We start from the raw sequence: 52,939 nt of genomic DNA on the forward strand, positions 1-52,939 counted from the left end.
CTCGATCACGCCCTCGGCGCGCTCATTCGCCCAGGCCATCGTCATCCTCCTGCTCTTCGTCCTCGGACTCTGGATCTGGTTCCGGCTGGTCCCAGAGCGGGTCGACGGCACGGTCGTAAGCGAGTTGCGCGTTGCTGAAGGCCGCGCGGTTGCGGCGCTCGCGGTATGTCCACATCGGGATGCTCTCCGTGGTTCACCTGCATTCGGCTGAATGCTCACGCCGCCGGGCTTGCCCGATGGGGAAGGCGGGGAGCGTTCATGCGAATGCGGGCGGTGAAAAAAGCCCGGCCGGAGCCGGGCGAAGAGGGGGAACGCTGCTTGCACAGCGGGGAGTGATCGGCGCGAGGGCGTCCCCTCTGGCTCCGTCCGCGCCACCAGCCGGCGGCGTTGCTCGTTGGCTCGCCTGCTTACGAGGCAGGTGCCTGACTCGGCTGCCGATCACTCTCCGCTACGCCCTGGCTCCGCCAGGAAAGAGAAGGGCGCCGCCAAGCGCCCTGTCTCCACTTACATGCACCGCCTTATGTGAAAGCGGTTGGGTACAGGCTCGACCGCATGTTGGCGATCTGCCGTTGGGGCTGGGCTACATGTCGAGGACCTCCGTTGTGCGCGCCGTTGGACCGGCGGGCGCTCGCCGTGGCGCATCGGCCGGCAATGGGCCAGGCGCCGAAGTCAGGAGATCGCGGTGCAGGCTCGCAACGCCACCGGCGCCGACTGGCCTTCGATCCAGATAACCGCCGCTCCGCCAAGCGATACGCTGGCCCGGCCGACGGTGCGGGTGCGCTGCGGGTCTGCCCCTCGGTACGGGCGGTACTCGATCAGGGCTGGCGCTGGGTGCTCTCGGTTCCAGGCCTCGACCAGCTCCGCCGGTGGCACCGGACGGACGTTGCCGATCTGCTGGTAGATCTCGGAGCGGTGAATGGCGACGTCGTCCGGGGCGGTGATGCCGAGGCGCACCTGGTCGCCCTGGCTGCCGAGGACCGTCACGGTGATGTCGTCGCCAATGTGCAGGGTTTCGCCGACTCGGCGAGTGAGGATCAGCATGTGTGCCTCCGTTCAGGATGCTGTGCGCGCGGGCTCAAGCCGGCTCGCAGTGGGAAAGGGCAACGCAACCGGACACGCCGGCGAGCCAGACGACAGCAGTGTGTCCGCCGAGCACCTGGGCTTCGGTTGTCGTCCGGGTGCGCTTCGGCGCCGCGCCGCGATGGAATCGGTAGTCGACCTCGGTGCCGACGGGGTATGCGGAATTCCAGGCAGCAACCGTCGCCGCCGGGTTGGCGTTCTTCTTCATGGCAATGGATCTCCTATGGCCTATTGCCGCACTCCACTGATAGATTCGGAAGAGTCCTGGGAATGGAGGCCTATCTATGGATGAAAAGAATCTGGAAGTGCTTCGCCGACTAAAGGAGGCGATGGAGCGAGAGAAGCCTGTAGAGCAGCCCAAGAAACCGCATTGTAGTGGTCTACTGACCCCGGACACCGATTTAGGCGAGAATCCTCGCCGTGAGAGAGGTGTCTGATGAGCAAGCAACGACGTACGTTTTCCGCCGAGTTCAAACGAGAGGCTGCCGCCTTGGTGCTGGACCAAGGCTACAGCCATATCGACGCCTGCCGTTCGCTGGGGGTGGTGGACTCGGCCTTGCGCCGTTGGGTGAAGCAGCTCGAGGCGGAGCGCCAGGGTGTGACCCCGAAGAGCAAGGCGTTGACGCCTGAGCAGCAAAAGATCCAGGAGCTGGAAGCCCGGATCAACCGGCTGGAGCGGGAGAAAGCGATATTAAAAAAGGCTACCGCTCTCTTGATGTCGGACGAACTCGATCGTACGCGCTGATAGACCAGTTGAGTGAGCAGGAGTCGGTGGAAGTGGTCTGTTCAGCTTTCAATGTGGCGCGGTCTTGCTACTACGTCCACCGTCTTCGACGGCGGCGTGTCGATGCTCGCCGCGTGGCGCTACGCAGCCAGGTCAACCAGTTGTTCAGCCAGAGTCGGGGCTCGGCCGGCAGCCGCAGCATTCTGGGCATGCTGCGCGAAGAGGGCGTGACCATCGGCCGTTTCCGAGTGCGTCGGTTGATGCGTGAGCTGGGCCTGGTTAGCAAGCAACCGGGCTCGCACGCCTACAAACAGGCCACGGTTGAGCGGCCGGATATCCCGAATCGGCTGAACCGCGAATTCGCGACCGAGCATCCCAATCAGGTGTGGTGTGGCGACATCACCTACGTCTGGGCGCAAGGCCGTTGGCACTACCTGGCCGCGGTGCTGGATCTGCATACCCGGCGGGTGATCGGTTGGGCGTTCTCGGCCAAGCCGGATGCCGAGTTGGTGATCAAGGCCCTGGACATGGCCTACGAACAGCGCGGCAGGCCACAGCAGGTGCTGTTTCATTCAGACCAGGGCAGCCAGTACGCCAGCCGCCTGTTTCGGCAACGGCTCTGGCGCTATCGGATGCAGCAGAGCATGAGCCGTCGGGGGAATTGCTGGGATAACTCGCCGATGGAGCGCCTGTTCCGCAGTCTGAAGTCGGAGTGGGTCCCGTCAACGGGTTACCTGACGGCGCAGGAGGCCCAACGGGACATCAGTCATTACCTGATGCACCGCTACAACTGGATCAGGCCGCATCAATTCAACGACGGGCTACCGCCTGCGGTGGCCGAAGAAAAACTCAACCCACTGTCCGGGATGGGTTGACCACTACACATGTACCTGGGCAAGGCTTTAGCGAAGAGTCGGAGGAGATATTCAGAGAGCTAGCTCGGCACAAGCTTTCCAGGCCAACTAACCAGGAGACCGCTGCGGCAAAACCTCCGAAGACTTCCGTACCTACTCAGCCGCCAGCGGTGAAAAAGATTTGTGCTGAATGTAAATCGGAGTATCCGACCGCTTCAGACAGGCCACCAAAGCGCGGTTGGCTATGTCATAACTGCCGTAACGCCAGACGCGAGAAGCGTCGGCAAAAGGTCGAAGAGAAGCGTGCTGCGCAGTACCTAGCAGCTAAAGGCTCAAAAATCGAACAGTTGGAGAGAAAAATCGCTGCAGTGAATACTCAGCTAGAACAGGCGCCGCTCGAGAGACAGCGCGGCCTGTTCAACCAACTAAAACAGCTAGAGCGCCAGCTCAGGCTCGAGCGGGTACACAAACTATCTCGCTTCAACAACATCCGCTATCACATCGTTTCTGGAAGCTACGGCTCTGGGAAACGAAGCAAGTAATCAGTCCGCTGTTACACGCCACCTGCGGATGGGCGATTGTTTTCTCGGGGGACCTGAGGTCCCGACAGCCAGTCGCGGCTCGTCACCCACTGGCTCTCCCTTGATCTAGGGCCATCTACGCTGCTGGCCACGGGGCGAGGCTCCCCCTGAACCCGTTCTGCCTGTCGGCAAGGCCTTGGCTCGCTGCGGCCTGGCCAGCGGTATGGTGCTGGCGTTGAGGGAAAAGTAAGCCAATGCCTAATTTTTGTAAATAGCCAATGCCTAATTTTTAAGTTTGCGCACTAACTATCTGTGGGTAAGCGAGGCGGGCTTGCAGATTTTTCAAACAGAAAATACTGTATGAATAAACAGTATCTGGAGGATGGCTGTGCAGAAGAACAACCAAGGGAGAGGGCAGATCTCGCCAGTGGAGAAGGTGCGCCTACGGGTATCAGCGATGATCAGTAGCCCGCGGGCTCAGGCGGAGCGTCGGGCGTCGATCTGGAAGGCGCAGGGGGATTCGGAAGAGGCCTGGAAGCAGGTGCTGGAGGAATTGGCCGAAACCGATGGACTAGAGATGTCGCTGGGGGAGGACGGAGTGGTTACGCTCACCTGGGAGGCGGGAGACGAGGAGGGCGTTGAGGTGGTCGATGGGATCGAACTGGTGCAGGAGCCGGAAGTGATGGTTCAGCGTCTACATGAGGTGAGGATCTAGCGGAAGGAGAGCCCGCGCGTAGCGGGCTCCGAATCGCTATAGGTCATGGGTGCGACTGAAGGCGCTGTGCGCTGACGAGACCAAATCATCTACATAGAGCCCGGCTACAACGATGCGGCCAAGTCGTTTCTTGATAGTCATCAATCTGCGCGTCTTGGCAATGTCGTCGCATGAATGGAGAGGATGAGTATGCGGCATCGCATCAAGCAGGAGATTTGCTCGGGCGACGGTGGTGCGAATGTGACTGCGAGTCATGATGGCCTCCTCGGCCTGCTGGTTGAGGCCTAGATCATGCTGTCACGACTGTAGGGGGAGTAAACGAAAAGGCCGCGCTGGAGTCGAGGCGCGGCCTGTGCCGGACTGCTGTCTTCCCAGGCCGGCGGAGGGAATCTATCAAAGGTGGGTAGGAACGAAAAGCCCCGCGGGTGCGGGGCTTTGGTCACTTCCGAGCAGCTGGCAATGTGAGTGTGAGCTGAACAGTTTTTCTGCCGTAGTGCTCCGCAACCTTGTCACGAAGCTCGCGTATGTGAGTGCATGGTTTTGCCATCCCGATTACCTCGAAGCACCGAGATACCAACTGGCGAGCGCCTACATCTGCCGTCAATTGACGGTGCCAGTGGGTACCAGCCGGAGGCTTGTTCTCCCTCAAGTATTTCGCCACATCAGGGTCAAGGGTGTCGTAGATCAGCTCAATTACCAGCTTCCCCCACCATTTCGGCCTACTGTGCAAAGGGCCAGCCCAATTTGTCAGACGGCCAAATTCAGCCCAAAGCTCATCTGGGAAGGTTTTCTCCCATTCTCTCAGCTCATCAGCTATGAATGCCCTCAGCTTTACTTGGAGGGCATCTTCAGCCCGCTCATATTGATAGCCAGTAGCCTCGTCGACAAGCGCATCCAGGCCAGTCCTAATGAGGCCGGCAGAAATGATTGCGCATTTCACGGCAATAGACTTCTGCCGATCAGTCAGCGTCTCTGGCGCCTCATGCAGAGCGCGAACATACGCCCTCAAAATCATCTCAAAGGTCTCTGTGGCGACGCCACCGCCCTTAAATTGAGTGCCGGGAATAGAAAACTCGAGGATTTCGGCCAGGACTAAGCCTTTGTTTATAAAGGGCTTCATAGACGAAACCCCAATAAACTTGGCCAGGTCTCCACTGTCCGCATCGGCGATGGATTTGACCACTGCACGAAGAGCAATTACCCGTTTCCCCGTGTTTAGCACATAGCAATCAACAGGCTCTCCTCCCAAGGAAATACTTCCCCTCCATTGGGCAAACGGTGGTTCATCAGTGAGCGCCGGCTCGTCTTTTTTTGCCCAGCGCGCCTCTGCTGCAGCCTTTGCAATTGCTTTACGGCGCTCCTGCGTCATGGACTCCGCGCGCGCCTTCCCGCCTTTGGCCTTGCCCTTAATCACTTTCTCTTCGCTCATGCGATGCCCCTTTGCAAGCATATGCTTGCAAAGAATGATGCATATGCTTGCATCGGCATGCAAGAGGGAAGGGGGAATTTGTTAAGCCCACCGGCTCATGATCCGCCCATAGCTACAAATCCACCCCGCCAGATGATCTTGCCTATGATGCGGTGCTTGTGAGCCCGCGCCCCATATTCGATGACGCCGCGCCTCACCTAGACCAGATTGAACATCGAGGCCTGCCAGTGCTTCTCGCTGATGATTGCGATGGGATGGCCTTCCTCGCGCAGCTCGACAGCTCGCTTGATCTTGGTTCCATACGTACTGTGTAGCCACTGCTCGTTGCCGATCTCGCCGACGACCAGGTAGTGCACCTTTTTGCTGATGCCTGAGGCTATTCCCCCGCCGCGGTTGACGACGATCTCTTCGCAATGCTTTCTGGGGCCGTAGACCATGACGCCAGTGAAAACGTAGAGATGGCCCGACCACTCAAGCTTGGGAGCTGGATTGTTGAGCGGAAGAGCATTCGATGGAGTAAAGGCATTGTCGCTTGGTTTCGGCTTGGAAGCAGAGAGGCCACCAAATCCTCTAAGAATCTCAAGCAGTTCAGCAGACTCATCAGCGTCTAACACGCCATCGGACAGCATGTCTGAGAGCCTCCGGTAGAGGAGGTTGGTCACTGGATCGTCAAGATGGATCAGGTTCGTAGCGATCCAATCCTGTAGGAACTCGGCCTCATGCTGATTGATATGCCCATCAGCAGTGATCCCAGCGGCCAGTCCTGAGAGCGCATCGACAGACCTTCGGTCTATGCGCTTCTCGTGGAAAATCCGACTTTTCCCAAATTCAGCGTGCCAGTCGACCATTGCTTCTCTCCTTGAACGTCAGGTGTCCATCACAACCTTTTCGCATTCCACACCAGCAGCACCTGGCATGTATGCTGGTCTTGGCCATGCTCGTCGCTTTACATATCCCCGCTCCGCCAGATTACCTTGCCTGTCAAAGCTTTCTGAAATTCCAGGCTCCCAGCACCTTGGCCTGGAAATGGACGTCTTCCATACGGGCCTTCTGCGGCTCGAAGGACTTGTTGTCCGACACCAGGAGGTAGTGCTCGGCATCGTGGATCTGCACCCGCTTCACGAACAGGTGCTGCAGCCAGGTGAAGACGTAGACGCCTTCCTCGACGAAGTCGGTGATGCCCACATCGACGATGATCAGGGACTTGTCATCGATGGTGCCCAGCATGCTCTGGCCCCACCCGGTGATGATCTTGAGGTTGGTCGCATCGGAGTACTTCAGGCCGAGGTCATCCAGTTGGACCTTGTCGACGACCAGATTCCTGACGAACTCGCGGTACTCGGCCGGCACCTGGCCGCCGCCCATTGCAGCGCGCACGTCGTACTGGGCGATTGAGATCGTATTTCCTTTCACCAGGGTGGTGCGGCTGAAGTCGGCGTGAATCACGTTCGATGTCGTCGATAGATCGCCATCGAGAGACTCGGCTACTGCCTGTGCGATTTTCGCTTTAGCTTCACCGCTCAGCCCTTTGCCGTGGCGTTGGAGCATCTCCATCACCTTTTCCGCGGCCGATGAGCCAGGATGCTGATGTGAGCTACTCGGCGCAATAAGCTCCGCCTCCTTTTCGCTCAAGCCCCAGTGTTCTGCGCCAACAACGTCTGAGAAGAACGATATCAGTTCGATCAGCTTCGCTTTGTCGATCCTGCCGGTGTTGATCCATCCCTGAACAGAAGGGGGCTTCACGCCGAACTGCTCTGCGAGAGCCTTTTTCGACATGTTTTTGGCGAGTCTGGCGGCCTCGATAGCGGCGCCGAGTTGGGGTCCGGTAAGCATTGCCTAATTTAACGTCAGTTGTGGTGTGGTTAGGCAATGGCTTGCCTGTAATTAGCTAATGCCTTACTCTTTTCTCCAACATTCCCCGGAGAAGAGACATGACTCCAGCAGAAGCAGTGCGCCAGGCCGCCGAGCTGTTGGGCAGTCGGGCCGAGTTGGCGCGAAAGCTCAATGTGAGAGCGCCCACCGTAAGTCAATGGTGTTCAGGCGTTCGACCAATCCCCGCGAAACGTGCAGTTGAGATCGAGGCGCTCACCGCTGGCCGGGTCCTTCGAAGCGAACTGTGTCCGTCGTTCCCATGGGGTGCGGCTGCCTGAACGCACCTTACTGGCCAGGAGCCGCCACGTCATGCGAAGCGAATCGCACACCCTGATCTCCACGCTGCTCGGCGTGGTGAACCAATGGCGCCGCCGAGAGGGGTGGAGCCGAGAGACCGCCGTCCAGCACATCGTGGAGGCGCACGAGCGCATCCAGGGAGCGCTGATCACCGGCATCGTCTTCGACCCGCCAACGCGCGATACAACCGAGAGGATGAAGGTCAACGCCGACCGCGTGTTCCGCTGGCTCGACGACGGCACCAAGGACACCAACCTGGTACCGGCGAACTTCGTACCCAGCATCCTCGCCGCGCTGCCGACTGACCTGAAGGTCCAGGCCCTAGGCGACATCCTGACGCCGCTGGGCGTGTCGGTGCGTCTGATCGGCGGCGATGCCGGCCAGCGGCCGGAGGTGCTCTGCATGCTCCGAACACTCATCAAGGAGAACGGTGAGGCGCAGCAGGCCGTTGCCAGCCTCGTTGACGGCGCCGATGACCAGGAGCTGCAGGAGGCCCACCGGGAGCTCTCCGAATCCAGGGCGGCGACCGATGAGGCGCTTCGGATGATCGACCAGATGCGCCGGCCGCGCCTTGTTCAGGGGTAGCCGTGCCGTCCTTCCAGATCAACGACGAGGAGCGGGAGGCGCTCCGCGGCCTACCCATGCTTGCCCGCGAGATCTACGTGTTCGCCCTACGTCCGTTCATGGACTTCGCAACAGGCATTGTCGGAGAGCGGCGAGGGATCTCTTGGAAGTCGATCGCCGAGGAACTCTACGTCGAGCCGCACCAGGGCATCAAGGGCGGGGAGCCCTCCGAAAAGGAACTGCGGCGGGCGCTGGTCTGGCTGCAGAAGGTGGGTCTGGTAGGCCCCAATCTGGCCGAAAGGCGCCTGATTTTTGAGTTGCCGAAGGCTTCACGGGATCAATCCGTCCGAAAAAAAGTGGGCACTAAGTGGGCAGATGAAGCGGGCAGTTATGTGGAAGGGTCGGAGCCCAGTAACTACGCGGCCTTCCCGGAAAAAGAGGGCAGATATGTGGGAGGGGGTGAAAGTGAAAAAGTGGGCACACCTCCGGTATCCGATATTCCTCCTACTACTCCACCGCGCGAGGCCCCGCAGCCCGGACAGCGATTCCCCATGCATGACGCCTGGCTACCCAGCGCCAGGGGCTGGCCCGCGACACTGACCCGTAACGGCATGAAGAACTACCAGCTACGCGACGAGGATCTCCTCGAGTTCCGTAGCTACTGGATCAACCGCCCCGAGAAGTATCAGTCCCAGGGCCAGTGGGAACACGAACTTGCGCAGAACCTCCTCCGCAACCAGCGCTTCGACCAGAACAGGAGCAGCTATGGAAACCAAGCAGGAAACGCCGAAGGCCAAGCCGGCCATCGTGCCGCCAAGCGCGGCTTCTCTCATCGACAAGGCCCTCGCTCAGCCGTCGACCGCGTCAATGCCATCGTCGCAGCCAACGAGGCTGCCCGACAGGCTGCTGGAACGGCTCTGGGTGAAGATGACCGAGATGTACGGGCACCGCTGGACGTCGAGTTTTGGCGACAACCCGAACCCTGACGGCGCCTGGGCTACGGTGCTCCAGGGGCTGACCGGCCAGCAACTCGCCCACGGGCTCAACATGCTGACGTTCATGGGCAGCCGGTTCGATTGGCCGCCGGCGGCGCCGACATTCCGGGAGCTCTGCTTGAGCGTCCAGCCGGAGTCGCTCGGCCTGCCGGACCACGACACCGCGTTCCATCAGGCTCTGGCGTGCCGCTACCGCCACCAGGTGGTCAAGGCCGCCGCCGAGGCTACCGGCGTTTTCGATCTGCGCACCGGCGAGGTGAACGACGATCGCCTCCGCAAGCGCTTCGGGTTCCACTACGCCGAGATGGTCCGGCGGTGGGCAAACAACATCCCGCTGAGCCAGCCCGTCGTCCACGCGATCGAGCATGACACCGGGAAGAGCTTGCTGGACCTGGCCGAGGATGAAGCCGAGCAGCAGCTCCGCCGGCGGATGCAGGCCCAGGGCCTGGATGGGCTCAGTGGCGCCCAGGCGCGGGAGCTGCTGCTGGCCAAGATGCGCCGGAAAGCGCCGGAGGTGCGCCGTGATGCATGACCTCCGCCCGGTGGTGTTCACCGTACCCGGCGAGCCGGTGGGGAAGGGGAGGCCGCGTATCGGCCGCGTCGGCGCCCATGCCCGGATGTTCACGCCGGCGAAGACCGTGGCGTACGAAGGCCTGGTTGCCATGGCAGCCCAGGAAGCGCTCGCAGGTCGATCCCTGATCGCCGGCCCCGTGCTCATCGAACTGCGGATGTTCCACCCCATTCCGCGGTCTTGGTCGAAGAAGCGCCAGGCCATGGCCTTGGTCGGCGAGGTCATGCCCACCGTGAAATGCGATGCCGACAACTGCCTGAAGGCGGTGTGTGACGCGCTCAACGGCGTTGCGTGGAAGGACGACACCCAGGTCGTCAATGTGATGCTCGCGAAGCGGTACGCCGAGGTGCCGCGTGTCGAGGTGAAGATTGTTCCGCTGATGGCCCAGGGAGCGCAGCGGTGACCACAGAAAACCACAGGGGAGAGTCGAAATGAGACTGATCAGCGCGCGCCAGGCTTGGCACGACGCCTTCTACGAGAGTCGGAGCTCAGTGCTGGCGGTGGCGGCCGACAAGGCCGCGCTGGGCAAGAAGGGACGGGTCGCCAACGAGACGCCCCCCGACCGTAAGGACACCAATGGGCGTAGCGCCCACATGCTGGCCGCCGGCCTGGTGCAGGCTGCCATCCGTTCGCTGCCGAAGCCGCTGCAGCACTTCGGGCATACGCTGTACTCGCCGCTGGCCAACGGTGACGATGTGGCGATTGCTCACGGCTTGGTGTGGATCGGCGCCGGCATCGGCCAACTGACCCAGCGCCAGGGCGAGCGGGCCTACTGGATGGCGCTGGCGGCGATCAACTCGCACAAGCGGGCGGTGAACGGCCGCGACACACTGCGCCCGGGCGAGGTCTGCCTGTTCATCGAGGAGCGCCTCGGCTGCCGGATCGACCCCGGCAACTGGGCGCGGGACTACGCGAGCACCTGGGAGCGCTTGGCGCGCCATATCGACAAGCTCGACGCCCAGGTGCTGAGGCCGGTCGCCGAGGTAGTGGCGAAGCAGCGCGGGTTCCGGAAGGGCTCTGGATGGCGCTGGCAGCAGGTCGACCGGGATGCGGTGGCGGTGCAGCGCGCCGAGGCCTACGCCAAGTGCCGTGAGCATCACCAGCAGCGCCTGGCCGAACGCCTGCGCGAAATGTCAGACCACCAGCTGACAGCCTGGGCGGCGCGGATGAAGCGGTACGGAGAGGCCTACCGGGCAGAGTGGGGCGATGACGTCCTGGAACTGCCCGAGGTGCACCAGCGATACCACGACCGCGTGGCGGCGTACTGGGCCCAGCGTGAGCGCCTTAAACAGGTCGCTTGACGATTTGAAGAGCATTTGGGTATCGTTTTGCCACTGTGCAGAATTACACCCGCACGGCCCTACAAGCAAAAACCCCGGCCATCGAGCCGGGGTTTTTCGTTTCAGCGCGAGACGCTTCGGGGGCCCGACGTCGTCTCCAGCCAGAAGCTGAAGTAGCCGCGGGACTGGATCGAGTTCACCGCTTCTTCCACGTTCCACATCGCGTACCTGGCGCCGACTTCGAAATCGTCGACGGTGTCCTCGATCCTGCAGGGTGGTTCCTGCAGCCATTCGTACTGACGGGGGAGAGCCTTCGGGTCAGCGTCTCCCGCGATAACCAGCACACGACCTCGCTCCGTATTGGCGATGTACCGGAGCTTGACCATCTGGTTGCCGTAATAGGTGCGGACGCTGAGCTTCGTGTCCAGGGCGGCAAGGGCCTGTTCAAGCGCTTCCATCTTGGTGTTGTGCAGGAAGTCCACCAGGCGGTCACCCTGGGTCTGGGCGATGCCCAGGAGCTTGCACAGGTCGGACTTGCGCATTCCGCGCTTCATCATCTCGTTCCACAGCGCGATCTTTGCCACGGTGACGGCCGGAAGATGGACGACGTGCTCGCCTTCCTCCGGCGCAGTTGCTTCCGGGATCGGCTTGCGCGCATCAACGTAGAGCGACAGGGTCGTCTCGATGGCGTCCAGCGCCTCGCGGATTGCGTGTTCGCGGTCATCGCCGAAGCTGTTCAGCTCCGGCAAGTCTCGGCAAAAAACGGCGACGCCAGGCGCGCTGTCGTCCTGTTCGAATCGAATTGCATAGTCGTACATGGTCACTCCTTCGGGGTGATCGTTCAGCGAGCAGGCGAGGGGGCTCGTTAGAGCCCCAGTTGCTTGATGATCGCCGTGCGGGTCGTCTGAATTCGCTGAACTTCATCACCTCGTCTCTGTTGTTTGGATGGGTCCACTATACAACAGATTTGTGGTGTCACAACACTTTTGTGGTATTCGAGGTTCGCCCATGGAACCCACGTCAATCGGCGCAGGCGCACTGTTCGCCAAGTACAGCGTCGCCATTGCCGGATTCGCGGGGGCCATCCTCTCCTTGTCGTTCCTGCGCGGTCTGACCCGTAAGCAGGCAGGGGCGGCAGTCCTCACTGGTTTCCTGTCCTCCATCTTCACCACTCCGCTGGTGGTGGCTTACTTCGGCTTGCCGGTTGATGCCGAGTCGAAGAACGGCGTCGCCTTCCTCATCGGCCTGCTGGCCATGAACATCATCCCCGCCATCAAGGCGGCTGCGGAGCGCCTTCTCGCAACCAAGGGTGCCTGACCATGGTGACCTTCCTCATGGGCTTGGACGCCGTGCTTTGTGTTCTGGTGGTGCTGGCCGCGCTGGACTTCCTGCGCACCGTCCACCTGTTCGAGCACCCGATCCTGAGCCTTTCGTTCTACCTGGTCGCAGTCGGAGCCTTCGGCTTGCTGAATGAGCTGGCCAAAGGCTACTGGGTGAGTCCTTGGGCGGTGGTCATGCACTTGGGGATCGTCAGCTACGCCTGGTCACGCCGGAGTCAGATTTTTCAGCAGGACTGGCGGTGGGATGGGGCAGCGCGGCGGCGCTCGCGGGGGTGATGGCCTAATGACTTGATTGCGCCATTACGTAGGCTAGGCTTGCGAAATCCTCGGATCACGGACGACCCACCATGCTCAAACAAAATCTCCTGATCATCCTGGTTCTGCTCACGGGCTGTGCTTCTGCCGAGTCCGGGCACACATCTCCCTCGCCTACTGACCCTGATCTTGCTGCTCTGCACGTCGACGAAGACGGTCCGGTTCTCAAGGCGTACCCGATGTCAGCCCGAAACAACGAGAGCGCTCAGTTGCAGAAGGCAGCTGCACTGCTTGATTACCAAGTCGCCTCAGCAGACTGTTTGCGTGCGCAAAACTTCTATGAAGCGCGCTCGAAATCATCTGAGGGTGCGCGTTTGGGCGTAGGGGTCATAGGCGGGGTTGCAGGCTTTGTGGGGAGCATGTTGGCGGCGGCGGGAACGGGCGGGGTGTGGCCAGGCGTTAGTGCAGGTATTGCGGGCGTTGCGAGCACCACGCTTGGAGCCGCTGAAAAAGGTCCCCTCGCGCCGAGCGCCTACGCCGCGAACCGTGAGTTTGTCGCCAAAGCTATGGCCGTCTCTTCGGCAAAGCTTCCAACCTTGAGTTCAGCGGAAGAGATTTACCTGAGCGCTGTATCGCTTCAAGGAACCTGTGCAGCGCCGAACAAATAGCGAGCACAGGTCAATGCACTGTACCGGCATAGAGGTGAAACGTTCTTGACGCGCTCAATGGTGCGGCCCCACATGCCGAGATAAGCCCCGCATGCGCGGGGCTTTTTATTTACGAGGTCCCTCATGGCGCTGAACAAGAAGCGGCGCCTGTTCGTCGAGGAGTACTTGGTCGACCTCAACGCGACGCAGGCAGCCATCCGCGCAGGGTACGCACCGAAGCGTGCGGCCGAGATGGGCTACGAACTGCTCCGAGTGCCGGAGGTGGCCGAGGCGATCGCCCAGGCCATGGCCGAGCGTTCGAAGCGCACCGAGGTCGAAGCCGACTATGTGATCCGGCGGCTCCGCGAGATCGACGAGATGGACGTGCTTGACATCCTCGAGGACGACGGTTCGTTCCGGTCGATCCGCGACTGGCCCCGGGCCTGGCGCCAGTTCCTGTCCGGCATCGAGATCGCCGAGTTGTTCGAGGGCCGCGGTGACGACCGCCGCATCGCTGGCGTGCTCCGCAAGGTCAAGTGGCCGGACAAGCTCCGCAACCTGGAGTTGCTGAGCCGGCATGTCGGCACCGAGTCTGCCGCGCTCGACCTGGAGCTCAAGCGCCTGGATGTCGCGAAGAAGCGGGCAGAGCTGAAGCTGCTGGAGAACCCCGAGGACGATGCGCCGCCGACCAGCGTCGCGGTGACCATCATCGATGCGAGGGTGCGCGATGCCGACGCTGAATAGGCCTCAGGCGAAGTTCCTGGCGCTTCCGCACAAGTTCTGCGGCTTTGTCGCTGGGTTCGGCTCCGGCAAGACGTGGGTGGGCTGCTCAGGGCTCGCCCAGCACGCCTGGGAGTGGCCGCGCATCAACGCCGGCTACTTCGCCCCGACCTACGCCCAGATCCGCGACATCTTCTATCCGACGATGGAGGAGGTGGCTTTCGACTGGGGGCTGCGGACCAAGATCAACCAGGCGAACCATGAGGTTCACCTGTACAGCGGTAGCGCCTACCGCACGACGATCATCTGCCGCTCCATGGAGAAGCCGCAGACCATCGTCGGCTTCAAGGTCGGCCGGTCCCTGGTGGACGAGCTCGACGTGTTGTCGCTGGTCAAGGCCCAGCAGGCCTGGCGCAAGATCATCGCGCGGATGCGCTACAAGGTGGACGGCCTGCGCAACCGTGTCGACGTCACCACCACCCCGGAGGGCTTCAAGTTCGTCTTCCAGCAGTTCGTGAAGCAGTTGCGCGAGAAGCCGCACCTGCAGGACCTGTATGGCCTGGTCCAGGCCAGCACCTACGACAACGAGGCGAACCTTCCGGACGACTACATCGATTCCCTGATGGAGTCGTACCCGCCGCAACTGATCGCGGCGTACCTGCGCGGCCAGTTCGTCAACCTGACGTCGGGCACCATCTACACCGCCTACGATCGCACTCTCAACGCCTCGCAGGAGATGGTTCAGCCAGGCGAGCCGATATTCGTGGGTATGGACTTCAACGTCGGCAAGATGGCCGCCGTCGTGCATGTGAAGCGCATGGGCCTGCCGCACGCGGTCGACGAGATCGTCAACGGGTACGACACCCCGGACATGATCCGCCAGATCAAGGAGCGGTTCTGGCTGTACGCCGACGGCGAATATCGCCCTACACGTCAGATCAGGATCTACCCCGACGCCTCCGGCGACTCGCGCAAATCGGTACGGGCCAGCGAGACCGACATCGCGCTGCTCAAGCAGGCCGGCTTTATCGTCTCGGCGCCCGCAGCCAACCCGCCGGTCAAAGACCGGATCAACTCCATGAACGCCATGTTCTGCAACGCCAAAGGCGAGCGCCGGTATCGGGTCAACCCCGACCGGTGCCCGACCTATGCCGACGCCCTGGAACAGCAGGTGTGGGGCACAAACGGCGAGCCGGACAAGTCCGCCGACATCGACCACCCCAACGATGCGGCTGGCTACTTCATTCACAAGGAATTCCCGGTCGAGCGACCTGCGGCCGTTGTTACCACCCTGAGGTTCTGACCATGAGCGATTCCGTTTGCCAATGCTGCGCCGCTGTCGAGGAGATGCGCGAGCACTGGAAGCTGATCGATTGCATCAAGGGCGGCACCTCGGCCATGCGCGAGGCGGGGGAGGCGTATCTGCCCAAGCGGCAGCTCGAGACGAGGGAGGACTATGAAGCGCGGCTGAAGCTGGCGACGCTGCACCCCGCGTTCGAGGAAACGGTCGGCGCCATGGTGGGGCGGGTGTTTGCGAAGCCGGTCGTGATCGGTGATGACGTGCCGCAGGAGATCGCCGACCTGCTGACCGACGTGGATACGGAGGGACGTGATCTGCAGGTGTTCGCCCAGGACTGGTTCCGCGGCGGGCTGGAGTATGGCCTGAAGTTCGCCCTGGTCGAGATACCGCAACGGCCAGAGGATCTGCCGAACACACGACAGGCCGAGCAACAGGCCGGCTTCAGGCCCTACGGGGTGCTGATCGAGCCTGGCCAGGTGCTGGGGTGGAAGACCGGCAAGGTTGCTGGTGTCGACAGCCTGACCCAGTTCCGTTTCCGGACGTGCCGGGTGGAGGAGGTGGACGAGTTCACCGACGAGTCCGTTGAGCAGATCCGCGTGATCGAGCCCCACCGGCATCGAGTGTTCGAGGAGGGCAAGGACGGGTGGGAGATGGTGTCGGACACGCCGAACACGCTCGGCTTCATCCCCTTGGTGCCGTATTACACCGCGCGTACCGGGTTCCTCACGGCGAAGCCACCACTGCTCGAACTCGCCCACCTGGTGGCAAAGCACTGGTGGCTCCAGTCCTCCCTGGACAGTCTGGTTGATGTCGCCTGCGTGCCGATCCTGGTGATGACTGGCGTCGACTCCGGCGACGAGCTGGCCATCGGCGCGCGCTCCGCGGTGAAGTTGCCTCGGGAGGCCGACATGAAGTACGTCGAGCACACCGGTGCCGCCATCAAGACCGCGCGGGAACAACTTGACTCACTGCAAGAGGAGATGCGGCAGGCCGGTGCGAAGCTGGTGGAGAAGTCTACCCAGGTCATGACGGCGAAGCAGTCTGGCGAGGAATCGGCGAAGGAGACCAGCAAACTGGCGATGATGTGCCAGGGCCTGCAGGACAGCCTGGTGCTGTTCTTATCGTACTTCTCCCTCGCACTGAACAACCGCGCCGAGGGCGGCACCGTGCAGCTCCAGCCGAATCTCGACCCGGATTACGCTCCGGCCGAGACCATGGGTGTGCTGCAGCGCATGCGTGATGGCGGCTCGTTGTCAGACCAAACCCTGTTCAATGAGGCCCAGCGGCGCGGCATGCTCGCCGAGGACCTGGACTGGGAGTCGGAGCAGGAGCGGATCCGCAACCAGGAGCCTGCGATATGACTCGCTTGGAGGTGCTGCTGGCGGAGCTGTATACCGACCATGGTATCGATCTGATCAGGACCACGGCGGGCATGTCGAAGGAAGTCGAGGAGAAAATTACCGAACTCGCCGAGGAGTTGGTGACGCTGCTGCAGGGCCGCCGGTTGCCGCTGAAGAACGTCAAGGAGGTCAACGCGATCCTCGACGAGGCGGCCAAGGCAATCAAGGCGCAGTACACCGAGATCGCTGCGGCGCATGATGCCAATCTGCGGCAACTCGCGGTCATCGAAGGAGGCTTCGCGTCGAGCTCAGTCAACAGCCTGGTGAGCCGGCCAATCATGCTCGGCGTCGGCAAGAACCGACTCAGCGCCGTGGTTGCGAATACGCTCATCGAGGGTGCGCCGACCAAACAATGGTGGCTCAAGCAGGCTGCGGATGTGTCGTTCCGGTTCGCTGGTGTGGTGCGCAATGGCTTCGTGAACGGCGAGACCACGGAACAGATGGTCACCCAGATCGTCGGCCGCCGGGCTCGGGGCGACCAACCGCCGGTGAAGGGCTTCATGGATGTCAGCAAGCGCGCGGCTCGGACCTTGGTCCACAACAGCGCCCAAGCGGTGGCCAATGGCGCCAGGATGGAGGTCTACAAGGCCAATTCTGGCGAGAATGGACCGGTGAAAGGGTATCGCCAGCTCAGCACCTTGGACTCGCACACCACGGAAATCTGCATGGTCTACGACCAGAAGACATGGGATCTGCAGTTCAGGCCTGTGGGGCACTCGTTGCCGTACAAGCAAGGTTGCCCGCGGCACTGGGGGTGTCGCAGTACCACTCTGCCTTGGCTGAAGACGATGCGTGAGCTAGGTATCGACGTCGACGAGGTGAAGAGCACCCGGGCGTCGATGGACGGCCAGGTGCCGGCCAGTCTGAACTTCGAGACATGGCTCAAGGGTAAGTCGAAGGCCTTCCAGGACGAGAAGCTGGGGTCCGGCCGCGCCGACCTCTGGCGCCGAGGTGTCATCACCTTGAGCGACCTGTTGGACCAGCGGGGCAACCCGCTGAGCCTGGCCCAACTCAAGTCGCTGTACGCGCCCGACTGATCTGATCACCAATTCGTGTAGGCCCCGGCAACGTCCGGGGCTTTTTTATGCCTGCGTTTCGGATGGAGCGGGGCGCCTTCCGGGCCGGATGGCCCATCGCAATGGCCGGATGGCCGGAGAAAGACGAGATGAAACTGAAGACTGTCGAAGTCGATGGCAAGCAATACGCCGAGGTCCAGGATGGCAAGCCGGTTTACGTGGAGGATGACGGCAAGGAGATCGCGTTCGATGCGGTCGGTACCCGAGCCACCATCACTCGCTTGAACGGAGAGGCCAAGCAGCACCGCGAGCGGGCGGAGAAGGCCGAGAAGATCGCAAAAGACTTCGAAGGCATCGAGGACCCGGCCGCAGCGCGTAAAGCCCTGGAAACCGTCGCCAACCTCGACGCGAAGAAGCTGGTGGATGCCGGTGAGATCGAGAAGGTGAAGGCTGAAATCGGCAAGGCCTACGACACCAAGCTGACCGAGGCCACCACGCGCGCGGAGCAGTTGGAGCAGCAGCTCTACGCCGAGAAGATCGGCGGCAGCTTCTCCCGCTCGAAGTTCGTGGCAGACCGCCTGGCTGTTCCGGCCGACATGGTGCAGTCCGTGTTCGGTAAGCACCTGAAAATCGAGGACGGCAATGTCGTGGCCTACGACGCCCACGGCAACAAGCTGTACAGCAAGGCCCGTCCCGGCGAGGCCGCCGACTTCGATGAAGCGCTGGAGATTCTCGTCGACCAGTACCCCTACCGCGACCAGATCCTGAAGGGCTCTGGCCACTCCGGCGGCGGAACGCCCCCGGGCGGCAAGCCCTCCGGCAGCACGGCCAAGTCGCTCGCCGACTGCAAGACCGAGGCCGAGAAGGTCGCCTACCTCGAAACGATCAAGTAAGGAGGCCACATGGCTTTCGATCTCGCTGTATTCAACAAGCAAACCTACACGGCTCTGACCGAAACCGTCGCCCAGGCGATCGACAAATTCAACCAGGCATCCGCCGGCACCATCGTCCTGCAGAACGCGCCGGCGCAGGGCGACTTCGACATCAAGGCCAGCTTCAAGCTGATCGCCAATCTGGTGCGCCGCCGCAACGTCTACGGCAACGGCGACGTGGCTGCGACTCGTCTGACGCAGTTGCTCAACGCCGCGGTGAAGGTCGCCGCCGGCACGCCACCGATCGAGTATGAGGCGGCCCAGTACAACTGGGTGTTGCAGAACCCGGCGTTGGCGGCCCTGACCATCGGTGAGCAACTGGGTAAAGCACGGGTCGCGGACATGCTGAACACCGCCATCCGCGGCGCGGTGGCTGCGATCAGTGGTCACACCGACGCGACCCATGGCAGCGCTACCGAGACCGCAACCTTCCGCACCCTGAACAAGGCGGCGTTCAAGTTCGGCGACCGCGCCAACGCCATCGCGGCCTGGGTGTTCCACTCCAGCGTGGTCAGCGATCTCTACGACAACGCTCTTGCGAACGCCGAGAACCTGTTCACCTACGACGGCGTGAACGTGATGCGCGACCCGTTCGGCCGCCTGTTCGTGGTGACCGACGCCGACTCGCTGATCGTGCCGGCTGGCGCCGACCCCGAGGCCAACCCGGCTTCGTTCCGCTCGCTGGGCCTGGTGCAGAGCTCGGTGCTGGTGACCGGCAACAACGACTTCGACGCTGTTCTGAACCGTACTACCGGCAAGGAGAACCTGGGTTCGGTTTACCAGGCCGAGTGGAGCTACAACCTGGGCGTGCTCGGTTACACCTGGAAGACCGGTACGGGCGGCGCTTCGCCGAACGATACCGCGATCGGCACCGCGGCGAATTGGGAGCGCACCGCCTCCAGCGTCAAGGACACCGCCGGCGTTCTCGTGCTGAGCAAGTAACCGCAGAGGGGCCGCCAGGCCCCTTTTCATGAGGTGGACAATGACCAAGAAGATTCTGTGGTTCGTAGCTGGCCCGGCGACCTCGGACCAGATGGACTACGCCCAACGCAATGGGCTGACGATTCGGGACCCGCTCGCCTATCGCCAGGGTGACTTCCTCGAACAGGCCGATGCGGTGGCCGGCGAGGTGCCGCGGGCATACTCGGCGGCCTACGCCCTGATCGAACTGCAAACCAGCGGTGCTGCGAAGGCTTCGGGCGGCCAGGACGGCGAGCCAACCCTCGACGAAATCAAGGCTGACCTGAAGACCCTCGGCGTTGCGTTCGATGGGCGTGCAGGCAAGGCTGCGTTGGCGAAACTGCTCGCCGAGGCGAAGGCGGCCCAGGAGCACTCGCCGTTGAACGACGAGCAGGTGCTGGCGCGTCTCGTTGAACTGGGTGTCGAGGTGCCGGAAGGCGCCACGCCCGATTCGCTGCGCGAGCTCCTGAAGGCGACCGAGGAGAAAGCCAATGGCGGTGGTGACTGAGGGTGACAGCGCCAACAGCTACGTCTCCGTCGACCAGGCTACCGAGTATCACGCTCAGCGCGGCAATGCTGCCTGGGCGTCGGCCTCCCATGACAGCCGCTCCTCGGCACTAATCAGGGCGACCGACTACATCGACCGCAGCTATCAATTCCGAGGCTCGAAGGTCGACCCGGACCAGCCGTTGGAGTTTCCACGCACCGGCCTGGCCTGGCCGAACCGGAAGCTGCAGGCCGCAACGTGCGAACTGGCCCTGTTGGCGCTCGACGGGCCGCTGGATACGGTACAGCAGGCCTCCGCCGTGAAATCCGAGACAGTGGGGCCCCTCACCACGGTCTACGCCGATCCGGTGAACCAGGGGCAGCCGCGCTACGTTGCAGTGGATCGGCTTCTGGAGGCGCTGACCGTCGGCGGCGGCATGTTCAACGTCAGGGTGTCGAGGATGAGCTGATGGCTGATATCTACGACCGTTCCCGGACGATGGCCATTCGTATGCTGGCACCGCGGAGTAAGGGCGGTAAGGGGCTTGAGCTACGCCTGACCAAGTTCGAGCAGGGCGAATACGACCCGGCTACCGGTGGAAGTCCAACCATCGAGCGCCGCTTCGATGGTTCCGGCATGCGCCAGGACTACGATGTGCGGGTTATCGACGGCTCGCTGATCCAACAGGGTGATGTCGAGATCATCATGTCTCCAGTGCAACTCGGGGGGCAGGACATGCCGGCGCCGAGGAACGGCGACCGTATCGAGTTCGACGGCGAGGCCTTCAAGGTGGTGACTGCGAAAGCCTGGAATTATGCCGGCCTGGACATCGGCATCGTCGCGCAGGCGAGGAGGTAGCGTATGGCCCGTGGCTCTCGCATGCGTCAACGCTACTCGGGGCGCCAGGGCAGCTTCGCTGCAGCGGTGGCGCAGTTCCGCGACCAAGCCTTGGCTGCCGGCGATGCGATCTACCAGCGGATCATGTTGGACCTGTCGGTCAAGGTGATCGAGAAATCTCCAGTCGGTGACCCGGAGCGGTGGGCCGCGAACGTCGCTTACCGCCAGAGGGCGAGCGCCGCGGCGGACCGCTACGACGAGAGCGTCGCGATTCGCAACACCCTGATCAACCTGAATCCGAGCAACTTCACCAGGAACGGGAATCTGCGTCGAGGCGTGAAGCACGCAAAGCCGCTGACCAAGGCGGAGCGTGACCAGAACTTCGATGTCAACGGGATGGTGGCCGGGCGCGGGTATGTTGGCGGACGCTTTCGGGCCAACTGGCAGTTCAGCATTGGCACGGCCGCACCGGGGGAGATTGATGACATCGACCCGACTGGCAGCAAGGCAATTTCTGCAGTGACCGCTGGGGTCCAGCCGCTGAAGCTCGGTGATACCGCCTATCTGGTGAACAACCTGCCGTATGCGGTACCGCTCGAGTACGGGCACTCCAGCCAGGCGCCGGCTGGCATGGTCCGGGTGACCATCGCTGAATTCCAGCAGATTGTGGAGGCCGCCGTCAGGGCGAACCAGGTATGAGTCACGAGATCATTCAGCAACTGTTCGAGGCTCGCCTGGACGTCTGGGCGAAGGCCAAGGGTATCCCGGTCGCGTACCCGAATGTGACGTTCGAACCGACGCCGGGTGCCATCTATCTGCGCTGCTTCACGCTGCCCGCTGGCACTACCAGTAGCGACTTGGGCGGCTACCACCGGGGCTTCACCGGTGTGTTCCAGATCAGCATCGTGGTCCCTGGTGGGCAGGGCACCGGCGTTGCCGCAGACATCATCGCCGGGTTGGGTCAGCAGTTCCCTCTCTACAGCGAGTTGTCCCGCCCCGGTTTCTCTGTGCAGGTGGTGAGCCCCCCAGCGCCGGGACCCTGGATATCGGGGGACATCGCCGATACCAAGCCAGTCTCCATCGGCTATCGCGCCGACATCTTCTGATCGCCCGCATGGGCACACCAGCACCCGCCATGAGCGGGTTTTTTCATTTCCACACGAGGAAAACTCCATGTCCGCAAGCCTCCCCAACGGCGCGCTGCTGGCCATTGCTGCCACCTACGGCCCGGCTATTCCGGTTACCGCTGTCTCCAACGCCAAGCCAGCGGTTGCTACCGCAGATGCTCACGGCCTGCTGGTCGGTGACGTCGTGTCGCTGGTGTCCGGCTGGACCGGCCTGAACGGCCGAGCCGTCAAGGTCGCAGCTTCCACCGAGGACACCTTCTCCCTGGGCAATATCGATACCACGGATGTGATCCGCTACCCGGCCGGTGGCGGCATCGGTTCGGCGAAGAAGGTCCTCACCTGGCAGCAGATCCAGCAGGTGATGAACCCGACCACCTCCGGCGGCGAGCAGCAGTTCGTCCAGTACCAGTACCTCGAGGACGATGACCAGCGCCAGTTGCCTACCTTCCGCAACGCGCAGTCGTTCTCGATGCCGATCGCCGACGACCCCAACTTGCCGCAGTGGGCGGTGATTGAGGCGGCGGACCAGAGTAAGGCGCTGCAGGTGATCCGCCTGACGCTGCGCAACGGATCGGAGGTTTTCTACAACGGCTACGTCTCGGTCAGCGACACCCCGACCCTGAACGTCAACGAAATCATGACCCGGACCCTGACCATCGCTCTCGATGGCCGTCCGGTTCGCTACAACCCGGCCCCCTAAGGAACTGTCATGGCGAAGAAGTTCAGCATCGCGCAGGCGCCCACCTTCGAATCCAGTGTGGAGATTCCCCGCCTCGGCGGGGAGTCCATCAAGGTGCCATTCACCTTCAAGTACCTGGATCGTGAAGCGCTGGCCGACCTCTACAGCAGTTGGGGAGAGCGGTTCGAGCGCCTGGTCGAGGAGACTCGCGAGCAGTCTCTGGAAGCGTTCACCACGGCTCAGATCGACCTCCAGGTCGAGCAGGTACAAGCCGTTGTGGCCGGGTGGGGGTTCGACGAGGCGTTCACCGAGGCCAACGTCCGGCTGCTGGTGTCCTCCCTGGTCAGCGTGCCCGAGGCCATCCTCGAGGCTTACCAGAGCGCCTACAGCAGAGGGCGCTTGGGAAACTGAAGCGCGCCGCACAAGAACTCTATCGGCCTGCAGCCAGCGCCCAGGAGCTGGCGCGGTTCGGATTGTCGCCGGATGACTTCGACGAAAGCGACGAGCAGATGGAACTCTGGCCCTGCAACTGGACGGCCTTCATCGTCTTCGAGGCGATGAGTACCCAGTGGCGGGCTGGCATGTGTGGCGCAACGGGCCTGGACTACACCGCTTTGCCGGTGGTGATGCAGATGTGCGGCGTAGCCGCTGGTGAGCAAGCCGCGGTGTTCGCAGATATCCGGGTAATGGAAGACGCCGCTCTGCGGACCTTCCGCGAGCAGAGGGAGTCGGGATGAGCAACTTCGCCGAACTGGGCATCAAGGTCGATTCGAGCCCGGCCGCCAAGGCGGTCGAGGACCTCGACAAGCTGGTCGACTCCGCCGATCAGGCCGAACAGGCGATCGACAACCTGTCCGACGCCAGCAAGGGCCTCGAGCAGGCCACCAAGGGAGTTTCGCGCGCGGAGGAGGATGCTGCGCGCAGTGTCGACAAGGCGGCCGGTGCGCGTGAACGCCAGGCTGCTGCCAGCCGGAAGGTATACGACAGCGCCGCTGGCGAGATATCCATTATCAGCCAGTTGGAACGGGCGCTCTCCGGAAACGTCGCCAACATCGATGATCTGATTCGCGCCGAGAGCTTGCTCGAGCGGGCGCGCAAGGCCGGCCTGACCACGCTGCAGGACGAAGCGCAGTATCAGGATCGCCTGGGTGCGGCCTATGACCGGTTGCAGAAGGCGGAAACCAAGGAGGCCGCCGAGAAGCAGCGCCTGGTCGCGGCGCAGAACCGTCAGATCGAAGCGATGCAACGCACGGTCAACAGCATCGATCCGGTGACCGCCGCGTTGGCCAGGCTTGAGAAGCAGGAAGCCGCGTTGCGTGGGCTGCGCGCCGCCGGCGGGCTGGATGACGCCGGATTGGCCGCCGGCCTGGAGAAGATCGCGGCGAAGCGGCGGGACATCGAAGGGACCGGCGGCGCGATCAACAAGCTCGGGCTGACCAGCAAGGAAGCGCGCGAGAACGTGCTGCAGTTGGGTAACGCCCTCTCCACCGGTAACTGGCGGGTCGCCGCCCACAACATCGCCGAGATCGGTGTGAACGCCGGCGGCGCCGCTCGCGGTGTTATCGGCGTCCTGGCCCCGATTGGGCTGCTGGCAGCGGCGATCGGTGGTGTGACTGCGGCGGCGTACCTGGGAAGCAAGGAACAGGGCGAATACAACAAGGCGCTGATCATGACCGGCAACTACGCTGGTACCAGTGCCTCTGGACTGGGCGAAATGGCGCGCCAAGTCAGCAATACGGTTGGCACGACCGGAGCTGCTGCCGAAGTGCTGGCCACCCTGGCGGGCAAGGGAGACTTGGCCAGCGAAAGCTTCGTTGCCATCACTCAGGCCGCGCTGTCGATGGAAGAGGCGACTGGCCGCGCGGTGGGGGATACCGTCGCCGAGTTCGTGAGGCTGGGAGAGGACCCTGTGAAGGCCTCGAAGGCCCTGAACGAGCAGTACAACTACCTCACCGCATCCGTCTACTCGCAGATCAAGGCGCTGGAGGAGCAGGGGGATCACGCCGGCGCGGTGAAGCTGGCGACCGAGGCCTACGCTGACGCAATCAACCAGCGGACCCCGAAGATTCTGGAGAACCTGGGTTGGATTGAGCGTGCTTGGGATGGAGTCGCACGTGCTGCGAAGCGCGCATGGGATGATGCCAAGAGCATTGGTCGCCAGGACATCGACTCCCAGATCGCCGACGTGGAGCGGCGCCTTGCCCAGTTCGATCAAGGTGGTTTCGGCCTGGTCGGCAACCGCGACGAGAGCCGGAACCGCCTGCGCGAAGAGCTCGACATGCTCCGCGAGCGGAAGAAGGCGATGGAGGACGATGCCAGAACCGCCGGCGAGCGCGCTCGGGCTGAACAGGCCGCCCAGAATGCTATTGACCGGATCGACGCTCGTTCCAGGGCGGCGCTGACCAACCAGCAGAAGCGCGCCAAGGAGTTGGAGCAGTACAAGAAGGATCTACAGGCGATCCGCGAGGTGAACCCGAACGATGACCGCCTGCAGCAGGCGACCATCGATCGCGAGATCGCCAACATCAACGCCAAGTACAAGGACCAGAAGGGCTCCGCCGGTTCGGTGGATCTACGCGCGGCCAACGCCGCGAAGAACAGCTTGGCCGAGATCACCGCGACCTACCGTAATGCGCAAAAGGAATTGGAGGCATCCCAGCGCGCAGGCGTGATCAGCGCGGAAAGTTACGCGCAGCAGCGCATCTCGATCATCCAGCAGGAGCGGGATGAGGTCACCCATGCCTACGAGCGTGAAATCGCAGCGCTGGAGGCTGCCAGGGCGAAGCAAGGAACCTCGGCTGCTCAGCGAATCCAACTCGACCAGAAGATCGCCGACGCCAGGACGGCGCTGGTCAAGGCGCAGCAGGACGCCGATTCACAGCTCAACCAGATCGAACTCAGCGAGCAGGGGCGGCTACGGCGACAGGAGCAGTCAGTGCAGCGCTATACGCAGGCGCTGCAGGCGCAGGTCGATGCGTTGCGCCTGGAGGGCGAGCGCGCTGCGGCCGGAGTCAGTATGGGCGGACGAGAGCGGTCCCGCTTCGAGCAGTTGAACAGTCTCGACGACCGCTACAACCAGCAACTGATGGACCTGGAGAACCAGCGCTCCGATCCCAGTCGGCAAATGTCGGACGAGGAGTACGAGAAACGTCTGGCTGCGCTCAGAAAGGCGCATCAGGACCTGCGAGACACCGTGGTCAGCAACTACGACCAGATGACCGCAGCCCAGTCAGACTGGAGCAACGGAGCGAGCGGAGCCTGGAACGACTATCTCGAAAGCGCCAGGAATGTTGCTGGGCAGACGCATGATCTGTTCACCAACGCGTTCCGCGCTATGGAGGATGCAGTCGCTACCTTCGCCACGACCGGCAAGTTGTCGTTCTCCGACTTCGCCAAGAGCATCCTGGCGGACATGGCGCGGATTGCAACGCGCGCCGCTGCCTCGCAGGCCCTTTCGTCCCTCTTCGGCGGCTTCTTCGGCGGTGGAAACGCTGCCGCGCAGTCGGGTGTCGACAACCTGGTGAGCAACAGCGGGCTGTTCGCCAACGGTGGTGCGTTCGCCGGCGGCGTGCAGATGTTCGCCACTGGCGGGGCCTTCACCAACAGCGTGGTCAGCACGCCTACTGCGTTCGGCATGAGCGGCGGCCGCCTGGGTGTGATGGGCGAAGCGGGGCCAGAGGCAGTAATGCCGCTGACCAGAACTTCGTCCGGCGCCCTCGGTGTGCGCGCTATGGGCGGTGGTAGCTCGCAGATCAACGTCGAGGTGAACATTGCCTCGGATGGTTCAGCCAACGTCTCCAGCAGCCAGCCTGGCCTGGACCAGTTCGGTCGCGACATCGGGACGTTCGTCGAGCAGAAATACCGACAACTCCTGGCGCGTGATCTGCGGCGTGACGGTGCGATCGGCCGCGCCATCAACGGGTAGAGCACATGGCAATCGAAACCTTCACTTGGGCCACCGAGAGCGGTGGCGAGGGCGACATAACCTTCGCCACCAGGTCCGCGCAATTCGGTGACGGCTACAAGCAGTTGGTGAGCGAAGGTCTGAACAGCAAGTCCCAGAGCTGGCCGGTGTCCATCACCGGGCCGGCGGCGACCATCAAGGCCGTGATGGACTTCCTGGACCGCCACACCGGAGCGCGTGCATTTCTCTGGACGCCGCCCTTGGGCGGCCTGGGCTTCTACACCTGTGCGGGCTACCGGCCCGTCAACCTCGGCGGCCGGGTCTACCGGCTGACCGCGACCTTTGAACAGGCATTCCATCCATGACACTGATCACCGATATCCAGAAGCTGGAGCCGGGCGGCGAGGTCGTGCTGTTCGAGCTCGACGGCAGCAACTTCGGCGCCGACGTGGTCCGGTTCCACGGTCACGCTATCCCGCACAGTCCGCAGGAACTGACCGCCGCCGGCGCCAACGCCGACCAGTTGCCGGCGAAATCGATCTGGTGGCAGGGCCACGAATACGCGGCCTGGCCGGTACAGATCGAGGGCATCGAGGCCAACAGCGATGGTACTGCGGCGCGGCCGAGCTTCACCGCCGGCAACGTCAATGGCCGGATTACGGCGCTCTGCCTGGCGTTCGAGGACCTGCTCCAGTTCCGCCTCACCATCCGGACGACGCTGGCGAAGTATCTGGACGCGGCGAACTTCCCTGGCGGCAATTCCGACGCTGATCCCTCCCAGGAGATCGTCGAGATCTGGTACTTGGACCAGAAAACCAACGAGGACGGCCAGTACGTGGCTTGGGAACTGGCCTCGCCAGGCGACGTTGGCGGCGAGCAGGTCGGCCGGCAGATGACCACCCTGTGCCATTGGGCGATGACGGGCGGGTATCGCGGACCCGACTGCGGCTACACCGGCCCGTACTTCGACATCGACGGCAACCCCACCGATGATCCAGCCCGGGACGAGTGTGATGGCTGCCTGGGCACCGGTTGCATCCCGCGCTTCGGTGAAGGCAACCAACTGCCCTTCGGCGGCTTCCCTGCCGTCTCGATCATCGCCAGGAGCTGACCATGCTCAAGCACATCCTGTCTGCCGTGCAGAAGCATGCTGCGGCAGAGTATCCGCGCGAGTGCTGCGGACTGATCATCCGTTCTGGCCGGAGCCAGCGATACGTTCCCTGCGAAAACACCGCTTCCGACGCCGGTGAGGAGTTCCGCATCGCACCGGAGGCGTATGCAGAGGCAGAGGATCAGGGAGAGATCGTCGCCGTGGTGCACAGCCACCCCGATGCCACCAGCCGACCGAGTGCCGCAGATGTCGCGATGTGCAACGCCTCGGGCCTGACATGGCACATCCTGAGCTGGCCGGAGGGCGACCTGCGTACCATCGAGCCCGTCGATCAGGTGCCGCTGCTCGGGCGCGCATTCGTGCATGGGGTGCAGGACTGCTGGCAGGTCTGCTCGGACTGGTACCAGAGGGTGTGGGGCATCGAGTTCCCGCACTTCGAGCGTGCCGATGGCTGGTGGGAGCGGGCAGACGGTCCAAGCCTCTACGAGCAGCGGTTCGAGGGGGCCGGCTTCATCCGGGTGGACCGGCCGCAGCGCGGCGACATGATCGTGATGGCGGTGGGGCGCACCGCGCACCCGAACCACGCCGGGATCTACCTGGCGGACGACCCATCACTACCTGGCGAGGATGCGCAGCACTTCGGCGCCGGGCCGTTCCTGATGCACCACCTGTATGGGAAACCCTCAGAAATCATCGTCTTCGGCGGGCCGTGGCTCGATCGGATGCGACTGGTGCTGCGGCACCGAGAATCGCTGAACGACGCACGTCGGCAAAGTCAACCGGAAAATCCACGGTAGACCTCCCGGCATTTCTTTGGTGACGGAAAAAAAATACTCCGGGCACCTACCGGGTATTTCTTGCGGCAATCGAAAAACCAACTGGTCAGACTTTCTTCACCGGCCAAAAAAGCAAAACCCCCGAGAGCTGGCCGGCTTCGGGGGTTTTTGTTTCCACCCCTTGGGAAGGACAAGGAGCAGAACATTGTTCAATTATAGACCCAAGCATCGGGTCAAGGTAGATGGAAAAATGAACGCAACTGATGCCGGAATCGTTGGTAAGCGCCTGGCCAACGCCGCACTCATCCTAGCCACAGGCGTAGCTATTGCATCCATCATAGCAGCCATCGGAGTTGCGCTGGGTTGATAGACCAGTCGCGGCTGTAGGGAGCCTTGGAGGCAGGTCTGCAAGGAGGTAAATCTGTTACTTACCGTCCTTCTCGCGCCCCTCTCTCAATAGGCGAACTTCTTCGGCTAGTTCGTGAATGATTTTGAACAGCTCTTTCGGGGACGGACCGGCAAAAAAGGTTCGCTCGGTACCGTCTTCCGATATGGAGACACCACGAACTGGTCGATCGATGTTGCTATCCAAGTCAAAGCTAGACTCGAGGCGAGCAACGATCTCCGCATTGAGAGATCGGTGATTCTGGCTGGCGGCTTCCTCAACCTTCGCCCGGAGGGCTGGCTGCATACGGAGTCCGAATGGATTTATGTTGCGGATCAGGTCGTCGTCTTTCATAGCTACACACTGTAACCACTTTTTTTGTTGACACATAGACACACGATGTTATCGTTACATCGTGTAGTCACTGCGTGCAACCTACTGGAGAGCCAAATGGAAGAGATCATGCGCACCCAGGTGCGAATCCCGCGAGACCTGATGGAGTGGCTGAAGCAACAGGCGAAGGAGCAGAGTCGCTCGATGAATGGGCAGCTTGTTGAAGTGCTGAAGCTGGTAAAGCGAGGACAGGCAAATGCCTGAAATGAAGAAGCCCCAGGTGCTGCAACACCCAGGGCTTCGGGGAAACGTCGAAATCTACGAGGAAAACAACGTCATGCACGATCATAGCACAACGACCGCTCAGGTCATCCCGTTCCGCCAGAAGGAACTCCTGCTGGTGGGCAATGCAGGGGAGCCCTTCGTGCCGATGAAGCCGGTGGTGGAGGGCATGGGGCTGGCCTGGCAGAGCCAGCACCGCAAGCTGATGGCAGGGCGGTTCGCCTCAACCATCACCGAAATGGTGATAGTTGCCCAAGACGGGAAGCAGCGTGAAATGACCTGCCTCCCGCTCCGCAAGCTCACCGGCTGGCTGATGTCGATCCACCCGAACAAGGTCCGCCCGGCGCTGCGCGAGGGCATCATCGCCTACCAGAACGAGTGCGACGACGTGCTCTGGGCCTACTGGAACGAGGGAGCCGCTGTTCGGCGTGATGACCGGACCGCGGCCAGCGTACTCGCCACCACAATCGGAACCGATGGCTTCCACTGCCTGGCTGCCGTCGTCGATGGCAAGGTGCGGCGCCTGCCGTCGGCGATTCGCCGAGGTGCCAAGAACCACCTCTGGAGCCAGGTGCACAAGGCATTCAGCGTCGTGACCGCCGAGGATATTCCGGCCGACCAGCTCGACAGTGCGCGGAACTTCATCGCCGCCTACGCCTTGGAAGGCGAGTGGCTGCCGAAGGATAGAGTCGCGTCGGCCGTCGACACCTGCTCGTGGTCGAACATTGCGTTTCTGGTCGACTGCGTGGAGAAGTGCTGGAAGATCGTTGAGAGCCGTCGCCTGGCCACTCATCTCAGCGGGCTCGGTTGTAATGCTGGCGTCGAGTTGGCGGGCTTTCTGTGGGAAGGGCTGGGTTCCGCAGCGCACGTGAGGAAGTACTGTGCCAAGCAACTGAACTGGCCGACGCGGGCTTCGGCATGAGCATGGAACTGCTCATCCTAGGGTATGGGCCGTAAACGGCATGGAGAGAGCGCCTTCAGGCGCCCTCTCTGTTTCTGCCGAATGAGCCCTGGGTTTTGATGCTGGCTATTTGGTATCCTCCGCCACAATTATATTGTGGAGAGTCGTATGGATGCCGACGAAAAGAAATGCCCCTTCTGCGCTGAAGTAATCAAGGCTGAAGCGATTAAGTGCAGGTACTGTGGCGAAGCACTTAATGAGGAAGTAGGGCTGCCGCAAAATCTTCAAAAGCCCACTGTGGGGGCTGCAAAGAAATTACTGGTCTGTTTAGTGTTAATACCAATAGGCGCTCTGGTGCTTCTCCTAGTTCTTGGTGCAATTCTAGAAAGCACAGAGACCCCTGAGTCCAGGGATAAGGATAGGGCTCGAGTAGCTATCGATTTGTGCTGGAAAGATGTTGATGATCGACTTTTAGACATGTCGGCTAGGCGTTTCGCTAAGTCGGTATGCCAGAAACTGGCTGCTGATTATGAGGCGAAGTACGGTCGATCATCCTTCATACGGAAGGAATGAATAATCGCATAAACCGCCTCCGGGCGGTTTTTTATTACCTGGAGAAACGCATGACCGCCGCAGCGCACCACACTCCGATGACCACCATCAAACTCTACGGCGCGCTCCGGCAGTTCGGCCGGGAGTACCGTATGCTCGTCGGGTCGACTGCGGAAGCGATCAAGGCCTTGTGTGTGCAGATTCCTGGCCTCGAGCGCTTCCTCGCCAATGCCCACCTGCGAGGCATGGAGTTCGCGGTATTCCGCGGGAAACGGAACATTTCCCAAGATGAGCTGCAGTTCGGGGGCGCCGAGGAAATTCGCATTGCTCCGGTCATGCATGGCCGGAAACGTGGCGGGTTGGTGCAGTCGATTGTGGGCGTTGCCCTTATCGTAGCGGCGACCATCATGGCCGGCCCTGGTGGGTTTGCCGCTGCTGGTGGTCTGACTGGGGCGATGGGGACCGCCGGTGTGGCGATGGCGATCGGCGGCGTCATCCAAATGCTCAGCCCCCAGGCCCAGGGCCTGAAGCAGAGCGCGGCGCCTGAGAACCAGCCCAGCTACGCCTTCGGCAGCGCCAGAAACACTACCGCCAGCGGGAACCCGGTGCCGATCTGCTATGGGAAGCGCCGCTGGGGCGGGGCGATTATTTCGGCGTCGATTTATTCGGAAGACAAAATTTAATTAGGAATGTTTTCTTGCTTGTTTAGAGAATATCTGTAAGAGAATTTTTTGCCATATATAGATCTGAAGTCTATTTGATAGTCGAAACTTGTGTTTGGCGGCTGTAATGTTGCGAATATAAGCCTTGAGGTCGTGCACTCTTTGTTGTCGTGGATATCTACAAGGATGATTTCCTCCCCTGTTTTTAGTGAGTCGTTGGGGCGAGGCATTCCGGCAATTGCGCAGTATGGGGGCACTCCTTGTTTAGCTAGTGCGTGTAGAATGTTTCCATCTATTTCCTTGCCATTCTCGTAGAATGTTACTTTGTCTATATATGCTGGCCCTAGTCCGTTATTGAATATTATCATTTTGTAATCATCTTTAAGGGATAGGTATGAGTTTACCCTTGGTTCGACGCTTATGTAGTTGTGTTCCTTAAGTGTATAGGCTTGATATGCGCTTAGGGTTACGGCAGTTATTGAAGTGATCAGGGCGCACCACTCAATCCAGTGTGATCGTGAGGCCTTCTCTTGGTTGCTCATGATTTTCATTCCTTGAAAGTGAAGTTGAATTTCCAATTTATATAGATAAACCCGCTAAGTGAATTTCTACTAGCACTTTAGATAGCCCGCTTATGTGCGAGCTATTTCATGCCCGGAGGAAAGCATGGGCGCAGTTCACCAGCACCTAGCCGGCCGCAAGGGCGGCAGTAGCAAGCCGAAACAGCCGGTCGAGGCACCCGACAGCCTGCGCTCGGTCGCGATGGCCAAGATCCTGCTCGCCGTGGGCGAGGGCGAGTTCGCCGGCGTTCCGAGCGAGCGCGACATCTACCTCGACAACACCCCGCTGATGGACCCGAGCGGTAACCTGAACTTCCCGAACGTTAAGTGGGAGTGGCGCGCGGGAGCGGTGGACCAGGACTACATCCCGGGCATCCCTGCCGTTGAGAACGAAACCAGCGTCAATGTCGAGTTGCGCAGCGATACGCCCTGGGTGCGCTCGCTGAGCAATACCCAGCTTTCCGCAGTGCGTCTGCGCTTCGCCTGGCCGGCGCTCCAGCAGCAGGACACCAACGGCAACATCGGCGGCTACCGGATCGAATACGCCGTAGATCTGGCCACCGACGGAGGCGCCTATCAGGAGGTGCTGCGCGAGGCCGTCGATGGCAAGACCACCACCCGCTACGAGCGCTCCCGCCGGATCGACCTGCCGGTGGCCACTAGTGGCTGGCAGTTGCGCGTGCGGCGCCTGACGCCGAACCAGAACAACAACCGTATCGCCGACACCATGCTGATCGCCGGCTACACCGAGGTGATCGACGCGAAGCTGCGCTACCCGAACACTGCGCTGCTGTACGTCGAGTTCAGCGCAGAGCAGTTCAGCAACATCCCGGCTGTCACAGTCGACTGCCGCGGGCGGAAGGTTCAAGTGCCGAGCAATTACGATCCAGAGAGTCGGGCCTACCTCGGCATCTGGGACGGCACGATGAAACAGGCCTGGACCGACAACCCGGTCTGGCACACCTACGACATCGTGACCAACGATCGTTTCGGTGTGGGTAAACGCATCAAGGCCTGGATGGTCGATCGCTGGGAGATGTACCGGATTTCCCAGTACTGCGACCAGTTGGTGCCGGATGGGAAGGGTGGCCAGGAGCCGCGACACACCTGCAACCTGAACCTGCAAAGCCGCGCCGGGGCCTGGGAGCTGCTGCGCGACCTCACCGCTATCTACCGCGGCATGGCGTACTGGGCCCAGGGCCAATTGAAGATCCAGGCGGATATTCCGCGCGCCACCGACGTCGATTTCGCCTACACCCGGGCCAATGTCATCGACGGCCGCTTCAGCTACGGTTCGGCCAGTGAGCGCACTCGCTACAGCCGTGCCTTGGTCAGCTACGACAATCCGGCGAACAACTACGACACCGACGTGGCTGTGGCCACCGATAAGCGCCTGCAGCGGCGTTACGGCGACAACCCGGTCGAGGTGGCAGCCATTGGCTGCACCCGCGAGAGTGAGGCCCAGCGGCGCGGAAAATGGGCGATCCTGACCAACAGCCAGGATCGCACGGTAACGTTCCGTACCGGGATGGATGGAGCGATACCGCTGCCGGGATGGGTGATTCCGGTGGCTGATGCGCTGTTGGCTGGACGGGAGATCGGCGGGAGGATCTCTGCGGTTGCTGGCCGAGCGATCACCTTGGATCGTGACACCCAGGTGAAAGCTGGCGACCGGCTGTTCCTGAACCTGCCCAGTGGTAAGGCTGAGGCGCGAACCGTGCAGACGGTCGCCGGGCGCGCGGTGACCGTGACGACAGCCTACAGCGAGACCCCGCTACCGGAACTGGTCTGGACCCTCGATGCCGCCGACCTGGCGGTGCCGCTCTACCGTGTGATGAAAGTCAGCCAGCCGGAGCGGGGTGTCTTCGAGATCACCGCTCTGCAGTACGAGCCTGGGAAGTTCTCAGCGATCGACACTGGCGCTAAGTTGGAGAGCCGCCCGATCAGCGTCATCCCGATCACCACGGTGCCTCCGCCGGCGAGCGTCACGCTGACCTCGCACTACCAGTTCGATCAGGGGTTGGCGGTAAGCACGATGACCATCGCCTGGCCCCCCGTGGAAGGGGCTGTCGCCTACGACGTGGAGTGGAAGAAGGACAGCGGCAACTGGATCCGCCTGCCGCGTGCCGGCACCACCAGCGTCGATGTGACCGGCATCTACGCTGGTGGCTATCTGGCGCGGGTGCGCGCGGTGTCGGCGTTCGACATCACGTCGGTCTGGAAGAGTTCGATCCTGACCCAGCTCAGCGGTAAGACCGGCGCGCCGCCGACGCTGGCGTTCCTGCGTACCACCAGCGGACCGTGGAAGATCGGCCTGGAATGGGGATTCCCGGCCAGTGGCGCAGCGGACACCGCCTACACCGAGATCCAGCAGTCGGTCACCCCGGGCGGCAGCGACCAGAACGCAACTGCCCTGGGCTTGTTTGCGTACCCGACCGACACCCACACGCTGACCTCGCTGGCGGCCGGCACTCGCCTGGCCTTCCGCGGGCGGCTGATCGACCGGACCGGCAATGTCGGCCCCTGGTCGGCCTGGGTCGACGGCATAAGCTCGACGGATGCGAGCGAGTACAACGAGCTGATCACCAGGGAGTACGTCGAGTCCGCGCTGGGCGAGCAGTTCTTCGCCGACATCGATCAGATGCAGGTCGATATCACTGGCCTGCAGGACCAGATCGACAATCTGACCGATGTGCTGGCCTACGACCCGACGAAGCCCTACGCGAAGAACGATGTCGTGCGGGTCGGCAACCGGCTGTATCAAGCGAAGCAGGCGGTGCCGCTCAACGCCTCGCCGCCGAACGCGACCTACTGGGCCGACATCGGACAGTCGATCGAGACGGCCAACGGCTTGGCCCAGCAGGTGGCCACCAACACCGCGGATATCACCGAGCTCGACGGTAAGGTCGAGGCGGCTGCTTCGAGCCTAGATGTTCTGCAGGTTGCTGCCCGCCGGGAGCCGGCGACCGGAGAGAAGGCCGATGCGCTGAAGGGCTGGGACACCATTGCTCGAGCCGCCACCGAAGTCACCGTGCGGGCGAACGAGGACGAAGCGCAGGCGAAGCGGACGAGCCTGTTGGAGGCCAGGACGGCAACTGCAGAAGGGCGCATTACCACCGTTGAGCAGGTGACCGCTAGCGACAGACAAGCCACTGCCCAGCGCATCGACCAACTGTCAGCGGAGGTGGGTAGTAACAGTGCGGCAATCCAGACGACGTCCCAGGCAGTGGCCTCCCTGGATGGGAACGTTCAGGCGCTCTACAGCGTGAAGCTCCAGGCGCATGCCAACGGCCAGAAGTACGCCGCTGGCTGGCAACTGGGCTTCGACAGCGGTACCAGCGTGACGACCATGGCGTTCCAGGCTGATCGGTTCCTCTGGTTCAACAGTTCCAGCGGGCAGACCGTGGCGCCGGTCTCGATCGTCGGCGGCCAGATGTTCATCAACAACGCGATGATCCAGGACGGCTCGATCACCAACGCGAAGATCGGCAACGTGATTCAGTCGACCGCCCTCGGTGCCAACGGCGAGCCGCTGTGGAAGCTGGATAAAGCGGGGAGCTTGACGATGAACAGCGCTACGTCCGGTGGTTTCATGAGGCAGACAGCGGAGGCCACCAAGGTCTACGACGCGAATCTTGTGCTGCGGGTACAGATCGGGAATCTCGACGTATGAGTTACGGCATCCGCCTGAGAAATGCGGCCGGTTCCATCCTGATGGAGCTCACCGGCCAATCGGCGCGCACGGTTTACCGGCAGTCGCTCGGCGCCATCACCAATGGGATGACGGTGACGGTGCCGGGTTTCGATCCTGCGCGCGGTGTTGTGTTCATCATTGCGAGCGGAAACGCATTCGGTGAAGTGCCCCTATACACAATTTCCGGAAACGTGGTGACGTTCCACTGGAACGGTTCATCCGGAACAACCTATGTACTGCATGCGGTGATGTTCTCATGAGCTACGGAGTATTAATTCGCGGGGATACTGGGCAAACAATAATCGACGACAGTAATCCATGTATTCACTTCGCTGCGTCGGGAGCTTATGGACATACGACCGGCAGAGAAACTGTTATTCAATATGCCTCTCCAATACAGTCCCCGTATGAGCCGTATGTCTTCGTGCGCCCAAATGGTCCGCATCAAATCTATTTGTTCAGACATATCGGCGCCCCGGGGAACTGGACTGGATTTGCATTCTGGCAGACGATCTATCTGGACGTGGGCCCTCCAATCTACGGCGGAAAGTGGAAAGCTGGCGCGGTCATGTTGCCGAAAACCGGTGGGTGGGGAATGCAGGTTTTCGACTCCCAGTCGCGTGTGATGTTCGACAGTAACCGGGACATCGTTCGCTATGTCGGTGGCGCACAGGTTTGGAATAAGTATTCGTACAACCCGAACTGGCCAGGCGGGATGGCACTACAAACGTGGTATCTGCCGTTCACATATGGAGTTGAGGCCTACTTCCAAGTCAGCCATTTCAATGTCAAAGCATTCATAACGTTAGAAGCACCGCGCATAGGTTTTCTTGAGAACTCAATGAGCTTGATATTTGTTTCATCAATTGTTCGGTCGGAAACTAATCAGCAATTCAATTGGCCGCTTATTGTAGTGGCGTAAATATATCTGGAGGACTATATGGCTTGGTATTCCACAGGCACGGTTGCTGTCACGCTGAACTCGCCGACAGTCACCGGCACTGGGACCGCATTCTCCGCCAACGTCCGGGTCGGCGATGCTTTTCGAGGCCCCGATGGACGTTGGTACGAGGTCACAAACGTCGCCAGTTCGACGGTCATTTCGATCAAGCCCAACTACCAGGGCGGCGCGGCTAGCGGCCAGTCCTATGCGGTGGCGCCGATGCTGGGCTACGACAAGGACCTGTCAGATCGTTTCAACCAGATCGCGATGGATTGGGGAGCGACGCTGGCAGGCATAAAGCCCTGGGCGCTCTCTGCAAATGCCGCAGCGGCGCGGGGGGATCTCGGCCTCGGCAGCGCGGCGGTACGGGAGGCACTTGGTAGCTCGGGGGCTTTGTACTCTCGAGACAGTATTCTCGGCACGGTTTCGCAGGCGAGCGGCGTACCCACCGGTGCGGTGATCCAGTGCGGGAGCAACGCGAACGGAGAGTTCGTGCGGTTTGCGGACGGAACTCAGATATGCGCTGGCGTTAGCAGTACCGCTTTGGTGTGCAGCGTTGCGACCGGGGGTGGGTTTCAGTCGGGGGGCGTTGCTGCGCTCTATTTTCCTGCTGCGTTTTCTGCTGCGCCATCTGTTTCACCGGTTCCGGCGTTTAGAGAGGGCGCAACAGCTCGTGCATGGCTTTCGATGAACCCTCCGTCGGCTTCTGTTGTGACGCTGATTTCTCACGGATTTGTTGATAGGGCCGAGGTTATGCCCGGATACATCGCGTTTGGGAGATGGTACTGATGATCATCACATTGTCACCGTACTATCCGCTGCCAGGCAGCGGCGAGCACCTATCGCTGAGCAGGGCTGGCGATGTGCTCACCGTGAACGGCCAGGCGTTCGACTTCACTCCGTTACCGGAGGGTGGCGAACTGCCGGCCGAGGCGATTGGATCAGAGTGGTTCGCTGGTCCCGCAGTGCGACGTGCCGACCGGCTGGAACTGAGCCTGCGGTTCCCGCTGGCTGATGATGCAAGTGCCGCCGCTCGCATCCCTGAACCGTTGCTGATCGATGCCGATGGACCTGTGGAGTTACCGCGATGATCGACTGGAGCAAGGTAAAGACCGCTGAACAGCAGGCGCAAGAGCGCAGGCAGGCTGAGTACGATGCCGCAGCCGTGGCGCGGGCAAATGCATACCGCCTGGAGAGTGACCTGCTCAAGACCGAGGCTGAATTCGATGCGATCAAGGCCGGTACCGAGCCGGACTACTCTGCCTGGATCGCCAAGGTCGAGGAGATCAAAGCACGTTTCCCGTTGCCAGATTAAACCTGACAAAACCTATCGACGAACGAAAGCCCGCCCTGCGCGGGCTTCGTCGTTTTTGGAGCACATATGCCTATCACTGAGCAGCAGCTGCTGCAGATATTTCCGAACGCCGGCCCGCAAGCCGGCGTTTTTGTTGGTGCGCTGAACCGCGGGATGACTCGCTTCGGTATCACTTCGCTGGTGCGCGCGGCGGCGTTCCTCGCCCAGGTCGGCCACGAGAGCGCCCAGCTGACCCGCCTGATGGAAAACCTCAACTACAGCGCGCGGGGCCTGGCGGCGACCTGGCCGAGCCGTTATCGCGATGCCGACGGCCAGCCCAATGCCCTGGCGCAGCGCCTGGCGCGCAACCCCCGGGCCATCGCCGACAACGCCTACGCCGCGCGCAACGGCAACGGAGACGAGGCGTCCGGCGACGGCTGGCGGTACCGCGGGCGCGGCCTGCTGCAGATCACCGGCCGGGCGAACTACCGCGCCGCCGGCGTCGGGCTGGGCCAGCCGCTGGAGCAGGAACCGGAGCTTCTCGAGCAACCGGAGTGGGCGGCGATCTCGGCGGCCTGGTGGTGGTCGACGCACGGCCTGAACGACCTGGCCGACCGCGGCGAGTTCGCCGCCATCACTCGGCGCATCAACGGCGGCACGAACGGCCAGGCGGAGCGCCTGGCGCTGTGGGAGCGGGCGAAGAGGGTGCTGTCGTGATCCCTTGGCGCTGGGCAACCATCGCGCTGGCCTGCCTGCTGCTGGTCGGCCTCGGTGCCGTTGGCGGTGTCTGGCTCGGCGCGCGGCACTACCGCCCGCAACTCGACGCCGCGCGGTCGGACCTGGTTGCCTGCCGTGCCGCCCGGGGAGAGTTGGAGGCCGCAGTGGCGGAGCAGGGCAGGCAGGTCGTCGCGCTGCGCCTGGCCGGCGAGCAGCGCGCCCGGGATGCCGCGCAGGCTGTGGATCGGGGGCGGCAGCAGGCCGCCGAACAGTATGCCGCGGCACAGCGCCTGCTGAGCCAGAGAACTGCCGGCGAGCAGTGCGCGGCCGCCGAGGCGGTCATCGATCGGGAGCTGGGTCTATGAGGGCGGTGCTGATGTTGGTGGTATTCGCGCTGGCGGGATGCGCCGGCCGGCAGGACGCCGAGCCGCGCACGGTGCGCGTAGAAGTGCCCCTTGCTGTGCCGTGCCGAGTGTCGGCGGTGGAAGTGCCGGCATGGGCAGCGGCAGGACTGAAGAAGAGCGACGATCTCCAGACCAAGGTCCGTGCGCTGCTGGCCGAGCGGCGGCAACGGATCGGTTACGAGGCGCAGCTCCTGGCTGCGAATCAGGCCTGTCAGGATTAGGAGTAGACTACGGCCTTTTCCTACGAGGGCGGGGCATGCTGGTGATTCGATTCAAGGGCTGGTCGGTGAAACTCGACCATCAGGTGGGCAGCGCTGGGAAATTCGGCATCTGGTCGTTCCACGGCTCGGAGAGCAGCTACGTCCCGGACATGATGACCATTCTCCGGCATGCAGCGATCCGGCCAGCGGAGCCGAAGGAGGGCGGCGAAGTCGAGGTATTCATCTGTGATGCACGGATGGCGCAGGACGACTGGCGGTCGGTAGGGACTGGCGTCGCCGCTTACGAAGCTGAGCGCTGAGGCTCGATTAGATGGGCGCCCTGGTTCCGGACGTTGCCCACGTCGCGGCTGACCGCGTACCACCGGAACGACTCGCTCGGCTCGCCCTGGTGGAGCACGATCTGCTCCGCGCGCTCCGGCGTTGTCGCCGGGTCAATCCACTCCCGGGCCAACTCGGGCGGCAGCACAACCGGTCTCCGGTCGTGAATATCGACCAGGCCGCCGACGCTATCGGCGGTGATAATGACGAACCCATGCTGCTCGGCCTGCTCATCATCGAGCCCGGGGAACTGGCCAATCGCGGCGCAGAGGATCGGTGAGCCGTCGGCGTGCTGGATGTGATACGGCTGTTTCCGCGTGCCGCCGTCTTCATCGACCACCCACTCGAACCATCCTGAAACGGGGCAAAGCGCGCGATGGCGCCAAGCTGCGCTGAAGAAGCGTCCATGCGCCACTTTCTCGACCCGAGCGTTGATCGGCGCCGCGCGATCACGGGCCCAGAACGGCCTCCAGCCCCAGCGAATGGCCTGGGCGACCAGCGCGTCCCCTTCGAGTCGGAACGTTGTAACTTGGGTCGATGGCGCTACGTTGTAGCGCTCGGGCTGCTCGCCGACCAGGTTGACCAGCATGGCCGGCATCGACAGCGCGTCGACGAACTCGTGAAGCCCCGTGTACTGCGAAAGCCTGCCGCACATCGCATCGCTCCAGCCGAAGTGAGTGTGCGGTAAGGGTAGTTCACGTGGGCCAACGCCACGGCCGGAAGTCATCAGGGATCTGCTCGGCGAGTTGCAGCGTCCCGCCAGCGTCGAGTTCGATCACGAGTCCACGCACAACGCCCGCCCGCGCGAGCGCCTGTCCCAGGCGCAGATAGACCTGCCCATCCACGGGATCACGGCCGAGGTAGCCCAGGCGCTGGCGGCCTGGCGCGGCATGGTAGATGCCCTCGTTGTCTACGCTCCCGACAACACGCTCGCCGTCGATCACGTTGTAGCAGCAGTCGGCGCAGTAGTGCGTCTCGCGCGTGATGCTGTGCTCGATCGCCCATGAGTACATGCCGAGGGCGTCGGTGACCATATCGTGCCGGTCCTGCAGGTTCACGATTCCGCACTGGTAGAGCTCGTTGGCCTCGCCCACAAGGTACACGTACTGCTCATCCGCGGCATACAGCCAGGCGGCATGCTGACGGATCGCAGCGAGCCATCGTGTGACACGTTCGTGCTGGCGGCGGCGGGGGGCGGAGTAGGACATGGAAATCTCCGGCGGGCGAGTGGGCCGGAAATTATGCTGTATGAATATACAGTCATCCTCAGGAGGCGACGAGTGGAAAGCTGGTCGGAGGAGAAGCGGTCGTGTCAGTGGAGGGACTGGTAAAAAATGCTCGCCCTGGAGGGGCTTGCTACGAATTTGCTACAGCAAATTGAATTTATTTCGTATCTATATGATTTTATTAGGTAATTTTTTCTAGTTTGACCGATCCATCATCGGCGCAACGGAGAAGCGGCGGGAGAGGGCGGCGTGGTCGGTGGTCGGTTCTGGGCGCATCGGGACTTCGGCAAGAAGAGTGGAGCAGGGCGGGGATTCTATCAGGGATGGGGGAAGGCGGGGGCTGGGAGCGGTTGATCCAGCGCTGGTGGGTTCCCTTGATTGAAAACTAGAGTACGGAAATAGATCCGACCCCTTCCATCGCTCGGTTTGCGAGGTAATCACACAATGGTGCGCGCAGATTATTGTGCTGTCGATCATGTCGGCGGTGCGAACCCGCATAGGTATCGGCCACAAGCACGCGTCGAGCATTGTCGTCTCGACCTGGCGCCGGTAGCAACCGGAACGCACGGTTGTATTAATTCTTCAGCCGGCAGGCGGCTATGCGATCCCGCCCGAGCGATCCGCATCATCCACGCCCCTAATATGGACGATTATCGCCCGCAAGCTGGCCACCGCATCCCCGCTCCGATGGCTGCGGTGGTATGAATAGTGCTCATTAACATCCGAAACACCGGATCGTTCGCCATGCTCTGCTCTCATAAAGCAGCCTGAAACACTGGTATCACGCACTCCGACTTGTCCATGAAACGGCGTTCTCGTGCTGAATGTCGATACGGTCCAGGTTATCCCCGGCACGAGTAATGGGGCGAATCGCGAGGCGTCCTAGAGGACGCCGGATTTGTTTGTTGTGACATCCAGCTAGTTCATCACTGCGATAGATGCTGCGCGTAGGAGAAATGCCATTTCAGCGGAAAACAGGGATTGTCCCCGATGGCGTGTTCCGATTGCCAGCTTCCTCCATCAGTTGCGCCAGCTCAGCGATGCGGCGCTGGCCTTTCTCGAGCGCCTGCGCCGAGGTATGCACCGAGTAGTTGCCCAAGTGCAGATCGTGCGGATGCGGCACCGCCGAGGCGAGCAGGAACACAGAGTCGAGGCTGCCAGAGGCTTCGAGGGTGATCGGCGTTTCGCCCGGCTCGAATACCACCAGCTCGCCAGTACGGATAGACGCGCCGACTTCAAGCTGGCCCTTGGCGAGTGCCAGCCAGCCGACGGTATGCCCGGCAGGCGGCTGATACGTCCAGCGTTCGCCGGGACGCAGGGTGATGAGCAGGCAGTTGATGCCCTGCGGCGCGGGCACTGGGCTTTGTGCGCCTTCGTACAGGCCAGTGATGATGCGTGCCGGGCCAACCTGGGGCGTTTGCTCGGCTTCGATGAAGCGGCCGTCCGGCTCGCTGTTTTCGAGTTCGGGGGTAAAGCCAACCAGAGTTGAAAGCCTTGGGTCCGCGGAGCGTCAGAGGCCGACAGTTCCTTGCCGTGCCAGATGCCGTTGCCGGCGCTCATCCCTTTGACGACGCAGACGAAGGCTGCTCCTGCCGGGTTCCCTGCCAGGTGTTTAGTTCGTTTCCGCTGCCGGGCTAGTTCATCTGCAATATTGCGCTCCCACCCCCACTCAGTAATATGGCTGCTCCATGCCCCAGCCTCTGTCAAGGATCGATACATGAGACTGCCTCGCCCGCGTTTAGCCCTGCCCGCCGCCTTGCTGCTTTCCCTTTCCCTCTCAGGCTGCGTGTCGGACCTCGATTCGGGCGTCTACGGCAGCATGGACGATCCGCGCAACGCGCAGATGCTGGACCTGGTGGACCAGGCGCTGAAGGGGAACATGGCCGTGGTGCTGGTGGCCGACGTGATGCCGCACAAGTCACTGAGCGATGCCCTGACCATGACCCAATGGACGCCTACGGCGATCTGGGAGTACGAGAAGGACCCTAAGGTGACCTTCGGCCGCAAGTTCCAGACTAACGCGCTACAGCGGAAGCCCGACGAGACCTACCTGTTCAAGGCCTTCGAGGTGCATATCCTGCCGCCCGGCAAATACCTGCTGACCGGCGGCGACGACTATCAGATCCATGGCTTGCTCGACCAGGTCGGTGCCCGCGGCGGTCCGCCCGGCTCGGGCCGTGGCGCCAACGGCACCGCGTACCTGTCCCCGGAGCTGTATCGCGAGTACTACCGGGAAGACGTCTGGAAAGATGCCACCTATGGCAGCGAGATCAAGACCGAGAAGGTCTGTACCGCCGTGCATATGGCCTCGGGCGCCTGCGTGAGCTGGGGCGAGCAGCAATACACGCAGACGACCCAAGGCTCCCAGGCCGGCTATTACCAGCAGACCGACTCCCGCGACGTGCCCTCGATCAAGGTTCAGGCGCGGCTGCCGCTCGACAAGGCGCTGGCCAGCTTCACCGTGCAGGGCGGGCAGTTGCTGCTGGCGCCGCGCATGCACCTGAAGACCCCCGGCTACAAGTACCAGCAGTCGAAGTGCCGGGCCATCGATCCGAAGAAGATCGAGTGCCCGCTCGAGAACCTGACCGTCTACACCTGGCCGGCGCCGATGGAGTTCACGCAGTCCCTGATCGCGCAGCGGAGCCTGGGCGACAGGCACCGGCAACTGCTGTCCAGGCTCCAGCCCCTGCAGATCACGCCGCTGCGCAAGCAGGGCATGGAGGACCCGGTCTGGGGTGTGCCGCTGTCATTGAAATAGCGCTATTCGTTCAGGGCGCAGGGTGCCGCCCCTGCCCACTATCGACAGGGCGTATTTCCCCACAGGAAGGCGACATGAACGTATATCGCAAGGTTTCCCGCAGCGCCGCGACTTGGCTGTGCGCCGCCCTGCTGGCCGCCTCCGGCCATGCCTGGGCCGAAGACTGGTGGGTGGTACGCAAGGGCGACGACCCTGCCGAGCTTGACGTATTCCTGGCCGATGCCGACTCGCTGGCCCCGGTGCCAGGCATCGAGAACGCCTGGCAATTGCAGATCGCCATGCTGTTCGACTCCTTCCATCTGCTCAGTGCGCACCAGTACCGCTGCGATACGCGAGAGGTGAAGGTAGTCAACGCCAAGACCTTCTCCAACCGCGGGGAACCCACGAACCTCCAGTTCACCTTCGCCAAGGGCTGGACCCCGCTGCCCAACGAAAGCCATGAAGCAGCCCTACGGTTCATCTGCGCGCCGCAGGAACGCGAACGCAACGGCATGCGTTCCGCCGGCAGGGGCGTGCCGTTGCAGGCGGTGATCACCGCCGTTGGCATGGTCGAGATGGAGCGTGCCCAGGCCAATCTCGCCGAGGCCCGGCGCAAGCTCGAGGAGGCGAAGAACGATCGCGTCATGGGTGAACTCGATCGTCTGCTCGGCAACGAGCCCCGGAAACCCTGAACCGTCCCGACCGGACCCGATATCGGTCGAGGGGCTCGGAGGATGTCGATGAAGTGCTATGGCCGCATCAGCCGGGGCTCAGCTTCGCGCTGGTGGCCGCTTTCCTGGTGCCGTGCTGGCTAGCGCTCGACAACCACGGCGACTCCTCCATGAATGCGCCCGGGCTGCTCGCCTGCCTGCTGGTCTTCCCTGTCTGCGCCCTGTTGCTGCCCTCCAGCGCGGCGGCGTGCGTGCCCCAGCCGGCAGTACCGGAGAAAGAGCGCTGCGCTGGATGATCGACCTCGTGCCTTGGAGGGAACCGCTGCATTACGCGCTCGCCAATCGCCAGGGCGGTGCGCGGCCCGGGCAGGCGGCGGGCGGCGCGCCTGGTCGTTTGCCGACCTGGGCACGCAGCGCGAGCGATGAGCGGGCTCAGCGCTTCGGTGCAAACACCATCCGCACCGGAGCCTTGCCCTGCTGGCGCGATATCTCCGGCCCGTACTGGGGATTGAACGTCGGGTGCCAGGCGCGGAACTCGGTATTGGACAGCCACTCCAGCTGCAATTCATCCGCGGTGGCGCGCAGGTCGAACTGCGCGAGGGCGTTCAGTGCCGAGCTGCACTTTTCCGAGACGCCGGCTACGAGCAGGGAAACCTGTATCACTTCGCCTCGGCTCAACAAGCCGTTCTCCGGGCATTTGCGCAGCTCGACGTGGTATCGCCCGTCGGGCGACGGCAGGTCGGAAACCAGCTGGTCGGGACCGCAGGCCGCGAGGAGCAGGGCCAGCGTCAGCAGAAGAAAGGGGCTTTTGTTCATCCATGGCCTCTGTCGTTCATCGGAAAAGGTCCGTCTCTTCCCCTCGGGAGAAAGGCAGCTACAGGTGCGCAGCGTGACCGATCTGTGCCCGGGACGCCATAGCCCTGGCGTACCCGCGGCTTCAGATGGCGCCGAGCGCTTTCAGGATCAGATAGGTGCACATGAGCACCCCGGCCATGGCCAGCAGGCTCACGGCGACAATGCTGAGTTTCATCGTTTGTCCTCGTTGAACGGCGAAAGGCTGCTGTATCAAGGAGGAGAGAGGCAGCAGGGCGGGGGAAGCCCCGGGGGGATGAGCGACCCCCGGGGACTTCCGTGACCACCATAGGAGAAAGTCACAAGGATAAGGCTAGTCGTGTTTCGCCATGCGGCAAGCGAAGCGGTGCGGGCTTTCGCTCGCGCGCGAGGCTCCGTTGAGGCCGAGGGGCCTGGGCAGCGCGCTTCCAGGTGATCTCCGTGCGAGCCGTTGGAGAGTGGCGTAGGCGTTCATGCCGGCCTGGCGTGCTCGAACATGGAGCGCCACTGGCGCGGCGGTGCTGGCTGGCGGCGATGACCGTTGGTGGCGCGGCTGGTCACCGGCGAGACCCTGCGCGAGCAGCCGCTGGCGGATGGCCCGCGGCTGAGCGGCGCCTGCGTGGCCCATCGCTGCCGGCTGAGCCCGCGCTAGCCGCGCGCAACCTCAGGGGGCCTCGCCGACGTCCAGTTCGATGAAGTCGAGAATCCCGGCCTCGCGATTGCCGAGTCGTTCCAGCTCTCGTCCGTCCAGCGCCTGCAACAGCGAAGCGCCATGCTCCAGGCGTGCGCCGGAGGTGTGCCGGGCCGCTTCGTGGCCGGGACTGAACAACCACGCCTGGGGATGCCGCGTGTGCCAGGCGGCGCGCGGCGAAAGGCTGACCTCGGTGCCGGCCGGATAGTGCCAATCGCCCAGTTGCAGTGGTGCGGCCAGCAGCGTGCCGCCGAGACCGTAGAGCTTGCGCTGGCGATCGAAGGCCAGCGCCCCGCCGCTCAGCGCGATGCCGTGCACCGAGACCTGCTGGCCTGTTTCCGGCATCACCCGCCAGCGCTCGGCGTCGCGGTAGCCGTCGGTGTAGACCATGCCGTCGCTGGCGAACAGGCGCGCGCCGGCGGGCAACTCGATGGCGCCGGCGCGGTTGCCGGCCGCCAGGCTGCAATGCTCGAAGGCGGCGGGGCGACCGTCGCGCTCGCTGGCGAAGGCGATTTCCTGGCTGGCGTCGCAGCGCCAGCCGTCGATCTCGGCGACGCCGTCGCCGCGCAGGCGGATCGAGGTGGGATGGACGCCGGTGGTTGTCCAGGGTTCCTGCGGGTTCTCGTGCTCGCTCTGCAGCCAGCGTTGCAGGTGGCGGGTGGCGACGCCGCGGATCATCACCGGCGCGGGGAACTCGGCTTCGCGGAAGCTTTCCGGCTGCTGCCTGAGCTCCAGCTTCAAGCGGGTGCCGGCGGGCATCCCGATGCCGCCCAGGCGGGCCGGGTGCTCGAGTACCGCGGTATGCGCCGCCTCTTCGCGCGCCCGTTCGCGCTGGTACTGCCAGAGGCCGATCTCCAGCCAGGCGCGCAGCCCGAGCGGGACCAGCAGGAGCACCAGCAGCAGGCCGCGGCTCGGCCAGTGGCGGCGCAGGCGCTGGCGCGCGCGTGGGCTGAAGGCCAGGAGCAACAGCCAGGCCAGCAGCCAGAGGCCGGCGACCGTGGAGAGCAGGTAGATCAGCAGGACAGTCAGGGAAATCGGAGCGACGGGGATCACGCGGGCATCCTTGCGGGCAGTAGTTCCTGGGCGCCGCCGGCGCGGCTGGCGCCGGACGACCTGCCAGAGTTTACAGGGCGCGTCCGGTTGCCGCAGCGGCAAACTGCCTTGAAACCCCGCCGGCCGCGGGCTGGCGCCGTGGTGACGGGCGCCGCCGCGGCGCACGCGCGGGAGTGGCTGCTCAAGCCGGGACGCGCCGGGCCGATGGGGTGGTTATCGGTTTCTGTAGTCCAGTGGGGAAAAGCCAATGAACGAAAGCGTCGCCAGAGTGTTCGATCGGATCCTGCGGGGGCTCGGGCTGAAGACCCTGAACGCCCAGTTCCTGCTGTCCTACGCGTTGATGTTCGGCCTGGCTGCCTGCGCGTCGGTGGCGTTGTACCTGAGCATGTCGGTCTCGCCGGAAACCATCAACGTGGCCGGGGCGCAGCGCATGCTCAGCCAGAAGATGGCCAGCGAGGCCCTGCAGTTGCGCCTCGGTGCCGGCGACGCGCAGGCGCTGGCCGCGACCATCGCCCAGTACGAGCGTTCGGCCGCCGACCTGGAGGCGGGCAACGCCGAGCGCAACGTCAGCCGGATGGGCGCGCCGGAGATCGCCACCCAGCGGCGGAAGGTCGAGCAGATATGGGGCGGCTACCGGACGTTGCTCGACCAGGTGGCGCAGCCCGCCAGCCGGGTCGACCTGCATGATTTCGCGCAGCGTTCCGCCGAGCTGCTGCGCGAGCTGAACAGCCAGGTGTCGCTGATGAGCGCGCGCGCCGACAGCGTCCAGCACCGCCAGATGTGGATCGCCTTCGGCTGCCTGCTGGCGATCCTGGTGCTGGTGGTGCTCGGCCGGCAGTTCGGCCTGGCGCCGCTGATGCGCCAACTGCGCGGGCTGGAGGTGGCGCTGACCGAGGTCGGCGCGGCGAACTTCACCCATGCCCTGGCGGCGGGCCACGCCGACAACGAGATCGGGCGCATCGTCGCCGGCTACGAGCGGATGCGCCAGGACGTCAGCGGCCTGCTGGCCGACGTCAAGCGCAGCGCGGAGCAGACCGACCGCGACGTGGCCGAGGCGCTGGAACAGGCGCTCGGCGCCGGCGACCAGGTGGCGCGCCAGCACCAGGATCTCGACCAGGTGGCCACCGCGATGAACGAGATGAGCGCCACCGTCGCCGAGGTCGCCCGTCACGCCAACCATGCGGCGCAGTCCACCCGCGACGCCGCGGCCCTGGCCCACGAGGGGCGGCGCCTGGTGGAGCACGCCAGCGGCCAGACCGGCGCGCTGGCGGCAGAACTGGAACACACCGCTCTGGCGCTGAACACCCTGCACCAGCATGCCGGCAGCGTCGGCCAGGTACTGACGGTGATCAGCAGCATCGCCGAGCAGACCAACCTGCTCGCGCTCAACGCCGCCATCGAGGCGGCGCGGGCAGGGGAGGCCGGGCGCGGCTTCGCGGTGGTGGCGGACGAGGTGCGCTCGCTGGCCAACCGCACCCAGCAGTCGACCCAGGAGATCCAGGGCCTGATCGAGCAGTTGCAGGATGGCGCCAACCAGGCGGTCGCCGCCATGCGTGGCAGCGCCAGCCACGCCCAGAGCAACCTCGCCGAGGCCGACAGCGCGGCCCAGGCGCTGGGGCGGATCGTCGGCACCGTCGAGGAACTGGATGGCCTCAACCAGCAGATCGCCACCGCCGCCGAAGAGCAGAGTCAGGTGGCCCAGGACATCGACCGCAACATCACCAACGTTTCCGGACTCTCCGAGCAGGCCCACGAAGGGACCGCGGCGGTGCTCTCGGCCAACCAGCGGGTCAAGGAGCACATGGCTGGCTTGCGCGTGGTGCTCGGCCGCTTCCGCACCTGAGGCTGAACCACGCTCACCGGCGTCGACGCTAGTCGGCGGACAAGCTGCGGATCAGCGCTACCGTCAGGTACAGGCGCGGGGCGATGCTGGACAGTTCGAGGTATTCCGCCTCGCTGTGCAGGCCGGCGCCGACCACGCCGAGGGTTTCCAGTACCGCCGGCCCGTCGCTGCCGGGCTGGTAGGCGTAGCCGGCGTCGGTGCCGAAACGCATGGCCACCGGTTCGATGCGCTTGCCGATTCGGCTGTAGAGCACCTGCGCGGTTTCCGCCAGGCGCTGCGAGGCGGGGTTCTTCACCAGCGGTGGGCGGCCCTTGTCGAGACGCACGCTGACCTGGGTACCGGCGACCAGGCGTTCGCCGATCAGCTTCCGGGCGTCGGCCAGCACCCTTTCGCTCTCGGCCGGGTCCGAATAACGCATGTCGGCTTCCGCCGAGGCCTCTGCGGGGATGATGTTGCGTTTCTCGCCGCCGCTGGCGAGGGTCCAGTTCACCGTGGTGCCTTTCGCCGGATCGCCGAGGTCCTTGAGACGCAGCAGCTGGTGCGACAGTTCGAGAAGAGCGTTGCGGCCCTGCTCGGGCGCCGAGCCGGCGTGCGAGGCACGGCCCTTCACATCGAGGAACAGGCCGTTGATGCCGTTGGTGGCGATGGTCACCGCGTCCCGGTCCGGTGGCTCGTAGGAAAAGACGTAATCCTGCTGGCGGGCCAGCTCGGCGATCAGTTGCCTCGAGCCGGCGGAACCGGTTTCCTCGTCGGGATTGAACAGCACGGTGATCCGCCCGTAGTCCTTGAAGCCTTGCTGCTTGAGCAGGGCCAGGGCGTGCAGCACCATCGCCACGCCACCCTTGGCGTCGGCCACGCCGGGTCCATAGGCGCGCCCGGCGTCCTGGCGGAAGGGACGCGCGGCGGCGCTGCCGGCGGCGAACACGGTGTCGTAGTGGATCATCAGCAGGAAGCGCTTGCTGCCGGTGCCGTCGAAGGTGGCTACCAGGTTGTCGCCGGCCGAGGGTGTCGCCGGTGCGCTGCGTACCTGTGCGCCGAGGGCTTGCAGGCGTTCGGCGAGCAGCGCGGACAACTGGCCCAGGCCTTCGGCCTGGCCGGTGCCGCTGTCCACCGCCACCAGTTGCCGGAGCGTGTCGAGGTAGGCCGGGCGTTCGGCCTCGGCCTGGCGCAGCAACTCGGCGGCTGGCGGAGCGGCGGCGAAGGCGCCGGGAGCGAGCAGGAAGGAAAGGGTGAGGGGCAGCAGGCGATGGGCGTGCACGGAAGGTCCTCGTCTGGCGGTCGGCGGCTGGCTGGGAACCGCAAGGTTCCGCGCCGTTTACCCGATTGACCTTAGGTCATGGGGCGCTTTCCGCCAACCGTGCCTCGACTTGCGCAGCGCCTCCAGCTGCGGGGCGGGCCACTATTCCGGCAGGTCCGCCGGCCGGGACTCCAGGCGGACTCCGCCGGGGCATGCCGGGATCTCGGACAGCAGGGCGGCCCAGCGCTGGATGGGTGCGATCACCTTCACCGAGGCGGCGGCGAAGACTGAGCGGTTCCTCATGGACGGGGCGATGGTGTGGTGAAACGATGAGTTCATGATCGAGGCCAGGCGCCGGCGCTCCCGTCCGTGCCCAACGGATGGGCACGGACGGGAACCGGATCACTGCTGGAGCAACTGGACGTTGTCGATGAACATCGACTCCTGGCGGTTACCGCTGAGGATCATCAGCTCGGCGCGCTTGATCCGGCCTTTCGGCAGCTGCAGCCGGCCGCGCAGGCTGGCCCAGCGGCCACTGTCGACCACCTGGTAGCCCAGTGGCAGGTAGGTGCCGGGCCGGCCTTCGCTTTCCAGGTAGAGATAGGCGTAGGTCATCGCGCGCGGGCCGCGACCGTCTCCGACCCGCACAGCGGCGCTGAACGCGTATGCCTTGCCTTCCTCCAGGTTGCCCAGCAGGCTGGTACTGGCGCCGGTGCCGTCATGGCGCCGCTGGTAGGCTTCCAGGGCCAGGCGGCCGGCGGCGGCGGTACGGCTGGCACGGGCGTCGGCGTGAAGGCCGCTCCAGCCGCCGATGCCTTGCTCGAAGTCATAGGCGATGCGTTGCGCCGCCGGCGGTACGCCGGGCGGCGTGGCCTGGGCTTCCTGCAGGTTCATCTCGTCGACCAGCAGGCTGGCGCCGCTGTCGCTCCAGATCGCCACGTAGAGGTTGCGCTGGTCGGCGGCGGGGCGGTAGTCGAACGCCTTCTCCAGGCGGCTGAACTCGTTGCCGGCGACCGACAGCTGAACGCTCTGCGCCGAACTGTAGGCCAGGGCGCCGCGGGCGTTTTCGCTGAGCAGGGCCATGCGTACCGTGTCGCGGGTATTGGCGGCCCTGAGCATGACCTTGCCGCTGAGCCGGTAGCGGGTTCCCGCGCGCAGGTCGACGGGGCGGACCAGCAGGTCGAAGCCTCGGTTGTCGAGCAGCAGGGCATTGTCGCGGCAGCCCTTGGCGACGTTCACCAGGCTCAGCCGGGCCTGGCCGAACAGCGCGCGCCAACCGTCCATGACGGCGAACTCGCCATCGCCGAGCAGGCCGCCGAGCCCGGTTTTCTCGCACCATGGCAGTTCCGGCTGGGTCGGTGTGTCGCCGTCGTCCGGCCCGGGGTTGGCCGTGCCAGGCACCCTGGTCGGTCGGAAGTCGGCGATCTGCGTGGCCATGCTGTTGAGTGCGCGCACCGCATCGGCGTGGTCCTCACGACCGCAGGGCTGGCCGGCGCATTCGGCGTTGACCAGGCGTGGGTTGGCGAAGAACGGTGCCTGCCTGTAGGTGCCGAAGGCGTGCGGGTAGGCCATGATGGTGGCGAAGCGGCCCTGCACGCCGTAGCCGCGGCTCCACTCGTGGGTGCCGCTGTGGGCGTAGCGCGGGTCGTAGTAGCGCGACTCCTGGTCCTGCTCGTAGGAGTGGCGCAGGCCCATGTTGTGGCCCGCCTCGTGGGCGAAGGTGTTGAGGCCGCAGTCGACGCCGGTGAGGTTGTAGGCGATGTCCTTGGCGTTGCTGAAGAAACGCCCGCTGTTCTTCTCGCCCGAGCCCATGTAGCCGATGCCGCAGGTGGTATAGCCGTTGCCGCTGCTCTGCGCCAGGTTGACCAGGCTGACCAGGTCGGCACCGTATTGCTCGCGCAGGCGCTGCACCTGTGGGTCGCTCCTGAGGCGATCGAGGTTGGCGCTGGTCACCGTGGGGTAGTCGGCCCAGTCGAGACGCTGCTTGTGCACCAGGCGCAGGCGCAGGTCGACGCCGCTCTTCTCGTAGGCGGTATTGGCGAACTCGATGTAGCTGGCGATCCGCGCGTCGATGTCGCGGCCGTTGACGGTCTGGGTTGCCGCGGGGGTATAGAGGACCATGATGTCGACGGTCTTCGGCGCGGCCTGGGCGGCGGAGGCCGCCACCAGGGCGAGGGTGGAGCAGAGCAGGGATGTCTTCATGGGTTGCCTGTGTTCGGACAATAGGAGGCCATGGCGCCCCGAGGGCACCGTTGCAAAAGGCCTGGGAAAGAGCGCCTCAGCCCTGGGCGGGCGGCGGCATCGGCGGCAGTTCGGCGAACGGCGCGTCGACGTGGTCGCCGTGCGGATCGCTGCGCGCGGCGAGGTCGTTCTCGTCGATCACGCGGGTCTTGCCGCTGCGGTTGTCGACGATGATCGAATAGCTGCCATCGAGGGTGGCGACGTTGATGTGGGTCTCCAGGCTGCCACGCACCACGGTCAGGCTTTCCGCCTCGTCGCCGTCCACCAGGCCGCCGCGCCAGACCGGCAGGCCGGCGCTGTTGTGGGTGCTCGCCAGGCGCGCCTGCAAGGGGCGCTCGCGGCCGGGCAGGCTCATTTCCAGGACCTGGCCGAGCGCCAGCGCGTCGAGCTGTTCGGGCTCGACCTGGGTCTGGTATTCCGGGATGCCCTGGGCGTTGTCGCGGCTGCGCAGCTGTCCGCTCCAGAGCGTCACCCGCTGCGGGGCGGTCGGTGTCGCGACGGGGGCCGGGGCGAGGCTGCCGGAGTTCGCCAGCGGCAGCGTCGCGCTCGCCGCGGACGGCGGAGCGGCCGGGGCAACGGCGGGGGCCTGGCGGGCCTGCGAGGGAGCCTCCGGTGGCGCCGGGTCGAGCAGCCAGCCGCCAACCAGCGCACCGCCGATGGCGGCGGCCGAGGCGGCGTAGATCCATGTCTTGGCCACGTTGTTTCTCCTCTGAGTGAAGGTGGCGCGGAGTCTAGGAAGAAGCCCCGCCG

At 63.4% G+C, this 52,939-nt stretch carries 65 protein-coding genes and 2 pseudogenes (1 of these 67 cut by a window edge); 47 read left to right on the top strand and 20 right to left on the bottom strand.

The annotated features are described in order from the left end of the window. The 4 genes and pseudogenes from PSPA7_RS11430 to PSPA7_RS11440 all read right to left on the bottom strand — a co-directional run. A protein-coding gene (locus PSPA7_RS11430; RefSeq protein WP_003099037.1) for a hypothetical protein crosses the window boundary here: on the bottom strand, positions 1-39 show its 5' portion. 183 nt of this gene lie to the left of the window's left edge; the window shows 39 of its 222 coding nt (coding positions 1-39); the start codon lies at positions 37-39; the stop codon falls past the left edge of the window. Then, a complete protein-coding gene (locus tag PSPA7_RS32400) occupies positions 23-175 on the bottom strand; it encodes a hypothetical protein (RefSeq protein WP_012075310.1) in 153 nt (50 codons plus the stop codon). The genes PSPA7_RS11430 and PSPA7_RS32400 overlap by 17 nt, the downstream gene beginning before the upstream one ends. A gap of 686 nt (positions 176-861) precedes the next feature. Further along, positions 862-1,041 (bottom strand): annotated as a pseudogene (csrA, locus tag PSPA7_RS32630) (carbon storage regulator CsrA); the annotation flags it as partial. 34 nt (positions 1,042-1,075) lie between these two features. Continuing rightward, positions 1,076-1,288 carry a hypothetical protein gene (locus PSPA7_RS11440; protein WP_012075312.1) on the bottom strand — a complete coding sequence of 71 codons (213 nt, stop codon included), beginning with the start codon at positions 1,286-1,288 and terminating at the stop codon, positions 1,076-1,078. A gap of 228 nt (positions 1,289-1,516) precedes the next feature. Here PSPA7_RS11440 and PSPA7_RS11450 point away from each other — a divergent pair. Further along, positions 1,517-2,679 (top strand): IS3-like element IS222 family transposase gene (locus PSPA7_RS11450; RefSeq protein WP_086008389.1). Its coding sequence is split into 2 segments (ribosomal slippage): positions 1,517-1,772 and positions 1,772-2,679, totalling 1,164 coding nucleotides; the frame shifts between segments, so codons are not numbered across the junction. A gap of 882 nt (positions 2,680-3,561) precedes the next feature. Then, positions 3,562-3,894 carry a DUF1654 domain-containing protein gene (locus PSPA7_RS11460; protein ID WP_041025320.1) on the top strand — a complete coding sequence of 111 codons (333 nt, stop codon included), beginning with the start codon at positions 3,562-3,564 and terminating at the stop codon, positions 3,892-3,894. 439 nt (positions 3,895-4,333) lie between these two features. Here PSPA7_RS11460 and PSPA7_RS30945 read toward each other — a convergent pair whose 3' ends face one another. The 3 genes from PSPA7_RS30945 to PSPA7_RS11475 all read right to left on the bottom strand — a co-directional run bounded on the left by PSPA7_RS30945 (position 4,334) and on the right by PSPA7_RS11475 (position 7,156). Then, complete coding sequence (locus PSPA7_RS30945; RefSeq protein ID WP_079262168.1) at positions 4,334-5,323, bottom strand: P63C domain-containing protein; 990 nt, start codon at positions 5,321-5,323, stop codon at positions 4,334-4,336. Positions 5,324-5,520: 197 nt separating this feature from the next. Further along, positions 5,521-6,171 (bottom strand): BRCT domain-containing protein, encoded by a 651-nt coding sequence (locus PSPA7_RS11470; protein WP_012075316.1) that lies wholly within the window; start codon positions 6,169-6,171, stop codon positions 5,521-5,523. A gap of 133 nt (positions 6,172-6,304) precedes the next feature. Then, entirely contained in the window at positions 6,305-7,156 is an 852-nt protein-coding gene (locus PSPA7_RS11475) for a S24 family peptidase (protein WP_012075317.1), read from the bottom strand. Positions 7,157-7,254: 98 nt separating this feature from the next. Between PSPA7_RS11475 and PSPA7_RS30950 the strand changes: the two genes are divergently transcribed. The 6 genes from PSPA7_RS30950 to PSPA7_RS11500 are packed head-to-tail and all read left to right on the top strand — an operon-like array spanning position 7,255 to position 10,923. Beyond that, positions 7,255-7,473: a transcriptional regulator gene (locus PSPA7_RS30950; protein ID WP_003451709.1), complete on the top strand. Its 219-nt coding sequence runs from the start codon at positions 7,255-7,257 to the stop codon at positions 7,471-7,473. A gap of 31 nt (positions 7,474-7,504) precedes the next feature. Next, a complete protein-coding gene (locus PSPA7_RS11480) occupies positions 7,505-8,077 on the top strand; it encodes a toxin YdaT family protein (RefSeq protein ID WP_012075318.1) in 573 nt (190 codons plus the stop codon). Positions 8,078-8,079: 2 nt separating this feature from the next. Then, a complete protein-coding gene (locus PSPA7_RS11485) occupies positions 8,080-9,042 on the top strand; it encodes a DnaT-like ssDNA-binding domain-containing protein (RefSeq protein WP_012075319.1) in 963 nt (320 codons plus the stop codon). Continuing rightward, positions 8,984-9,583 carry a hypothetical protein gene (locus PSPA7_RS11490; protein ID WP_004349439.1) on the top strand — a complete coding sequence of 200 codons (600 nt, stop codon included), beginning with the start codon at positions 8,984-8,986 and terminating at the stop codon, positions 9,581-9,583. The genes PSPA7_RS11485 and PSPA7_RS11490 overlap by 59 nt, the downstream gene beginning before the upstream one ends. Continuing rightward, positions 9,576-10,025 carry a RusA family crossover junction endodeoxyribonuclease gene (locus PSPA7_RS11495; protein WP_012075321.1) on the top strand — a complete coding sequence of 150 codons (450 nt, stop codon included), beginning with the start codon at positions 9,576-9,578 and terminating at the stop codon, positions 10,023-10,025. Before PSPA7_RS11490 ends, PSPA7_RS11495 begins: the two co-directional genes overlap by 8 nt. Positions 10,026-10,053: 28 nt before the next feature. Then, positions 10,054-10,923: a hypothetical protein gene (locus PSPA7_RS11500; RefSeq protein WP_012075322.1), complete on the top strand. Its 870-nt coding sequence runs from the start codon at positions 10,054-10,056 to the stop codon at positions 10,921-10,923. 101 nt (positions 10,924-11,024) lie between these two features. Here the strand turns inward: PSPA7_RS11500 and PSPA7_RS32635 are convergent, their stop codons facing one another. Continuing rightward, positions 11,025-11,720, bottom strand: a complete 696-nt coding sequence (locus PSPA7_RS32635; RefSeq protein WP_012075323.1) for a type II toxin-antitoxin system HicB family antitoxin — start codon at positions 11,718-11,720, stop codon at positions 11,025-11,027. Positions 11,721-11,910: 190 nt separating this feature from the next. On the opposite strand from PSPA7_RS32635, the gene PSPA7_RS11510 reads away from it, so the two are divergent. The 21 genes from PSPA7_RS11510 (at position 11,911) to PSPA7_RS11605 (ending at position 28,414) form a co-directional block, all read left to right on the top strand. Next, positions 11,911-12,219 (top strand): hypothetical protein, encoded by a 309-nt coding sequence (locus tag PSPA7_RS11510; RefSeq protein ID WP_012075324.1) that lies wholly within the window; start codon positions 11,911-11,913, stop codon positions 12,217-12,219. A 2-nt stretch (positions 12,220-12,221) separates the two neighbouring features. Then, positions 12,222-12,518, top strand: a complete 297-nt coding sequence (locus PSPA7_RS11515) for a hypothetical protein (protein WP_012075325.1) — start codon at positions 12,222-12,224, stop codon at positions 12,516-12,518. Between the two features lie 71 nt (positions 12,519-12,589). Beyond that, the gene (locus tag PSPA7_RS31985; RefSeq protein ID WP_138009451.1) at positions 12,590-13,165 is read left to right on the top strand and encodes a hypothetical protein; all 576 of its coding nucleotides are present in this window, start codon (positions 12,590-12,592) and stop codon (positions 13,163-13,165) included. Between the two features lie 123 nt (positions 13,166-13,288). After that, complete coding sequence (locus PSPA7_RS11520) at positions 13,289-13,888, top strand: terminase small subunit (protein ID WP_012075326.1); 600 nt, start codon at positions 13,289-13,291, stop codon at positions 13,886-13,888. Next, complete coding sequence (locus PSPA7_RS11525; RefSeq protein ID WP_041025321.1) at positions 13,872-15,167, top strand: terminase large subunit domain-containing protein; 1,296 nt, start codon at positions 13,872-13,874, stop codon at positions 15,165-15,167. The genes PSPA7_RS11520 and PSPA7_RS11525 overlap by 17 nt, the downstream gene beginning before the upstream one ends. A gap of 2 nt (positions 15,168-15,169) precedes the next feature. Continuing rightward, positions 15,170-16,525: a DUF4055 domain-containing protein gene (locus PSPA7_RS11530; protein ID WP_003451684.1), complete on the top strand. Its 1,356-nt coding sequence runs from the start codon at positions 15,170-15,172 to the stop codon at positions 16,523-16,525. Beyond that, complete coding sequence (locus PSPA7_RS11535) at positions 16,522-17,601, top strand: putative phage head morphogenesis protein (protein WP_012075329.1); 1,080 nt, start codon at positions 16,522-16,524, stop codon at positions 17,599-17,601. Before PSPA7_RS11530 ends, PSPA7_RS11535 begins: the two co-directional genes overlap by 4 nt. Positions 17,602-17,729: 128 nt before the next feature. Then, positions 17,730-18,473: a DUF6651 domain-containing protein gene (locus tag PSPA7_RS11540; protein ID WP_003103389.1), complete on the top strand. Its 744-nt coding sequence runs from the start codon at positions 17,730-17,732 to the stop codon at positions 18,471-18,473. Positions 18,474-18,482: 9 nt separating this feature from the next. Continuing rightward, a complete protein-coding gene (locus PSPA7_RS11545; protein WP_012075331.1) occupies positions 18,483-19,454 on the top strand; it encodes a major capsid protein in 972 nt (323 codons plus the stop codon). A gap of 40 nt (positions 19,455-19,494) precedes the next feature. Further along, the gene (locus PSPA7_RS11550) at positions 19,495-19,980 is read left to right on the top strand and encodes a hypothetical protein (RefSeq protein WP_012075332.1); all 486 of its coding nucleotides are present in this window, start codon (positions 19,495-19,497) and stop codon (positions 19,978-19,980) included. After that, entirely contained in the window at positions 19,964-20,428 is a 465-nt protein-coding gene (locus PSPA7_RS11555; RefSeq protein ID WP_012075333.1) for a DnaT-like ssDNA-binding protein, read from the top strand. The genes PSPA7_RS11550 and PSPA7_RS11555 overlap by 17 nt, the downstream gene beginning before the upstream one ends. Next, the gene (locus PSPA7_RS11560) at positions 20,428-20,817 is read left to right on the top strand and encodes a hypothetical protein (RefSeq protein ID WP_041025322.1); all 390 of its coding nucleotides are present in this window, start codon (positions 20,428-20,430) and stop codon (positions 20,815-20,817) included. The genes PSPA7_RS11555 and PSPA7_RS11560 overlap by 1 nt, the downstream gene beginning before the upstream one ends. Positions 20,818-20,820: 3 nt before the next feature. Continuing rightward, positions 20,821-21,495, top strand: a complete 675-nt coding sequence (locus tag PSPA7_RS11565; protein WP_012075335.1) for a hypothetical protein — start codon at positions 20,821-20,823, stop codon at positions 21,493-21,495. Further along, positions 21,492-21,902, top strand: coding sequence for a phage tail terminator-like protein (locus PSPA7_RS11570; RefSeq protein WP_012075336.1), 411 nt, complete (start codon positions 21,492-21,494; stop codon positions 21,900-21,902). The genes PSPA7_RS11565 and PSPA7_RS11570 overlap by 4 nt, the downstream gene beginning before the upstream one ends. Positions 21,903-21,969: 67 nt before the next feature. Further along, the gene (locus PSPA7_RS11575; protein WP_012075337.1) at positions 21,970-22,623 is read left to right on the top strand and encodes a phage tail protein; all 654 of its coding nucleotides are present in this window, start codon (positions 21,970-21,972) and stop codon (positions 22,621-22,623) included. A 9-nt stretch (positions 22,624-22,632) separates the two neighbouring features. Further along, complete coding sequence (locus PSPA7_RS11580) at positions 22,633-23,013, top strand: phage tail assembly chaperone (RefSeq protein ID WP_003103406.1); 381 nt, start codon at positions 22,633-22,635, stop codon at positions 23,011-23,013. Between the two features lie 62 nt (positions 23,014-23,075). Continuing rightward, entirely contained in the window at positions 23,076-23,339 is a 264-nt protein-coding gene (locus PSPA7_RS11585) for a DUF1799 domain-containing protein (protein WP_012075338.1), read from the top strand. Then, positions 23,336-26,527 carry a phage tail tape measure protein gene (locus PSPA7_RS11590; RefSeq protein ID WP_012075339.1) on the top strand — a complete coding sequence of 1,064 codons (3,192 nt, stop codon included), beginning with the start codon at positions 23,336-23,338 and terminating at the stop codon, positions 26,525-26,527. The genes PSPA7_RS11585 and PSPA7_RS11590 overlap by 4 nt, the downstream gene beginning before the upstream one ends. Positions 26,528-26,532: 5 nt before the next feature. Then, on the top strand, positions 26,533-26,871 hold the full coding sequence (locus PSPA7_RS11595; protein WP_012075340.1) for a phage tail protein: 339 nt from the start codon (positions 26,533-26,535) through the stop codon (positions 26,869-26,871). Then, positions 26,868-27,617, top strand: coding sequence for a phage minor tail protein L (locus PSPA7_RS11600; protein ID WP_012075341.1), 750 nt, complete (start codon positions 26,868-26,870; stop codon positions 27,615-27,617). Before PSPA7_RS11595 ends, PSPA7_RS11600 begins: the two co-directional genes overlap by 4 nt. A 2-nt stretch (positions 27,618-27,619) precedes the next feature. Continuing rightward, positions 27,620-28,414 carry a C40 family peptidase gene (locus tag PSPA7_RS11605; RefSeq protein WP_012075342.1) on the top strand — a complete coding sequence of 265 codons (795 nt, stop codon included), beginning with the start codon at positions 27,620-27,622 and terminating at the stop codon, positions 28,412-28,414. Between the two features lie 403 nt (positions 28,415-28,817). Here PSPA7_RS11605 and PSPA7_RS11610 read toward each other — a convergent pair whose 3' ends face one another. Continuing rightward, positions 28,818-29,132 (bottom strand): Arc family DNA-binding protein, encoded by a 315-nt coding sequence (locus tag PSPA7_RS11610; RefSeq protein ID WP_041025323.1) that lies wholly within the window; start codon positions 29,130-29,132, stop codon positions 28,818-28,820. 96 nt (positions 29,133-29,228) lie between these two features. On the opposite strand from PSPA7_RS11610, the gene PSPA7_RS30955 reads away from it, so the two are divergent. From PSPA7_RS30955 to PSPA7_RS11625, 4 genes are all read left to right on the top strand, one after another. After that, a complete protein-coding gene (locus PSPA7_RS30955; protein ID WP_012075345.1) occupies positions 29,229-29,375 on the top strand; it encodes a ribbon-helix-helix domain-containing protein in 147 nt (48 codons plus the stop codon). After that, positions 29,368-30,315 carry a phage antirepressor N-terminal domain-containing protein gene (locus tag PSPA7_RS30440; RefSeq protein ID WP_012075346.1) on the top strand — a complete coding sequence of 316 codons (948 nt, stop codon included), beginning with the start codon at positions 29,368-29,370 and terminating at the stop codon, positions 30,313-30,315. The genes PSPA7_RS30955 and PSPA7_RS30440 overlap by 8 nt, the downstream gene beginning before the upstream one ends. A 147-nt stretch (positions 30,316-30,462) precedes the next feature. Continuing rightward, entirely contained in the window at positions 30,463-30,867 is a 405-nt protein-coding gene (locus PSPA7_RS31990; RefSeq protein ID WP_071536558.1) for a hypothetical protein, read from the top strand. Positions 30,868-30,917: 50 nt separating this feature from the next. After that, positions 30,918-31,529, top strand: a complete 612-nt coding sequence (locus PSPA7_RS11625) for a tail assembly protein (protein WP_041025324.1) — start codon at positions 30,918-30,920, stop codon at positions 31,527-31,529. On the opposite strand, the gene PSPA7_RS31995 is transcribed toward PSPA7_RS11625, so the two are convergent. Beyond that, on the bottom strand, positions 31,526-32,050 hold the full coding sequence (locus PSPA7_RS31995) for a hypothetical protein (RefSeq protein WP_138009452.1): 525 nt from the start codon (positions 32,048-32,050) through the stop codon (positions 31,526-31,528). The two genes, PSPA7_RS11625 and PSPA7_RS31995, sit on opposite strands and share 4 nt — an antisense overlap. A 124-nt stretch (positions 32,051-32,174) precedes the next feature. Between PSPA7_RS31995 and PSPA7_RS11630 the strand changes: the two genes are divergently transcribed. From PSPA7_RS11630 to PSPA7_RS11670, 10 genes are all read left to right on the top strand, one after another. Next, entirely contained in the window at positions 32,175-35,741 is a 3,567-nt protein-coding gene (locus PSPA7_RS11630) for a TipJ family phage tail tip protein (RefSeq protein ID WP_012075348.1), read from the top strand. Next, positions 35,738-36,022 (top strand): hypothetical protein, encoded by a 285-nt coding sequence (locus tag PSPA7_RS11635; protein ID WP_004349473.1) that lies wholly within the window; start codon positions 35,738-35,740, stop codon positions 36,020-36,022. The genes PSPA7_RS11630 and PSPA7_RS11635 overlap by 4 nt, the downstream gene beginning before the upstream one ends. Further along, complete coding sequence (locus PSPA7_RS30960; RefSeq protein ID WP_071536557.1) at positions 36,019-36,684, top strand: hypothetical protein; 666 nt, start codon at positions 36,019-36,021, stop codon at positions 36,682-36,684. Before PSPA7_RS11635 ends, PSPA7_RS30960 begins: the two co-directional genes overlap by 4 nt. An 18-nt stretch (positions 36,685-36,702) precedes the next feature. Beyond that, positions 36,703-37,494, top strand: a complete 792-nt coding sequence (locus tag PSPA7_RS11640; protein WP_041025325.1) for a hypothetical protein — start codon at positions 36,703-36,705, stop codon at positions 37,492-37,494. Further along, complete coding sequence (locus PSPA7_RS11645; protein WP_012075349.1) at positions 37,494-37,796, top strand: hypothetical protein; 303 nt, start codon at positions 37,494-37,496, stop codon at positions 37,794-37,796. Before PSPA7_RS11640 ends, PSPA7_RS11645 begins: the two co-directional genes overlap by 1 nt. Next, entirely contained in the window at positions 37,793-38,020 is a 228-nt protein-coding gene (locus PSPA7_RS11650) for a hypothetical protein (RefSeq protein ID WP_012075350.1), read from the top strand. Before PSPA7_RS11645 ends, PSPA7_RS11650 begins: the two co-directional genes overlap by 4 nt. A gap of 66 nt (positions 38,021-38,086) precedes the next feature. Further along, positions 38,087-38,716, top strand: a complete 630-nt coding sequence (locus PSPA7_RS11655) for a glycoside hydrolase family 19 protein (RefSeq protein ID WP_012075351.1) — start codon at positions 38,087-38,089, stop codon at positions 38,714-38,716. After that, a complete protein-coding gene (locus tag PSPA7_RS11660; protein ID WP_012075352.1) occupies positions 38,713-39,081 on the top strand; it encodes a hypothetical protein in 369 nt (122 codons plus the stop codon). The genes PSPA7_RS11655 and PSPA7_RS11660 overlap by 4 nt, the downstream gene beginning before the upstream one ends. Beyond that, complete coding sequence (locus tag PSPA7_RS11665) at positions 39,078-39,341, top strand: hypothetical protein (protein ID WP_041025326.1); 264 nt, start codon at positions 39,078-39,080, stop codon at positions 39,339-39,341. The genes PSPA7_RS11660 and PSPA7_RS11665 overlap by 4 nt, the downstream gene beginning before the upstream one ends. Positions 39,342-39,376: 35 nt before the next feature. Next, the gene (locus PSPA7_RS11670; RefSeq protein WP_012075354.1) at positions 39,377-39,640 is read left to right on the top strand and encodes a hypothetical protein; all 264 of its coding nucleotides are present in this window, start codon (positions 39,377-39,379) and stop codon (positions 39,638-39,640) included. On the opposite strand, the gene PSPA7_RS11675 is transcribed toward PSPA7_RS11670, so the two are convergent. From PSPA7_RS11675 to PSPA7_RS11685, 4 genes and pseudogenes are all read right to left on the bottom strand, one after another. Continuing rightward, on the bottom strand, positions 39,622-40,314 hold the full coding sequence (locus PSPA7_RS11675) for an SOS response-associated peptidase (RefSeq protein ID WP_012075355.1): 693 nt from the start codon (positions 40,312-40,314) through the stop codon (positions 39,622-39,624). The two genes, PSPA7_RS11670 and PSPA7_RS11675, sit on opposite strands and share 19 nt — an antisense overlap. Before the next feature lie 40 nt (positions 40,315-40,354). Then, positions 40,355-40,867: a hypothetical protein gene (locus PSPA7_RS11680; RefSeq protein ID WP_012075356.1), complete on the bottom strand. Its 513-nt coding sequence runs from the start codon at positions 40,865-40,867 to the stop codon at positions 40,355-40,357. Between the two features lie 225 nt (positions 40,868-41,092). After that, a pseudogene (locus PSPA7_RS32975) lies at positions 41,093-41,161 on the bottom strand (hypothetical protein); the annotation flags it as partial. A 688-nt stretch (positions 41,162-41,849) separates the two neighbouring features. Continuing rightward, entirely contained in the window at positions 41,850-42,242 is a 393-nt protein-coding gene (locus tag PSPA7_RS11685; RefSeq protein ID WP_012075357.1) for a cupin domain-containing protein, read from the bottom strand. 360 nt (positions 42,243-42,602) lie between these two features. On the opposite strand from PSPA7_RS11685, the gene PSPA7_RS11690 reads away from it, so the two are divergent. From PSPA7_RS11690 to PSPA7_RS11700, 3 genes are all read left to right on the top strand, one after another. After that, a complete protein-coding gene (locus PSPA7_RS11690; protein WP_003152617.1) occupies positions 42,603-43,643 on the top strand; it encodes a hypothetical protein in 1,041 nt (346 codons plus the stop codon). A 74-nt stretch (positions 43,644-43,717) separates the two neighbouring features. Then, positions 43,718-44,314, top strand: coding sequence for a hypothetical protein (locus PSPA7_RS11695; protein WP_003152619.1), 597 nt, complete (start codon positions 43,718-43,720; stop codon positions 44,312-44,314). A gap of 53 nt (positions 44,315-44,367) precedes the next feature. After that, a complete protein-coding gene (locus tag PSPA7_RS11700; RefSeq protein ID WP_012075358.1) occupies positions 44,368-44,589 on the top strand; it encodes a hypothetical protein in 222 nt (73 codons plus the stop codon). A 136-nt stretch (positions 44,590-44,725) separates the two neighbouring features. Here PSPA7_RS11700 and PSPA7_RS11705 read toward each other — a convergent pair whose 3' ends face one another. Together PSPA7_RS11705 and PSPA7_RS11710 are read right to left on the bottom strand one after the other, a co-directional pair. Beyond that, on the bottom strand, positions 44,726-45,109 hold the full coding sequence (locus tag PSPA7_RS11705) for a hypothetical protein (RefSeq protein WP_003152623.1): 384 nt from the start codon (positions 45,107-45,109) through the stop codon (positions 44,726-44,728). Positions 45,110-45,788: 679 nt separating this feature from the next. Next, a complete protein-coding gene (locus PSPA7_RS11710; protein ID WP_012075360.1) occupies positions 45,789-46,868 on the bottom strand; it encodes a hypothetical protein in 1,080 nt (359 codons plus the stop codon). A gap of 247 nt (positions 46,869-47,115) precedes the next feature. On the opposite strand from PSPA7_RS11710, the gene PSPA7_RS11715 reads away from it, so the two are divergent. Further along, positions 47,116-48,711: a methyl-accepting chemotaxis protein gene (locus PSPA7_RS11715; protein ID WP_012075361.1), complete on the top strand. Its 1,596-nt coding sequence runs from the start codon at positions 47,116-47,118 to the stop codon at positions 48,709-48,711. A 28-nt stretch (positions 48,712-48,739) separates the two neighbouring features. Here PSPA7_RS11715 and PSPA7_RS11720 read toward each other — a convergent pair whose 3' ends face one another. The 4 genes from PSPA7_RS11720 to bamI form a co-directional block, all read right to left on the bottom strand. After that, positions 48,740-49,969, bottom strand: coding sequence for a M20/M25/M40 family metallo-hydrolase (locus PSPA7_RS11720; RefSeq protein WP_012075362.1), 1,230 nt, complete (start codon positions 49,967-49,969; stop codon positions 48,740-48,742). 141 nt (positions 49,970-50,110) lie between these two features. Then, a complete protein-coding gene (locus tag PSPA7_RS32410) occupies positions 50,111-50,287 on the bottom strand; it encodes a hypothetical protein (RefSeq protein WP_003155228.1) in 177 nt (58 codons plus the stop codon). A 63-nt stretch (positions 50,288-50,350) separates the two neighbouring features. After that, positions 50,351-52,150 (bottom strand): biofilm-associated metzincin protease Mep72, encoded by a 1,800-nt coding sequence (mep72, locus tag PSPA7_RS11730; protein ID WP_012075364.1) that lies wholly within the window; start codon positions 52,148-52,150, stop codon positions 50,351-50,353. Between the two features lie 76 nt (positions 52,151-52,226). Further along, the gene (gene bamI / locus PSPA7_RS11735) at positions 52,227-52,886 is read right to left on the bottom strand and encodes a biofilm-associated metzincin protease inhibitor BamI (RefSeq protein ID WP_012075365.1); all 660 of its coding nucleotides are present in this window, start codon (positions 52,884-52,886) and stop codon (positions 52,227-52,229) included. Between the last annotated feature and the right edge of the window lie 53 nt (positions 52,887-52,939).

It is taken from the genome of Pseudomonas paraeruginosa PA7, assembly GCF_000017205.1.
GTDB classification, from domain to species: domain Bacteria; phylum Pseudomonadota; class Gammaproteobacteria; order Pseudomonadales; family Pseudomonadaceae; genus Pseudomonas; species Pseudomonas paraeruginosa.

What these genes read in the sequence shown, in the direction of transcription:
- PSPA7_RS11605 (WP_012075342.1), top strand. Translation starts at nt 27,620, where the DNA reads ATGCTCAAGCACATCCTGTCTGCCGTGCAGAAGCATGCTGCGGCAGAG.
- PSPA7_RS30960 (WP_071536557.1), top strand. Translation starts at nt 36,019, where the DNA reads ATGAGCTACGGAGTATTAATTCGCGGGGATACTGGGCAAACAATAATC.
- PSPA7_RS11690 (WP_003152617.1), top strand. Translation starts at nt 42,603, where the DNA reads ATGAGACTGCCTCGCCCGCGTTTAGCCCTGCCCGCCGCCTTGCTGCTT.
- PSPA7_RS31995 (WP_138009452.1), bottom strand. Translation starts at nt 32,050, where the DNA reads ATGAGCAACCAAGAGAAGGCCTCACGATCACACTGGATTGAGTGGTGC.
- PSPA7_RS11535 (WP_012075329.1), top strand. Translation starts at nt 16,522, where the DNA reads ATGACTCGCTTGGAGGTGCTGCTGGCGGAGCTGTATACCGACCATGGT.
- PSPA7_RS11495 (WP_012075321.1), top strand. Translation starts at nt 9,576, where the DNA reads ATGCATGACCTCCGCCCGGTGGTGTTCACCGTACCCGGCGAGCCGGTG.
- PSPA7_RS11715 (WP_012075361.1), top strand. Translation starts at nt 47,116, where the DNA reads ATGAACGAAAGCGTCGCCAGAGTGTTCGATCGGATCCTGCGGGGGCTC.
- PSPA7_RS11640 (WP_041025325.1), top strand. Translation starts at nt 36,703, where the DNA reads ATGGCTTGGTATTCCACAGGCACGGTTGCTGTCACGCTGAACTCGCCG.
- PSPA7_RS31990 (WP_071536558.1), top strand. Translation starts at nt 30,463, where the DNA reads ATGGATGCCGACGAAAAGAAATGCCCCTTCTGCGCTGAAGTAATCAAG.
- PSPA7_RS11655 (WP_012075351.1), top strand. Translation starts at nt 38,087, where the DNA reads ATGCCTATCACTGAGCAGCAGCTGCTGCAGATATTTCCGAACGCCGGC.
- PSPA7_RS31985 (WP_138009451.1), top strand. Translation starts at nt 12,590, where the DNA reads ATGCTCAAACAAAATCTCCTGATCATCCTGGTTCTGCTCACGGGCTGT.
- PSPA7_RS11480 (WP_012075318.1), top strand. Translation starts at nt 7,505, where the DNA reads ATGCGAAGCGAATCGCACACCCTGATCTCCACGCTGCTCGGCGTGGTG.
- PSPA7_RS11460 (WP_041025320.1), top strand. Translation starts at nt 3,562, where the DNA reads ATGGCTGTGCAGAAGAACAACCAAGGGAGAGGGCAGATCTCGCCAGTG.
- PSPA7_RS11575 (WP_012075337.1), top strand. Translation starts at nt 21,970, where the DNA reads ATGTCCGCAAGCCTCCCCAACGGCGCGCTGCTGGCCATTGCTGCCACC.
- PSPA7_RS11490 (WP_004349439.1), top strand. Translation starts at nt 8,984, where the DNA reads ATGACCGAGATGTACGGGCACCGCTGGACGTCGAGTTTTGGCGACAAC.
- PSPA7_RS11600 (WP_012075341.1), top strand. Translation starts at nt 26,868, where the DNA reads ATGACACTGATCACCGATATCCAGAAGCTGGAGCCGGGCGGCGAGGTC.
- PSPA7_RS32410 (WP_003155228.1), bottom strand. Translation starts at nt 50,287, where the DNA reads ATGAACTCATCGTTTCACCACACCATCGCCCCGTCCATGAGGAACCGC.
- PSPA7_RS11540 (WP_003103389.1), top strand. Translation starts at nt 17,730, where the DNA reads ATGAAACTGAAGACTGTCGAAGTCGATGGCAAGCAATACGCCGAGGTC.
- PSPA7_RS30950 (WP_003451709.1), top strand. Translation starts at nt 7,255, where the DNA reads ATGACTCCAGCAGAAGCAGTGCGCCAGGCCGCCGAGCTGTTGGGCAGT.
- PSPA7_RS11650 (WP_012075350.1), top strand. Translation starts at nt 37,793, where the DNA reads ATGATCGACTGGAGCAAGGTAAAGACCGCTGAACAGCAGGCGCAAGAG.
- PSPA7_RS11680 (WP_012075356.1), bottom strand. Translation starts at nt 40,867, where the DNA reads ATGTCCTACTCCGCCCCCCGCCGCCGCCAGCACGAACGTGTCACACGA.
- PSPA7_RS11595 (WP_012075340.1), top strand. Translation starts at nt 26,533, where the DNA reads ATGGCAATCGAAACCTTCACTTGGGCCACCGAGAGCGGTGGCGAGGGC.
- PSPA7_RS11580 (WP_003103406.1), top strand. Translation starts at nt 22,633, where the DNA reads ATGGCGAAGAAGTTCAGCATCGCGCAGGCGCCCACCTTCGAATCCAGT.
- PSPA7_RS32400 (WP_012075310.1), bottom strand. Translation starts at nt 175, where the DNA reads ATGTGGACATACCGCGAGCGCCGCAACCGCGCGGCCTTCAGCAACGCG.
- PSPA7_RS11530 (WP_003451684.1), top strand. Translation starts at nt 15,170, where the DNA reads ATGAGCGATTCCGTTTGCCAATGCTGCGCCGCTGTCGAGGAGATGCGC.
- PSPA7_RS11550 (WP_012075332.1), top strand. Translation starts at nt 19,495, where the DNA reads ATGACCAAGAAGATTCTGTGGTTCGTAGCTGGCCCGGCGACCTCGGAC.
- PSPA7_RS30955 (WP_012075345.1), top strand. Translation starts at nt 29,229, where the DNA reads ATGGAAGAGATCATGCGCACCCAGGTGCGAATCCCGCGAGACCTGATG.
- PSPA7_RS11500 (WP_012075322.1), top strand. Translation starts at nt 10,054, where the DNA reads ATGAGACTGATCAGCGCGCGCCAGGCTTGGCACGACGCCTTCTACGAG.
- PSPA7_RS11675 (WP_012075355.1), bottom strand. Translation starts at nt 40,314, where the DNA reads ATGTGCGGCAGGCTTTCGCAGTACACGGGGCTTCACGAGTTCGTCGAC.
- PSPA7_RS11635 (WP_004349473.1), top strand. Translation starts at nt 35,738, where the DNA reads ATGAGTTACGGCATCCGCCTGAGAAATGCGGCCGGTTCCATCCTGATG.
- PSPA7_RS11470 (WP_012075316.1), bottom strand. Translation starts at nt 6,171, where the DNA reads ATGGTCGACTGGCACGCTGAATTTGGGAAAAGTCGGATTTTCCACGAG.
- PSPA7_RS11555 (WP_012075333.1), top strand. Translation starts at nt 19,964, where the DNA reads ATGGCGGTGGTGACTGAGGGTGACAGCGCCAACAGCTACGTCTCCGTC.
- PSPA7_RS11695 (WP_003152619.1), top strand. Translation starts at nt 43,718, where the DNA reads ATGAACGTATATCGCAAGGTTTCCCGCAGCGCCGCGACTTGGCTGTGC.
- PSPA7_RS11645 (WP_012075349.1), top strand. Translation starts at nt 37,494, where the DNA reads ATGATCATCACATTGTCACCGTACTATCCGCTGCCAGGCAGCGGCGAG.
- PSPA7_RS11705 (WP_003152623.1), bottom strand. Translation starts at nt 45,109, where the DNA reads ATGAACAAAAGCCCCTTTCTTCTGCTGACGCTGGCCCTGCTCCTCGCG.
- PSPA7_RS11545 (WP_012075331.1), top strand. Translation starts at nt 18,483, where the DNA reads ATGGCTTTCGATCTCGCTGTATTCAACAAGCAAACCTACACGGCTCTG.
- PSPA7_RS11520 (WP_012075326.1), top strand. Translation starts at nt 13,289, where the DNA reads ATGGCGCTGAACAAGAAGCGGCGCCTGTTCGTCGAGGAGTACTTGGTC.
- PSPA7_RS30440 (WP_012075346.1), top strand. Translation starts at nt 29,368, where the DNA reads ATGCCTGAAATGAAGAAGCCCCAGGTGCTGCAACACCCAGGGCTTCGG.
- PSPA7_RS30945 (WP_079262168.1), bottom strand. Translation starts at nt 5,323, where the DNA reads ATGAGCGAAGAGAAAGTGATTAAGGGCAAGGCCAAAGGCGGGAAGGCG.
- PSPA7_RS11560 (WP_041025322.1), top strand. Translation starts at nt 20,428, where the DNA reads ATGGCTGATATCTACGACCGTTCCCGGACGATGGCCATTCGTATGCTG.
- PSPA7_RS11510 (WP_012075324.1), top strand. Translation starts at nt 11,911, where the DNA reads ATGGAACCCACGTCAATCGGCGCAGGCGCACTGTTCGCCAAGTACAGC.
- PSPA7_RS11570 (WP_012075336.1), top strand. Translation starts at nt 21,492, where the DNA reads ATGAGTCACGAGATCATTCAGCAACTGTTCGAGGCTCGCCTGGACGTC.
- PSPA7_RS11525 (WP_041025321.1), top strand. Translation starts at nt 13,872, where the DNA reads ATGCCGACGCTGAATAGGCCTCAGGCGAAGTTCCTGGCGCTTCCGCAC.
- PSPA7_RS11630 (WP_012075348.1), top strand. Translation starts at nt 32,175, where the DNA reads ATGGGCGCAGTTCACCAGCACCTAGCCGGCCGCAAGGGCGGCAGTAGC.
- PSPA7_RS11590 (WP_012075339.1), top strand. Translation starts at nt 23,336, where the DNA reads ATGAGCAACTTCGCCGAACTGGGCATCAAGGTCGATTCGAGCCCGGCC.
- PSPA7_RS11565 (WP_012075335.1), top strand. Translation starts at nt 20,821, where the DNA reads ATGGCCCGTGGCTCTCGCATGCGTCAACGCTACTCGGGGCGCCAGGGC.
- mep72 (WP_012075364.1), bottom strand. Translation starts at nt 52,150, where the DNA reads ATGAAGACATCCCTGCTCTGCTCCACCCTCGCCCTGGTGGCGGCCTCC.
- PSPA7_RS11515 (WP_012075325.1), top strand. Translation starts at nt 12,222, where the DNA reads ATGGTGACCTTCCTCATGGGCTTGGACGCCGTGCTTTGTGTTCTGGTG.
- PSPA7_RS11475 (WP_012075317.1), bottom strand. Translation starts at nt 7,156, where the DNA reads ATGCTTACCGGACCCCAACTCGGCGCCGCTATCGAGGCCGCCAGACTC.
- PSPA7_RS11440 (WP_012075312.1), bottom strand. Translation starts at nt 1,288, where the DNA reads ATGAAGAAGAACGCCAACCCGGCGGCGACGGTTGCTGCCTGGAATTCC.
- PSPA7_RS11625 (WP_041025324.1), top strand. Translation starts at nt 30,918, where the DNA reads ATGACCGCCGCAGCGCACCACACTCCGATGACCACCATCAAACTCTAC.
- PSPA7_RS11665 (WP_041025326.1), top strand. Translation starts at nt 39,078, where the DNA reads ATGAGGGCGGTGCTGATGTTGGTGGTATTCGCGCTGGCGGGATGCGCC.
- PSPA7_RS32635 (WP_012075323.1), bottom strand. Translation starts at nt 11,720, where the DNA reads ATGTACGACTATGCAATTCGATTCGAACAGGACGACAGCGCGCCTGGC.
- PSPA7_RS11670 (WP_012075354.1), top strand. Translation starts at nt 39,377, where the DNA reads ATGCTGGTGATTCGATTCAAGGGCTGGTCGGTGAAACTCGACCATCAG.
- PSPA7_RS11610 (WP_041025323.1), bottom strand. Translation starts at nt 29,132, where the DNA reads ATGAAAGACGACGACCTGATCCGCAACATAAATCCATTCGGACTCCGT.